We start from the raw sequence: 57,671 nt of genomic DNA, 5'->3' as shown, positions 1-57,671 counted from the left end.
CAAGATATCCGTGCCGGTGATGTCCATCGGCATCAAATCGGGCGTGAACTGGATGCGGCTGAACTGAAGCGACATCGTCTCGGCCAGCTTGCTGACCAAGAGTGTCTTGGCCAACCCCGGCACGCCCATCAGCAACGCATGCCGCCGGGCAAACAAACAAACCAACAATAGATCGATCGTATCACGCTGACCCACGATCACCCGTGCGAGCTCATCCCGGAGGCGGTTGTGAATCTTGCCCAACCGATCGACCGCTTGGACGTCGTCGTCACTGAGCGTCGCTGCCGGGGCGACTTGGTTCTCGGGCACAGCCGTCTGCGACATCGTGAAATCTCCGGATGGGAACAGGATTGGATCTCGTTAGAAATCCATTGGCAAAACGATACCAGCCTGCCCATCATAGCCGTTGGCGAGGCGGCAGTGAGCGTTGCCGCCGAGAGTTTTCTAGAATGTCGCCTGCGCCTGAGCTAACAAAGAGGACGGATCAACGCCCTCGACCGCAGCGCGTCCGGAGAATTGGCGCCCGCTCGCAACGATGGCGAGAATTCAGAACTGGAAGCTTTGAGCGTCTTCCTGCGGTGCAGGCTGGTACCCATGGGGTTCCATGCTGCTGCCCGCGCGTCCTTGGCTGAGACTGCGAATGGCGCTGCTGTATCCGAACATTTCTTTCAAAGGCGCGTGGGCGACGATGACGGTCATGGCGCCGCGTGTCTCCGTTGAAGCGATTATGGCCCGCCGCTGCTGGAGGTCCCCCACGATCTCACCCATGTAGTCATCCGGTGTGGTGACCTCGACACGCATCACGGGTTCGAGCAGGACAGGCCCAGCTGCTTGGATGCCGGATTCGAAAGCGTCACCGGCGGCAATTCGGAAGGCGACCTCGTCACTGCCCTCTTCCTGCATCTCCGCCTCGTAGACTTCGAATCGCACTCCTGAAAGCGGGAAGCCGGCGATCACGCCCCCACCACCGGCCCGCTCGCGGATTTCTTCGATCGCGGCAGTTCGCACTGCGTTGGGGAGCCCACAATCCGGCGGCAGACGATCAAACACGACAACCGGCGCCGACGGGTTCTCGGCAGGCAGCACGCGGGTCTTCAACCGGGCGAACATCGTGTTGGCGCCGACGACCCGGTTGCACTGGCCCGTCACGTCCGCCTGACCACTGATTGTCTCTCGGTAGTTGACCCGCGGCTTGTAGAACTTGACGTTCAGATTGAAATCGCGGGTCAAGCGGTGCTGGATGACTTCGAGGTGCAATTCTCCCATCCCACTGATGATGGTCTGTCCGAGCTCCTCGTTTTCGACCGCGCGGAAGGTGGGGTCTTGCCGCCGTAGCATGTCGAGCGTTTCTTCGAGCTTCTTGCGGTCGGCTGTGCTCTCGGGTTCGATCGCCATCGACAACACCGCTTCGGCGAACTGGATCGTCGGGAGTTGAACTGGAGCCTTGGTTTCACAAACGGTATCACCAGTGATGGCGAACCGCGGTCCGATGACGCAGCAGATATCGCCGGCGCCGACCGAGTCGCTCTGGCCATCGCGTTCCTTTTTCGTCGCATGGATCTGCCAGATCTGTGCCACGTTTTCTTTCTTGTCTCGGTTCGGACAAAAAACACGTGAATTCTGCTCGAGCGTGCCGCTGTAGATACGAATCCAATAATTATCGCCGGTTTTGGCGGGCAGGATTTTAAAGACCAGCCCGCAGAACGGTTCCTTGATATCAGGCTTCCGCGTCTGCGGTTTATCTTCCTTGCCCGGTGTGATGCCCTCGACCGGTGGGCGATCGAGCGGGCTGGGCAGGAAATTGCCGACGCCCGTCATCAGCGGCTGGACACCGATCCCATGTAACGCCGAACCACAAAACACCGGCTGAATCTTCCGCTCGATACATCCCTTGCGGAGCGCCGCGAGCACAACCTCTCGGGGCACCTCCTTTTCCTCCATGGCCAACGTCATGGCCTCTTCGCTGAGTTCGTAGACGACCTCCATCAATTGCTCACGCCAGAGCATGGCATCGTCGCGCAGCTCGCTGGGCAGGTCGACTTCCGTGACCGTTTTGCCCTCGGTCTCCGGATCGAACTGCACCAGCTTCATATCGACGAGATCGATTACTCCACGAAATGGGTCGGCGACGTGGGTCGGGCCTTGCCCGACAGGAATTTCGACAGCCACGGGGCGTCCGCCCAAACGAGGGCCAATGTCACCGAAGACGTCGTCGAAACTCGCTCCCTCACGATCCATTTTGTTGATGAAGACGATACGAGGGACCTCGTAGCGATCCGCTTGCCGCCACACCGTCTCGCTCTGAGCCTCGACACCCTCGCGAGCGGAGAATACGACGACAGCCCCATCGAGAACACGCAGGCAGCGTTCGACCTCAGCGGTGAAGTCGACGTGGCCAGGGGTGTCGAGCAGGTTGATGTTGTAATCGCCCCACTTGTACTTCACACAGGCGCTGAAGATGGTGATCCCGCGTTCCTGTTCCTCCGGATCGTCATCGGTATCGGTGGTTCCATGGTCGACACGGCCGACCCGGTGCTTCTCCCCACTGAGATAGAGCATCCGCTCGGTGACAGTGGTTTTGCCCGCATCGATGTGAGCAATGATGCCAATATTTCGCAGCTTGGATATGTCGGCGGCCATGGATAGCAAAGAGCGGTTAGCGGCTCGCGGTGAGCTACTAGCGTCTAGCTACTAGCTGTGAGCGATTTAGGGAAAGAGGAATGGCCAAACAATAAAATGCGGTTCGGCAGCGGGCAATGGGTGCCCTAACGATGCGTGCCAATCATCCTGAGATCAGAGTGACATGGCGAAAGCGGACCGTCGATGCGAGGAATCCGACGAGGCTGCGCGAAGCTTTCACGTCATTGCCCGCGTGCGTCTCGGGTGAGTGTCTTCGTGGCGATCCCGTGAAATGAATTCAACCGACAGCCGATATGCAAAAACGCTGCTGACCCCCAACCAGGGATCACCAGCGCTTGAAGTGTTTTGGGGAGGCTTTCGCCCCGAATCAAAAAGCTTGCAGCTAGACGCTAATGGCTAGTAGCCAATCGCTTACCACGCAAAGTGAGCAAACGCCTTGTTAGCGTCGGCCATGCGGTGCGTGTTTTCACGACGGGTGTAGGCGGCGCCTTCTTTCTTGAACCCAGCCAAGAACTCATCGGCGAGCTTCAGGTGCATGGGGCGTCCCTTCTTGTCACGGACAGCCATCAGGATCCAGCGGATCGCGAGGCTCTGTTGGCGAGCCTTGTTGACCTGCATCGGCACCTGGTAGCTGGCACCACCGACTCGCTTGCTACGCACTTCGATGTAGGGCTTGATGTTTTCCAGAGCGATTTCAAAGACTTCGAAAGGTGTCTCTTCGCCTTCGTGCCGCTTGCCAATTTCCTCGAGTGCATCGTAGAAAACTCGCTGGGCGGTCGTCTTTTTGCCGTCGAGCATCAGGCAATTGATGAACTTGCTCGCCAGCAGCGACTGGTGCCGTGGGTCGCCTTTGAGCTGCGAGCGACTGGAGGTGATTCGTCCCATGAAAGTACGTCGGTTGAAAAAGAGTGTTTGGGGTGGGGGAGTATTCGGTGCAATTCGGAAACTGCGGACCAACGGAGCGAAAAACTATTTCTTCGCACCGTAGCGGCTGCGTGACTGCTTCCGGCCGTCGACGCCGAGGGCATCGCGAGATCCGCGAACGACTTGGTAACGCACACCGGGCAAATCGCGGACACGTCCGCCGCGAACGAGCACGATCGAGTGCTCCTGCAGGTTGTGGCCTTCGCCGGGGATGTAAACCGTGACTTCTTTGCCGTTGCTCAGTCGCACCCGAGTGATTTTTCGCAGGGCCGAGTTCGGCTTTTTCGGGGTCATGGTCCGGACTTGCAGGCAAACACCCTGTTTTTGCGGGCATTTTTCGAGAACCGGTGACTTACTCTGGCTCTTCTTGAGCTTGCGATTCTTGCGGACGAGCTGGTTGATTGTGGGCATAGATGCAGTCGAAACGTAAGATCGCCGGAGCGATCGACAACGAAAGGGTGACACGGGCAATGGTTTTGCTGCGAGAACAATTCCATACGGCAAGGGGCGAAGTATCGCGTGTGACACAGATTTGTCAAGTCCGAACCGCGACAGAGATTTTTCAGTCACTGCAGATTCCTTTTGCCCTCGTGAAACCTACCCACCAACGGTTACACTGTCGGCCGCAAATTTTCACACCACCCACCGAGGTCCACCGCATATGAGTCAACGAAAAGGGAGTCAATTCGCTGGATTGGCCGTCGCCATCATTACCCCGTTTCGCGATGACCAACTCGATGTGGCGCGTCTGCGCGAGCAAATCGAGTTTCAAATCGACGCCGGCACCAACTGCATCGTGCCCGCTGGCACGACGGGCGAGTCACCGACACTCTCTCACGAGGAGCACGAACGCGTGATCGCTGAGACGATCGCCTGCGTCGCAGGCCGAGTGAAAGTGATGGCGGGTGCCGGCAGCAATAATACAGCCGAAGCCCTCCGCCTCTCCCGGCGCGCCGCTGCAGAGGGGGCCGACGCGGTTTTGCAGGTCGCCCCCTATTACAACAAGCCGACCCAAGAAGGCATGTACCAACACTTCCGCGCCATCGCCGAAGAGGTCGATGTGCCAGTCTGCGTTTACAATATCCCTGGCCGAACCGGCAAAAACATCGAAGTCGAGACGATCCAACGACTCGCTGATCTGCCCGGCATCACGATGGTCAAGGAAGCGACCGGTTCGCTCGACCAGTGCTCGGCGATTCTCGGCTCGACGGACTTGACGGTGCTCTCGGGCGACGATTCGTTGACCCTGCCGATGATGAGCGTGGGCGCCGAAGGCGTGATCTCGGTGGCCGGCAACGTCGTCCCAAGCGTCATGCTCGAGATGGTCCGCGCCGCCGCGGCAGGCGATTACACCACCGCCGCAGAACTCCACCATCGGCTATACGCCTTCTGCAACACCATGCTGGGACTCTCGACCAACCCCATCCCCGTGAAAGCCGCGATGGAGATGCTCGGCCGCGATACCGGCGAACTTCGCCTGCCCATGGTCGCCCTCGACGAGTCCGAGCGCAGTGTGCTGCAAGAGACACTGCTGAAATTTGGCATCGGTTCGGCAGTGGTCTGAAAACGGGGCAGAGTTCGTCTGCTTCCCAAGAGCCTCGTCAGCTTCCCGAGAACGACAGAGCCCCGGATAGCTTGTCATTCGAAAGCGCCGCTTTGCCGTGAGGCTGGCGCACGAGCCAGCGAACCTGTGGGGAACTGACAGGTTTCAGGCAGATCCATTACTGGCGGTGCGATCTCTACACAGAACTCGCAAACGAACGCCCTCGGGCGATGCGTCGCAGCTATCATGTGCCGTGTGCTCAACGCACGATCTCGTTCGCCACTCCCACCCCTGCTGCTGACCATGATGACCCTGAATCGCTCATTTGTTTTCTCTGCCCTGATCGCGACCGTGACCTGCATGCCCTGGCAACGATCTAATGGACAAGACGCCGGCGGCGATGAGGGCAGTGCAACGCAGGCCAACCAAGTCGAAACCTTGTTTGAGAAGAAAACCTTTACCAGTCCCGGTGGCGGTGAACTGGAATACCGCATCTACACCCCCGATTCGGCTGGCGAGGACGCGAAACTACCGCTCGTTTTATTCCTACATGGCGCCGGTGAGCGTGGCAGCGACAATTCCGCTCAACTGAAGCACGGCGTGACCGAGTTCTTGAAAGAGGGGCGCGGGACGCGCTATCCCGCCATCCTTATCGCCCCGCAGTGCCCGCGCGACCGAAAGTGGGTCGATGCGGATTGGTCGCAATCCGATGGCGAGGGAACCTTCATGTCGACTCCCTCACCAACGATGAAACTCGTCTTCCAGCTATTGGACGAAACCATCGCGGGCGGCCAAGTCGATCCGTCACGACTGTATGTGACCGGCCTCTCGATGGGCGGGTATGGAAGCTGGTACGCAGCAGCCGAGTATCGCACCATGGCCAATCGCCCAACCTCTGGAGCGCCCTCCGATCTCGACCAAGCCACGACCAGCGGGTTTGCTGCCATGATCGCGATCTGTGGCGGCGGCGACCCGAGCTGGGTCGATCGCTATGATCCCGTCAGCATCTGGGCGGTCCACGGCGATGCGGATCGGGCCGTGCCGGTCGCTCGTAGCCGATCCATGATCGCGGCCTTGGTCAACGGCGGACACCCCGGCGAAATTCGGTACACCGAACACGCCGGCGTCGGCCACGACAGCTGGACACAAACCTATGCTGACGAGGAAACCTACGACTGGCTGTTCTCCCAACAACGCTAAGCAGTTGTGGCAACGTTTTGGTTCATCCGACGGAAGCGTGCGCAGAGCACAGCGGGAGGTTTTTTGAGACATGGCTCTCGTATCCAATGATCGTTCAAAAATGCGTCCCTGACGAACAAACGCTCGCCAGGGACCGACAACACCATTGGCGTACCGCTTTTGCAGGGAAACGCTGGCGACCGAGATATCCCTTGCCAAGCCAGCACCTCTGCAGAGCTCGGCTCCGTTTCTCCAGACAGTGCCAGTCTAACATTGATAATCACATCCCACAATTAAATCCTTCGATACGGGAGCCATGCCTTGAAAACCTCGGGCCCACGCTCCCGTCGGATGAGCCAAAGTTTTGACGTTCGACGTTCTCCTCGGACGTCGCAAGATACGCGTGCAAATGGAGCACCCTCGCTGCAAGAGCCCTTCGATGGTTCGAAAAGAGATCGATGTGCGCACGATTATTTACAATCGGATCCGTGAACTCATCGTTCGCACCGCGCATCGTTTCGACACAGGTCCCAAGCGTCGTCAAACGGGACCACACTGAGCGGCGATTCGACTATCGCCCGCAGGCTCAAGCGCCGAACAATTTGCGCACACCTGCTTAACTGGCCGAGGGCTCGACGACGTCGACTTGCTCATCCACGTCCACCTGGCTCAGCGTCGAAATCTTCCCGCTTGGCCAATGCACTTCCACGTCGCAGGGTCCCTGATGCCCTGCCAAGCCGAAGACCAAGACAGATTGCCGGGTCGATGCGAAGCTGCCGCCGCCATAGCGTTGCTGGTGCAGCACGAGGTCACCGGCGGTCACAACCACCCTCGCTCCGGTACCCCCCCGAGGTGATTCGCGGCCGATCAAACGCAGCTTAAGGAAGTGGCCTCGCTGGGAATCGTTCCGCAGTAGCGCCGCCGGGGAATTCTGGTGCACGACTGCCAGGTCGAGATCACCATCATCGTCGAAATCTAGCGAAACGGCGCCGCGGCCAACATACTCACGGCCGAAAAACTCGCCCGCCGACTCGCTGCGTTCGATCCAATGCGTTCCGTCGAAGGCGAACAATTGCGGCGGCATCGCATGGATCGGATTTTTGGCATAGTTTTCCACGTGCCCATTGGTCACAAATAAATCCTGATAGCCATCGAGATCGAAATCCTGCATTTCGGTACCAAAGGCGAGCACGTGCAGCACCGGCACATGCAGCCCGGTGCGCGCCGTCACATCCTGAAACCCTTTCGGGCCGAGGTTGCGGTAGAGCGTGTTGGACTCGTCGTAGTAATGAGTCGAATAGATGTCGGGGAAGCCATTGCGGTCATAATCACCGATCGCCAACCCCATACTGGCCTGGAACAACCCATCGCCACTGACGGCGCAGCCGCGTAACAAGGCCCGCTCTTGAAACGAACCATGGCCATCATTGAGGAACAAAAAATTGGCGGTCGTGTCGTTGGCCACATAGACATCGGGGTCGCCGTCGACGTCAAAATCGGCAACGGCAACTCCTAGCGATTTACTGCCGGGACCGACCAACCCCAACTCGCTGGCCCGTTCGACAAAGGTGCCGTCTCCCTGGTTGATGAAGCACTCATTGGGCAGCGCGTCCATTTCACGCGGATGACAAATTCGGTTTTCACCTTTGCTGTTCCTGCACAGAACCGGATGCAGCGGGTCGTAGTTGGTGTAGTTACAAACGAACAGATCAAGCAATCCGTCACCCGACAAATCGGCAAACGCAGCCGAACTACTCCAACGTGAACCTGTCGTTGCACCGGCGGTTCCCGTCGCCGGTGTGACATCGACAAACGTGCCGTCACCCTGATTTTGCAGCAGGATATTTCCACCGACGAAAGTGAGATAGACGTCGTCAAAGCCATCGGCATTGAAGTCGCCGGTGGCGACACCTTGGCCATAACCGTTGTCGGCCAACCCAGCCAAAGACGCGACATCGACCCACCGCCCAGCGGGCGAATTCCGAAACAAGGCCACCGGTGCATCGCCAGCCTGCGGCCGCTGCGGATCGCCGCCCTGATTAAAAAACAGATCGGGCCGGCCGTCATTGTCGTAGTCCAGGACACCGACGCCGCCGCCCGTCGACTCGACCATCAAGGATTCGCCCTGTTCACCGTTGCGATAGACGAAATCCATCCCCGACGACTGCGCCACGTCGACAAAGTGCAGCCGATTCTCGCCAGTGGTCGAGGAGACAACGCGATCGCCTGGCAACCGGCTGGCTGCTGGCTCGGCCTGGATATCGGCACCGAACAATTTATCGCCGCCCGGGTGATCGCCCTCGGCTGCCGAGCGTTCCTGCGGATTGTCGATGCCTGTAACGCCGCTGCGTTCTCCGCAACCCGGCGCAGCCAGGCACGCTCCCATCATCGCCGCCACCAACATCGCAACGCAATCGCAACGACCTGGCCGGGGCCGGGCGGCGGCCGGCGAGATTCCGGCGCGTTCACTACCCGACAGCCGCCCGACAGCCCAACCATTACCAACGGGTTCTCTCGTAGGTCTCATCGGCCCCCTCCCGTCATGCGAGCTGCCTCGGGTTCTGCAGCTTGGGCTGCGTTCAATACTGCGATCCGCCGCTCGAGCTGTTCGGCAACCGGCCCGTCACCGACCTGTTCGGCGTTGAACCGCATGGATTCCAGAACCGGTATCGGCAAGACTGCGGCGCTATCCATGTTCATCAGGGTGGTTTCCAGTTCGTGTCCGACGTCCGCAATTTGCAGCTGTTTCTCTGCCGCTGGCATATCGCTCTGTAGCCGCAAGACCTCACCGAGCTGCGTGCGGCTCTTCCAATCGTAGGGGTTCTTCTCGATCGCCGTGCGATAGGCGGCCTCGGCTTGCTGGAACTCGTCGTCGGCCCGATGCAACCATCCCTTATACCGCCAGACCCGGCTATCCCTTGCAGCGGAGGTGGGCACCTCGGCGAGCAGCCTTGCGACCTGATCGCGATCGCCACGGCCCGAGTAAAGCTTCATGCTCGCGATCAACAACTCGCGATTGCCAGGATACTTCGCCAGCCCCTGTTGCAGCAAATCCTCTTGGTGCTCGAGTTGCTCCTGTCGCTGCTCTGCGGCCACGAACCCTTGCTTGGCAATGCCATCACTGACAGCTCGGGCCAAGTGAACGGTCCGGGCCACGTCGTATCGCTCGCTATCGGGATGCTGCTCGAGCCAATGCGCATTGTCGTCAGCACCGCTGGCGAGGACAACCGCTTCGAGATCCATCAAATAGACATATGCAACCAGTGGCTCCTCACCCGAGAGCACCACCTGACGCGCTAACTCGTGAGCCAAGTCGCTCTGCAGAGTCACCGCATAATACCGCAACAAATCGACACTCGCTTGCCGTACCGAGGGATCGAGCTTGATCACATGACGCAGTGTTGCAGCAGCCAACTCCGGTTCATTGAGCGGGAGCCGGTACAACCTTGCGAGCTGACACATCCCCTCGGCAGAGCGAGGGTCATCGCTCGGCAATCGTTCAAAAAACTCTGCGGCTTGGCCAAACGCACCCCGCGCCTGAGCGGCTTCCCCGGAGTAAGTCAACGCCAACGGATCCGTGGGCTCACGTTCCAACCACAGACGACTCGCCACCGCGACCCGTCCCCAATCACCTCGTTGGCGAGCCGCTCGAGCTGCGCTCTCAAACTGATGGAGCTGGTATTTCGAGACACCCCAAAAGATCGCTAGGCAAACGACCACCACCCCGAGACCGGCAGCGATCCAACGACGCACGCGGTGCTTGGGAGTTCCCCGAGGCGAAGCAGACAATAGACGAAATCCTCTCCCAGAGTGATAGACGAGCGAGCCAACCACCGTCACAGCTGTTGGACCGAACTCGCTGCGCGATCTTGCCCCCTCCAGCGAGGCAGCCTCGCTGCTGGCAACCAACAATCCTAACCAATGGGACGCGCTTGGGTCAGTGCATCGCCGCGCAAAGCAAACAGAGGCAAGCGCAACAATCCCGATCGTGCAAAGAACCACACCCTAACAGCTACCCTGGGGAAGACAACGCGTCAATGAAAGCCATCTGGCAATATGTGCGGCCTCTTTTCTGCAATGTGGTGTTTGACGGCGACGTGACGAAACTTACGTAGAGTCGGCCTGAATAAGAGGATAGACATTGCGTGATCCATGCCACTGATAATAATGCCCGCTTTTCCTGAGACACCCTATGCCACCTATTTGCTCAGAGCTTACAGGATGGCCGCATAACTTCCCCCAATCCCTTTCAAGATTGACGCTATGAACATCCACAAGCACACCGCCATCACATTGCTGCTGCTAGCCGGTTTGAGCTGCTTCGCCGCTACCACTCCCGGTTGCAGCTCATCGAGCGAAAACGTCGTGGCTCCTCCGGCAGAACCTGATTCGCCCGAAGTCGCGAAAGAGAAAGCGGCTCACTATGGCGGCAAGGCGAGCAAGCCGTCGGGCTAGTCTGTCGCGACCTTCTATTTTCACGCTGGCGGGCGATCGCGTCGATCGTCTCGCAGTTCCCCCATTTCAAACAAGTATAAGAGGTGGTCTTTCATGGCCTATCGAAAAACACGCCAGGGTTTCACTCTGGTCGAATTGCTGGTGGTGATTGCCATCATCGGCGTGCTGGTCGGGCTCTTGCTACCGGCGGTCCAAGCGGCCCGCGAAGCAGCCCGACGAATGAGTTGCAGCAATAACTTCAAACAAGTCGGACTGGCGCTGCACAACTATCATGCTGCGTACAACCAGTTGCCCAAACAGTGCGGCGGATCTTACAACGGGACCGGAATCGTCTCATCCAACGGAAATCATTTAAGCTTTCTCATCGGCATGCTGCCCTTTATCGAGCAGCAGGCGCTGTGGCAGCAAATTTCCAACCCATCTCAACAAACCAACTCGGATGGTTCGATTGCAACATTCCCTGCCATGGGCCCGGTCCCGTGGGACAATAACTACACGCCGTGGAAGACGACGGTAGGCGGATACCGCTGCCCCAGTGATCCCTCGGTTCCGTCCGCTGGCGAATTTGGCCTGACCAACTTCGCCGCGTGCGTGGGTGATGCCAAGCCATGGACCAATAATGGCGGCGTGAATCCCGACGGCTCGGACGCCGATACAGCAGCGGCCAATTCATTCATGCGAGGCGTTTTCAACACTCGCCGCGTGACTGGCTTCCGCGACATCCTTGACGGCACCTCCAACACGATCATGTGTGCTGAGATCGTGACCGACGGAGGCATGCGAGAAATCAAAGCCCAGCCTGTCATGAACGCAGGCGCTGTCGACCAAAACCCCATGACCCCAGGTTGTGCAGGCCCCGACATCATCGATCCGACTCGCCCGCAGTTCTATACTGCCGCAGCAACCTTGGGGTCGGACATTAACGGGGATTGGCGTCGAGGCCGGCAGTGGGCAATGGGCCTACCGTTCTACACCAGTGTCAATTGCATCAAACCGCCCAACAAAGAGAGCTGCATTGGTGGTGGCAGCGACAATAACGATGGGCTGTACTCCGCAGGCAGCCGTCACCAAGGTGGCTGTCACGTGCTGATGGCAGATGGTGCGGTGCGGTTCATTACCGAATCGATTGAAGCTGGCAACCAGAGTGGCCCCAGCCCAGGTAATGGGCTTCCCAGCACTTATGGATTATGGGGGGCCCTAGGCTCCAAGAATGGCCGGGAAGTCGAATCGCTTCCTTAATCGATCGCGAGTTCTCAACTCACTCGCCCAAATGGGTGAGAATCGCTACGGCAGGCTCCCGCTTGGGAGGCCTGCCGTTTTTCATCCCTGCGTCCTCATTTCAAATGCCCCGCACTGGTTTGGAACATCCGGCGACGCCGCGTTCGTGCATCCTGTTCTTGGGAGATCGCTTGGCTCAAGTCGTCGTAATTGGCGTTGCAAACCCGGCAACCGATCTCCTCCAGATGAAATCGAATGTAATCGCGGTGCTCACCCACTAGCTCGTTCAAGAGATATCGCCTGAGCAGCCCGCGGTCAGGACAGCTCAGATGCTCGCGGCGCCAGATCGCGCCAATGGTATGCAGCCCAGCAACGTTTTGGCCACGGAGCCTGACCAGGCGTTGGTGCAACTCGGGATACTCACGGATCGCCTCTTCGATCCGCGCGGAGTCTTCCGACCCCAGCTGCTCGTCCAAAAAAGCGAGCAATTCAATGTCACTGAATTCGGGCATGATCGGCCGACCCTCCGTTATCCCTAGGGCTGAGCCCCGCTCGGGGTGGACGCGGACTCCGCACCGTCGTTCTTTTCGTCCGCGTCTGGCGACCGGGGGGTCGCCTCGAGAACTGTTTTCAGCACGTCGATCAACTGGTCCAAGCGAAACGGTTTGTACAGAACCGCTTTGGGATGCAACCCATTCTGTTTCGCCTTAACGATCGAATGGCCTGGATCGTAGCCAAATCCAGTCATCAGGATCATCGGGACGTGATCCATGAACTTGCCCAGACGCAACATCAACTGATAGCCGCTGTACTCGGACAACCGAATGTCACTAATGATTGCATCATAAAAGTTTTGGCCACCGCTGCGCCGCACCATCAGCAGCGCCTCGTCGCCGGCATGTGCCGTTTCCACGACACATCCATAGCGTTCGAGCAACCGGTGGGCATCCTCGCGAACTTGCTCGTCTTCATCGACAACGAGCACGCGTTTTCCGCGGAGCACCGCATGCAGTTCCGATTTCTCATCGGCAGCAACCGCCTCGAGGGGTGTCATCTTCTGCCCGATCTGTTGGATGGTGCGTTTGATATCACGTGAGTTCTGAAGGATCCGGCCGAGTCGATCCATCACCTCGCTGCTGTGCCCGATGTAGCCCTCCATCACATGCACGGCATCATTGAGGATCGCGTCAACGGGCATCGCGACGGCGCTGTGGATCGCGTCGCAACTCTGTTGAGCGGTGTTGGCCTTCTGGGCCACGAGCAATTCGAGCGTATTGAGAGCGAAGGCGATATCGCGAGCGAAAATCTCTAGAAACTGCAGGTCGCTGTCGGTGAACGTCGCCACGTCGGGGCTCTCGACATTGATCGTCCCGAGCACTTGATCGTGCAGAATCAATGGAACGGTCAACGAACTGCGCGTATTCGCCACACCAGGAATGAACAGGGGATCATTGAGCACGTCGTGACAGATATAGGGCACACCACTGGCGGCGACATATCCCGTGATCCCGTTCTCGTGCATTCTCGCGAGCAGTTTGCGATCGGAGGCCTCTTCGTCGATGCCCACGCTCAAAAGCGGCAACAAGTCGCCGGTGGACTGCTCAAGGACGCGAATTTCAATCACGTCGAAGTTCAACAAATCACGCAAATAGTGCTGAATGTTGTCTTTGAGCAGGTCGATCCGCTCGTCGACCTCCATCATGAAGATTTCGTTGGGGCGGAGATCAGCGAGCTCGCGTCCGGCTTGATGGATCGCAGCGAGCTTTTGCTCCTGCAGGATCTCCTCGGTGATGTCACTGATCGTGACGATCAAGTGCCGCGGTGCCGCTGCGGAATGGATCGGGGCGGCGTGGATCTTGAAATATTGGTTGCGAGAACTGTGTAATGTCGAATGGCTCTGGTCACCCGTCGCCAGGGACGTATGAAACGGACAGAAATCGGGGCCCATGATCTCCGGGTTGTGAAGCAGCTCGAAGAACGTCATCCCCAATGGAGTGCCCTCCTCTCGTTCTGCCCACTGCAGGAGCTGCCGGTTCGCCCAGATGACCCGCAGGTCAGAGTCGAGCAGTGCGACACCCTCGGGCATATCGCGCAGCATCAAACCGCTCTGCGTGATTCCGCGAATCTCCGAGACCTGCGGCAAACTCGATCGCCCGAGCCAGATCCCTGAGACCGACTCCTCTTCGAGCAACGGAAACGCTTCGACGATCGATTCCGCGTGCACCCATTCGATGTCACCGGATCGATCGGCGGCGCCAGCGGCAATCGCCTCGGGCGGCAGTCCTCCGTCGCCTACCCAAATCATTCTTGACACAGCCTGATTACTCCCACCTCTGCAAGCCCTTCATCGCGTCGCACCCAAACACGTTCGACAACGCCACACAGAAAACTATAAACGAAAACGCCACGGCGGATGTGCCCAAATGTTTGCAGAACGAGCTTCCTTTTCAACTCCGAGAGACCCTGGGAACCCCCGCTTGGCCGCCATCAGCTCCCCGCTAGCGCGTCTCAGAAAAATCGCCGCGTCACCAAGGGGGCGATCATTCACCGAGCAAGCCTGTGAAGGAACCCAGGCAGGGCTAGCCGGAGGGCGCCGGCAAAACCGACCCGGAGCGGTAGAAATTCCCGCGGCGGCGAGCAGCGTACCAGACAGATGGCAAAAAAAATGAAATTATCGCGTTTTTTGGCAACGACCCGTCGTGAGAAAAATCCGTGAAACTTGCCGTGGAACTAGGATCGCATTGTTGACATAGGATACCCAGCATCTACCTTTGATAGCTGCAGGGCGATGTCCGCCCAAACTACGCAGCCGTTAAAGCTTGCCCGTGTTTCTTCTGTTGCCTCACAGTTCGTGAGCATTTCGAGAGGGTTATCAATGAAGTCTAGTGTATTGAGGATGTTTATGGGGGCCACCGCAGCGATGTTGTTCGCTGCCTCGGTCCACGCAGGATGCGGAAGTTGTGGCGGTTGCGCCAGTGGAAATGGTTGCGCTTCGCAAAGCTCAACGGCTGGATGCGGCGGCTGTGCCGACGGCAGTGGTGCGGGCTGTGGCACGACCGTGTCATACGAAACGCAAACTGTCATGCGTTCACAATACGTCACCGAAACCCGTATGGTTCCAACGACCACTTACGAGCGGCAAACCAAAACCCGCACGCGAAACGTGACCAAGCAAGTTGCACGCGTGGAAACTCGTTCGCAAGAATACACCGTCAACGTGCCTCAAACGAAGACTCGTACGGAAACCTACGACGTTCAAGTCTCTGTGCCCTACACGGAAGAACAAACGTACACAGTTTCAGTTCCCGTGACCACGGAAGTCGAACAGTCCTATCAGGTCAGCGTGCCGTACACCGAACAGGTCGAACAGTCCTACCAGGTCAACGTGCCTTACACCGAGACCAAGACTCAAGACTACACGGTCTGCGTGCCCTACACCGAGCAAATCGAGCAGACCTACAGCGTTCAGGTTCCTGTGACGACCACGCAAACGCAAGAATACCAAGTCTGCGTTCCCTACACCGAAACCCAAACACAAACGTACACCGTTCGTGTTCCTCAGACTGAGACCCGTACCCAAGAGTACACGGTCAACGTCCCTTACACCGAGCAAGTGGAACAGTCCTACAACGTGACGGTTCCTTACACCGAGCAAGTGACCCAAACGTACAACGTGATGGTCCCTTACACCGAGCAAGTTGAGCAGACTTACACCGTGCGTGTTCCTGTTCAGCAAACTCAAACGGCCTACCGCACCGTTAGCAAGTGCGTCCCCGTGACCACGATGCGAACGGTTCAGCGCGACCTGGGTGGTTACGAGTGCCAAGCAGTTCCCGCCGCTCCTGCAGCAACCGGTTGCGGTTGTGGCAGCAGCAGCTCAAACGCCTGCGGCGACCCATGCGGTGGCTGTGGCGGATGCCAAAGCAGCTGTGGTTGCGGTAGCTCCGCAGCCGGTGCTGGATGTGCTCCAGCGGTTAGCTATCGTCGCGTGTACGTTCCCAACGTCGTCTGCGAACAGGTCCCAACGACCACCTACCAACGCACGACTGAGAAGGTCCCTTACACCTACACCACGACTTCCTACAACTGCGAAACCAAGACCCGCATGGTCCCAGTTACCCGCACGCGTAGCGAATCCCGTGAGCGCACGGTTAACGTGACTCGCTGCCGTACGGAAACCCGTACCCGCACCGTCCCCGTGACCCGCTGCCGTCAAGAAACGCGTACCCGTGACTACCAAGTCACGACGTACACGACCGAACAGCGGACTCGCGAAGTCCCCGTGCAACGCACTCGCATGGAAACTCGCACCCGCGAAGTTCCTGTGACGACCATGAAGACCGAGCAACGTACCCGTACGGTATCGGTTCAAAAGACCCGTCAAGAGCAACGCACTCGTGAATATCAAGTCACCAAGTGCCGCACCGAAACCCGCACTCGCACGGTTCCTGTGACCCGCACCCGTACCGAAACTCGCACTCGCATGGTCCCCCAAACGACCATGAAGACCGAGGAACGGACCCGTACGGTCAACCGCACCCGGATGGAAACGGAACAACGCGAACGCGAAGTTTCTTACACCGTCTGCGTGCCAGAAACCCGCACTCGCAACTACAACGTGACTGTCTATGACACCGTCACCGAAGAAGTTCCTGAAACCTACACCGTCTGCGTTCCTGTGCAGTCGACCAAGGAAGTTCAGGTCCGCGTCTGCAAGCAGGTTCCAACGACTGTTCAAGTTCCTGTCTACAACTCGGCTGCTCCTGCAGCTGGATGTGGCTGTGGCTCGACCGCCGTGCAAGCTAGCCCCGTGCATGCGACACCCGTCATGCAAGCCGGTGCTGGTTGCACCAACTGTGGCAGCTAGTTTCACTAGCCCCGCCTCCGACTGTTGAAGAGACGGCAAGTTGATTCTACGAAAACCGCGTGAGCCATCCGCTCACGCGGTTTTTTTATTGCGCCTCTAGCAACAGGACTGCGCCGCCGGTAGCCGTACTCGAAAATAGACCGCAATGCCGCCCAGGCAATTCGGACCCAGCCTATGCGAGCCAGCGATCGCGCCGAGCACGAGCACGAGCACGAGCACGAGTACGAGCACGAGCACGAGTACGACGAGAGAGAAGTTGCGCTGCGCTGGCCTACCGCAATTCTTTGCAATCCCTCTCGGGATATTTAGGAACGCGGGAGTAATAAGTGTCGTGTTGGACGAAGCGACGAACTGTTGGATCCCCAGAAGTATCCCGTCAGGGATTACAGACATTAGCCGTAGGTCAGCGCAGCGTCACCTACTGTGATTCGTTGGCCTATCCGGTGGTGTTCGCTTACGCTCAAACCACCGGCTATTTTCTTCAACGCCTTCGGCGTAGGAAAACTCGTGGGAGCTCTACAGCTCGTCGTCTCGTCCGCCACAGAAAAGATCTCGCAAAATTCGCCACTTATTGATCACGCGATGCTTACGGGCAATCGACAGGAGGCGACGGTGTCTTGGGAGACGGGGCCTTGGAAGACGGGGCTTGTCGCCTCGCTCACGCGTCGGGTTACCAGGACCGCTCGCAGTCTCAAAGAGGCAGGATTCGCCGCTGAGCTCAGGACGACAGCCAATCCAACTGCGTGATTTTGCGGAGTCGCTCGTCGAAATTGCCGATCAAACCACCGACCATGACCCACTCGTGGGACTGCCTTAGTTCAATCTCGCCAAACTTGTTGATCCGCAAAATGGAATCACCATTGACCCCTGCGTCATGGAGTTGACGCATGTCGATTTCACCTTCGTTAACAATATCCAGCAAGGTTTTGCCAGTAAGTTCGATGAACTGCATGACTGTTGTTGCCGACATGGCGTGCCGAGGAGGGAGAGAGGATTGAGAACCGCTCACCGGGTCCTCTGATTCGTTCGATTTTAGTTCAACGAATTCTCTTTTGGACCTCGGACGTCAAATCTTCGCCGGAAAAATCGAGGTGAACGACTTGTCCCTCGGCGTCGATCACGGCGACAAATAGCAGTGTCACGGCGCCAAAGCGGTAGGCGACCTCGTTAACGATGTCGGCACCTGGATCGGACTCGCTGCGAAAACTAGGCAGCGATAGATTCTCACGCTGCAGGAATCCCGCGACATCCGTACCCGCGACATCTAAATTCATACCCACGACTGCCACACTGTCGGGATTGGCCGCTTGGATCTCTTGCAGATTAGGAAGCACCGCCAGCGAAGTGGGGAAGGCGCTCGACCAGAACGGCATCAAAACGACCTTCCCACGATAATCTTCCATCTTCAGTGGGCGACCGTCGACCGATGGCAAATCTGGATCAAAGTCTTGGCCAATCACCGCCTCGCGATTCTCACGCGCTCGCAGGGCCGTGCGGGCAACCTGCCCCAGAGCATCCTGACGCTGTGAAAAATCCTTCTGGAGGACTTCATAGGTCGCTGCGGCGATATCCTCGCGACCGACCGCTTCCGCTTCCAAACTCGCGCCGCACAGAAACTCGACGGTCAGTACATCGGCGGGTGTTGTTAGCACCTCGTCGACGGCAGCCCGCCACGCTGCCGCGGTGACGCGCTCAGCGGCGTCTTGATCTCCCTCTGGGTCACTCGCCTCGGGTGCCGCAGTAACCCATTGTTGCCGGAGCTGATCGAGTCGCTCCAGTGCCGTGTCGGCCTGCGAAAATCCCGATGCGGCGATCAAGGCTGCCATCCGGGCCACCTCAGCGTCCTGCGCACCGCTAAACCGCTCGAGGATCAAATCGCGAACCTGCTCCGCCTCGTCCTGGTATTCGTACTGCAACAACGCGTCCTTGGCTTGGCCGAGCACCATCAACGTGGCGACGTCGACCTGCTCGTCGGTGTCAAGCAGTTCGTCGAGGAGACTGAGTATCCGCTGCGCGGCGTCGGCCTTGCCGTGCCGCAGTGATTCAATGGCCAATCCAATGAGCACCAACTGGCTGTCCGCCCGCAAAGCTGGATTTGACGAATGACGTGACTCCTCGGCGACCGCTTGCAGCTCTGTGGCAGCCTTTACGTCGCCCATCGACGCCAGGTGCGAGAGCGACTGCAGCACGCCCCGATGCCCATTGGCCTGCTCGCGCTCAGTCGCATCGGGATGCTCGCTCAAGCGTTCAGCCGCAACGCGTTTTAGCGTGACAATTCGTTCCACTTCCGTCCGTAGCGCCTGGGGGTCCATCGCCCCCGATCTACTGTTGATCAATCCGCCCATCTCGGCGTCAGCATCGCCCAAAAAATCTTCCAACTGGCTCGGCGACCAACCGCTCTTGAGTTCCAAGCGTGGGATGAGCGCGGTGGGCGAGGGCAGCTGCTCAATCGGCTCGGCGGAATCGGGCCGCTGCACCGAGTCGGTTGCGGAGGCACTCGAAGAGGCCAGCTCACCAGACGAGCTGCTTGCCGCAGGCGGATTCGCCATGGCGGGAGAGGGCAGTGAGTCACTGCTGCTACTGTTCTGTTCATCAACGAGCTGGTGACTCGCGGCAGGACCGCTGGCGGACCCGGGGTGACTTGCCCCTGGATTGGCTCGGGAACTCTCTTCTGGGGACGCTTCCTCTGGTGACGAGGTCGTCGTCGACCCGCAACCGGTCACTCCGACAGTGACCAGCCCAAGGCTGAGAATCCATCCTCGAAAAATCTGTGTCCGCCAACAACTGGCTGCGACACGTGGGAACTGATAGTTAAGCACGCGTTAGGTCCCTCCCCCAGAAGCGAAAACCGCAGTCTAAACGGATTAGCGGGGACAGGGAAACCCTCAGGTGCGTGCGATCGCCCCCGAGTTACGCAGCGTGCTGGTCCAAAGACAGGGCGTCCATCAGACGAGCGAATCGCTTGCCAGCGACTTCGCGACGTTCCATTCGCTCGGCAACCGACCAGGTGCTGCGGATGCTCCGCACCCGGCGAAGAATCTCCAAATCCGTCAACTGCGTCTCATTTTGAGCCACTTCAGCGACGGGCGAGACAAATGGGTCGGCGGCAGTCGAGGGGGAAACTGTTGCAGTCATCATGGTGATTCATCCTGAATTAGGTGGGTTTCTGTCGGTTGCAGACGACGTTGCCTGCGATTCCGTTTTTGATGATGAATCGAGGGTTATGCAGAACCCGTGCCAAAACCGAACCAACCCGCTTGAAAAAAAGCTATTTCCAGCGAAAACCGCCCCTCGGCTTTCCCACCGACACGACGAGCCAGTCGACTGAGACGGGGAAATACGATGGTTAACGCTGTGTTTGGCGTGTTATCGGAGCGTCGCAGAGCAGCTGGCTGAGAATTTCATGGGGTTCTGGGTCACCAGCCTGTTAGTTGGAGCCAAGCGACTCTTTTGCAAACTGATGTAAATTTTGCCAACGCCGCTCTGGCAGGCGCAGGAGTCTGAGTTCGGAGGGGTCGCCCCAGGCTGCAAAAAGCTCGCTGAGACGCTCGTTGAGCACCAAGCATCCCTCTCGTGAGTTCGCCCGGCCGTGCAAATCGATGTACTGAACCTCCTGACCATTATCGAAAATTGTCGCGTCGACCTGCCATCCGGCGGCCTGGTTCGCCCAGGTGAGCGACCCATCCCATTCAAAAAACAGCCCAGAGAGAGAGCTCATGGCCTGGGCAATCTGTTCGAGGGAACGGCCCAAGGGTTGCCCTTGGGCGAGATAAACATAGGCCTGAAATGAAAAATAGGCAGACATTTCACCACAACTGAGCGTATATTGGATGGAAAAGAGATTTTTGCGGGTTTGTCAACCCAGAATTCCTTGACCGCGTCCGTTTTTGTCCTAGAGTAAAGTGCTCTAGGATCCCCGTCCACGGTTAAGAACCCTACGGCCTGTCCTTCCTACCGAAAACTTGGAAGGTCGTTTTTGAGAGATACTGTGGCCATTGTAAAGGAATTAGTCCATGTTGGTTTTGTCAAGAAAGAAGAACGAAAGCATCATCATCAACAACGACATCAAAATCGTTGTTGTTGAGATTCGCGGCGACAAGGTACGCCTTGGGGTGGAAGCTCCGCGCGAAGTGCCGGTTCATCGCCACGAAGTCTATGAAGCGATCCAGCGTTCTAACGAAGCGACCGACAGCTCCATCGAAGGCTAATCCGCGAGTCCATCGTCCGGGTCCGTTCAGCTCAGAGTCGAGATCGACTTCGGGTCGCGTTCAGCTCCGGGCATGATCTCCAGGCTCAGCCGTCCACAATCATTGCCGCCGAACAAGCGGTCTGGACGCACTCGGCTTGCGATTTCACCTACTCTCGAGGGACTTCTTGCGTTTTTCGCGATGTCTGCCCCGGGAACCCTTGACGCCTCTAGCGTCTCTTTGTAAAACACGCCCATCACGGCAGCAACGCCTTGATCACGGCAAAAATGCCAGGAAGAAATTCCAAAACCAGGTCCCTTCGTCTAGCGGTCTAGGACACTGCCCTTTCACGGCGGCAACACGGGTTCGAGTCCCGTAGGGATCATCTGGGTTTCACCACCCAACGACATCAACCCCGCAGAACCAAGCGTTCTGCGGGGTTTTTTCGTGCCTGAATTTTCTGCACCGGTGTTCTCCGTTCATCATGTCTCCGAGCGGCTATCGGTAGAACGGTTGCTCAATGTGATTGGCTGCGACAATAATCCCGACGGCGGTGCCGCATCTACTCGGTTGGAGCCCTCAGCAAACTTGAAACCTTGCCCTCAGAGAGATATCGATGACCACGCTTCGAGAACAGACGGAAGAAAAGTTTGCCAACACCCGCAAGAACAATCCAGGGTTCGCAAACCGGGTCGATGAACTGCTGTCTTCGACAGAGGCCCTCCAAGCAGCTGCGAAGGCGATCGAGGTCGGTGAGAAAGCTCCTGACTTCGAGCTGCCGAACCCTCAAGGCGAGATTGTCTCGCTGTCGAAGCTACTGGCTCAAGGGCCGCTGGTGGTGACGTTCTATCGCGGCAGCTGGTGTCCCTACTGCAATCTACAACTGCGAGCGATGCAGCAGCGATTGCCCGAGATCCATGCCTTGGATGCAGAACTGGTCGCAATCAGTCCCGCCGTACCCGATCAATCGCTGTCGCAGGCCCAGCAGCAGGAACTGGCGTTTCCCGTGCTCTCGGACCAAGACGCGCGCGTCGCGTCGGCGTATGGAGTTGCCTGGAACGTTCCCGATACGATTCTCGATCACATGCGGAATGATCGAAAACTTGACTTGGCGGACATCAATGGCGGAAACGCAAGCGTACTGCCCATTCCGGCGACGTTCGTGCTGAACCGCGATGGCGTGGTGACTTGGCGTTTCGTGAACGTTGACTATCGGCAACGGGCCGAGCCCGCTGACGTCGTCGCGGCGCTGCGGGAGCGCTAGGGCCGGGCAGTCGAGTTCCTAGCCGTCGATCTAAGCTAGACTAACCGCCGTTCGCCCCGGTTCAGTTACCAGACGAGCAGCGACATGATGAAGCCACTACGGCAATCAGGGATGGCGAAACGCGGCGTTTGATTTGCCAATGCGATGCTGTTCCGCTCGGCATCAACCGCCCGGAATGAGGGCACTTAACGAAATCTTCCTCTACTGTGAATCACTCATGCAAGGCTACTTAAATCTCCTCGACGAAGTCCTCCATCAGGGCGGCGATCGCGGCGATCGCACGGGAGTCGGAACGCGTAGCCTGTTCGGCCGCCAGATCCGATTTGATTTAGCCGACGGCTTTCCGCTGCTGACGACCAAGAAGCTGCACGTCCGCTCGATTCTCTATGAGCTGTTGTGGTTTCTACGCGGAGAGACCAACGTCGGCTGGCTCCGAGAACATGGTGTTTCGATCTGGGATGAATGGGCAGATGCCGATGGAGAGCTCGGCCCCGTCTATGGGCACCAATGGCGGAGCTGGCCAGTCGGCCCGGATTCCAATAACGATGGTGCCTCGTCGATCGACCAGATCGCTTGGGTGGAGAACGAGATTCGCACCAACCCTCAGTCGCGGCGTTTGATCGTCTCGGCATGGAACGTCGCGGACGTGCCGCGGATGGCGTTGCCTCCCTGCCACCTGCTATTCCAGTTCTACGTAGCCGACGGCCGACTCTCGTGCCAACTCTACCAACGCAGCGCAGACTTGTTTCTCGGCGTTCCCTTCAATATCGCCAGCTACGCTTTGTTGACCACGATGATGGCGCACGTCACGGGGCTGCAGCCCGGCGAGTTCGTGCATACCTTCGGCGACGTGCATCTGTATTCGAATCACCTGGAACAGGCCAAAGAGCAGCTCTCCCGCACCCCGCGCCCGCGACCTCAGCTGAAAATCGTTCGCGATGTCCAGTCGATGGCGGACTTCCAGTTCGAAGATTTCGAGCTGATCGATTACCACCCTCATCCACACATCAAAGCTCCCGTGGCCGTGTGATCGGCAGGCAACGCGAGCTCTGTCGGTTGCCCAAAAGTATCCCGGCGGGGGTTTCAGAGTATAGCCGTCGGTTAGGGCTGGGCAATCTCAAGGACGCGTTGCAGATCCATCACGCCGTCATAGAGGGAGCGGCCGATGATGGCGGCGGGCATCTTCATCTCCACGAGCTTTTGCACGTCCTCGTAGGTCGTCACTCCGCCACTGGCGACGAGGGGGATATCCGTCGCGGCTGCCATCTCGGCCAGCCCTTCAAAATTCGGTCCTTGCATCATGCCGTCTTTGGCGATGTCGGTGTAGATGATTGCGGCGATGTTGGCGGTCTGCTCGCGAAGTGTCTTCGCCAGTTCGATCGCGGTGACTTCGCTCGTCTCCAGCCAACCCTGGGTGGCCACCAATCCGTTGCGGGCGTCAATTCCCGCCGCGAGTTTCCCCGGGAAAGCGTCGCACATTTGCGTGAACCAGTTGGGGTCCTTGAGCGCCCGCGAGCCGACGACCAAGCGAGCGACCCCCGCTTCGATCAAGGCTTCGATGGTTTCTTGATCGCGGACGCCGCCACCCATTTGACAGGGCAATCCTGTGGCCTCGACGATGCGTCGCACAGCGGCCCGGTTGGGCGCCGGATCGTCGCCCCGAGCAGCGTCGAGGTCCACCAAGTGCAGACATTTTGCTCCAGCGGCTTGCCACTTCTGAGCAAACTCCACGGGATCGTCACCAAAGGTGGTCTGTTGCTCGTAGTCACCCTGGCGTAGCCGCACGGGTTTGCCATGACGTAGGTCGATCGCGGGCCAAATTTCCATGCGGCTAAACCGATTGTGTGGTGGATGAAGGAGAGGGGAGCGGGGATGAGGCCCCTAAGCGACGACAGAATATAGCCGCGGATGCCGGTCCCCGTCATCACCCAGCGATTGGCGTTGTCGAAACGAGTCGACGCCCCCGTGCATCCACCGGCTATCGATGGAGTTTGTGACGATTTTCATTCGGATTTATTGAAAGGATTCCCCAGGCGTTGCCTGGGGCTGTCATAGGACTGCCCCGTTGGGGCGTTGTCGTGACTTGAGCTTCGAGCAACACAGGGGAGCAGGGATTACTTGCGGGGTGTTTCCTTGGCCATTTTGGGTGGTTCGGGGATCTCGACGTCCTCGAGCAGCCGTCGGATGATCGCGTCGGTATCCATCCCTTCAGCTTGGGCTTGGAAGTTGGTGGCAATCCGGTGGCGGAGCACGGGCAGGGCGACGCGGTGGATATCGCCGGGTTCGACATTGAATCGGCCGTTCATGGCTGCGATCGCTTTGGCGCCGGCGATCAGGTTTTGGCCAGCCCGCGGGCCGGCTCCCCAATCGACGAGTTCGCGGACATATTCCGGCGCCGACAAATCGCTCGGCCGCGTGGCCCGCACCAACCGTGAGGCGTAGCGGATCACGAGCGGGCCCGCCGCGATGCTGGCGACGAGTTTCTGGCAGGTCAGGATCGCCCGCGCCGACAGGACTTTGTTGACCGTCGGCGACTCGCCCCGCGTGGTCGCCGTCAGGATGCGTTCTTCTTCATCGGCGGTCGGATAGTCGATTTTGATATTGAACATGAACCGGTCCAACTGAGCCTCAGGCAACGGGTAGGTGCCTTCCTGCTCGACGGGGTTCTGCGTCGCGATGGTGAAGAAGGGATCGGGCAAGGTATGTGTTTCCCGGCCCACGGAAACCTGCCGTTCCTGCATCGCTTCGAGTAGGGCGGCCTGCGTCTTGGGGGGTGTGCGGTTGATTTCGTCAGCGAGCAGAATGTTGGTGAAGATGGGGCCTTCGACAAAGCGAAAACTCCGCCGGCCCGTTTCGGTTTCCTCCAACACCTGCGTCCCGGTGATGTCCGATGGCATCAGGTCGGGGGTGAACTGGACGCGTTTGAAGTTGACATCAAGGATATCGGCGAGGGTACTGACCATCAGCGTTTTGGCGAGGCCGGGGACACCTTCGAGGAGGCAGTGCCCGCGGGTGAAGATCGCAGCGAGCAACTGTTCGATCGTCTCGGTCTGCCCCACGATGACTTTGCCGAGCTCATCGCGCATTTTCTGTTGGTATTCGGCAAATTCACGCAGCACATCGGCGAGATTGCGTGGCTTGTTCCCGGCGGCGGAGGCGGCGGTTGGATTTGCAGCCTCGGGCGTTTTCGGGGAGACTGGCGGATTACCCGGTTGCTGTGCCGTACCTGGCTGCTGTGCCGTACCCGGTTGCTGTGCCGTACCGGATGGTTTGACCACGGGCGGTGGGGTGGGCGAAGACGGATCGGTCATCGAGAACTCGGCGCGTGGACGGGACGGCAGGGAAGTACAGGTTCAACTCAACGATATCAGTCTAGGCGTTGTCAAGGAAAGTCAAAATCGGTGTGCGATGAAAAACAGCTCAGTCCAACGCTTCTCTTACTGGGGCCCGAATCGCTTGGCACTGCCACTCGTTTGGACCCTCACGCTGATTGCGTTCCTATCGGCCCCCGTATCGGCTCGCGCCGACATCGACGCGATCACGGTGCAGCGATCGATTGATCGGGGGATCGACTATCTACGGAAAACTCAAACGCAGCGTGGCGGCTGGCAGGAATACAGCGGCTACAACTGCGGCCTGACAGCCCTCTGCACGCTGGCTTGGATCAACGCAGGTGTTTCGCGAGAGGATCCCGATTTCATTCGTGCGATCGAGTACCTACGCACCTTCCCGCCCGCAGACACCTATTCCGTTTCGCTCCAGACGCTCGTTTTTTGCGCCGTCGGCGCCCTCGAAGACGTGCCGCGGATCCGCCGCAATGTGCAGTGGCTGAGCGAGTTGCAGAAACCCGAGGGAGCTCGGAACGCGGGTGCCTGGGGCTACACGAAAGTTCGTGGTTACGGGGACCCGTCGAATTCTCAGTTCGCCGTGTTGGCCCTCGGGGCGGCCGCCGAGCGAGGCGTGGAGGTTTCACCGGATGTTTTCAATGCATCCGCCGCGTACTGGCGCCGCGTCCAGTTGCCCGGTGGCGGTTGGTCCTATGGCAGCGGACCGCGGCCGAGCGGATCCATGACCTGCGCGGGAATCGGATCTCTGATTATCTGCGGCAGCAGCCTGAACGATCTCGAAGACACCGCCGCGGGACAATTGAATTGCTGCGGAGGTGATCCCAGCGACGAGGCCGTCGACCGCGGTTTGGAATACCTCAGCAAAATATTCACCATCAATGCGAATCCGGGTGGTGAGATGTTGAGTTATTACTACTACCTCTACGCGGTCGAGCGGATCGGTCGCTTGTCTGGCCGCCGCTTGATCGGCAATCGAGATTGGTACCGTGAAGGTGCCGAGCGGCTGGTCGGCCTGCAGGACCAATTCCAAGGCTTTTGGAAAGGTGGCGGTGTGGTGGAATCCAACCGGGATGTGGCGACATCTTTTGCGCTGCTGTTCTTGGCCAAGGGGAAACGCCAAGTCGTGATCTCGCGCCTGGATCATCCCTCCCTCCGTACTGGCGTAGATCCGGACCCTGCCAACGCTGCGTTTGGGCGGGGCAGCGGGGCGGATGCATCCTCGTCGATGCCCCTTTCAGGATCCTTGCATTCGTTGGTTCGGCACGTCGAACGGGATTGGTCGCGTGAATTGACCTGGCAAACCACCGCCGCCGAACACGCGACCGCTGCGGACCTCTTGAAGTCGCCCGTGCTCGTGATCGCCGGCAACCAATCGCTTGATTTCGATGCTGGTTTACGTGATCACCTCAAAGCGTATCTCGACCAAGGCGGTACGATCCTGTTTGACGCGTTGGCGGGCGATGGCTGTGGGGATGCGGCAGCGTTTGAGCAAAGCGTGAGTTCTCTGTGCAGCCAGTGGTATCCGCAGGCGAAGCTCGAGCGACTGCCTCCATCGCATCCGGTGTGGTTTGCCGAAGCCCCAGCCGATCCGGCCAACATCGCTGACGATTACTGGATGTTTGGCGTGGGTGCCTGTTGTCGGACACCGGTGTTCTATTCGCCGAGGTCACTGGCGTGCCGCTGGTCGCGAGGCGGACCGCTGCTGCGGGGCGCTGACCTGCCACCGGGTGTCCATGCGGGCGTGGTCGCCGGTGTGACCCTCGGCGAGAACATTCTCGCCTATGCGACAGGCAGGGAGCTCAAGGATAAACTCGACAATTCCATGTCAATCTTGGCCGAGGACGCACCCATCCCCACCCGCGGAGCGATCCCGATTGCCGCGGGAGCCGTTGGAGCAGGAGAAGAACAGGTCAATCGAGCGTTGCCGCACGCGGCCACCATCATTCGCGAGAAAATCGCTGTCGAAGTCATCGCCGTGGACAAGCCGATTGCGCTGACGGATCAGTCCTTGGCCCGCGTGGGCGTGCTCTACCTGACCGGCCAGACCGAGTTTGAGTTGGATGCGGAATCTCGCCGGGCATTGAAGAACTACATTGACCGGGAAGGAATCCTGCTCGCGACACCGATCTGTGGGAATGAAGCCTTCGCGACTTCGCTGCGCCGTGAGCTCGCCGCGATTGCATCCGATGCGAAGCTGGAACCGATGCCGAGTGACCATCCCGCCTGGACCACCCGCTTCGGTGGCTTTGACTTGACGAATGTGGAAATCCGGACTCCCAACGAAACATCGGGAGCGGGCAAGTCGGTTGAAGTGGCGCGGCGATCGGGAGCACCGCTGATGGAAGCGATGCAGGTCAACGGGGTCGACACGGTATTCTTCTCGCCGCTCGATTTGAGCTGCGCCCTCGAGAGTCAGAACTCGATTCAATGTCCGGGATATGCGACGGCGGATGCCGCCAAGATTGTCGCAGGCGTGATCCTCTACGCGCTACAGCAATGAGAGGCTCCCGGCTCGGGCGACTGCTCTCGCTGCTGTCGCCGGCGAGGCTTACCCAGCGGTATGTTGGCTGGCGGTACGGGACTTTTGACGCTAGGGAAAAACTCGGCAAGCGGGGCGAGCAGGTCGCCGCGATCGAGCTGCGCCGCAAGGGACTGCGAGTGATCGCCGAAAGCGAATCCGATCGAGCGGGCGAAATCGACTTGATTGCCATGGACTTGCGCCAGCGGATCATCGTCTTCGTGGAAGTCAAAACACTCGCGACTCGTCGCCCCGGCCATCCTGCCGATCGCGTCGATGAAAACAAGCAAGCAAGAATCAGCCGGGCGGCGCTGCGGTATCTCAAACGAAAGAAACTGGTCGGCACCGCCTGTCGCTTCGATGTCGTGGCGGTTTGGTGGCCGACCGATGAACCATTGCCTCTGCGGATCGAGCATTACCCAGCCGCCTTCGAATCCACGATCGAGTACTCATTCTATTAGTCTCCGGCTTGGTGAGCATCGAGGCTCCCTCTCCGCTCGACCGGCGACCCCCAATCGATTTCGGGATGGAGTCAGTTAGTTGACAGCGACAATCGGCCGCAGTAATATCGCCCAAACAGGGGCCAAGCAACCCCCTTAACCTTCGATTGCTAGCGGGCTCCGTTTCCCGTTGGCTTGTCATCCTGGTCTTCTATTAACTGCTGCAGGCTTATGCTCCACAAATTCATGATGTTGGTTGTTGTTCTCGTTCCGACGACGGTTGTTATCGGCTGTGGCGCCGAGTCGGGGACCAAGGTTCTCAACGGCGAGGTTGCTGTTGATCCGAACGTCGATGCCAGTGTTAACGATCCTGAGGCGATGGAAGCCATGATGGATGCCGACCCATCACAACCCAAATGATTTTTAAGTTCGTTCGAATTATGTGCGTTTCATTTAGGAAAAGTTATGAATGAAGTCGAAAGAATGCCTCGTCGTCACATGGGCTTTACTCTGGTTGAGCTTCTAGTGGTGATTGCCATCATTGGTGTTTTAGTTGGGTTGTTGCTGCCGGCGGTCCAGGCTGCCCGCGAAGCGGCGCGGCGGATGCAATGCAGCAATAACTTCAAACAACTCGGTCTGGGGATGCATAACTACCATTCCGCGTTTCAGACCTTTGCGAGTACTTGGGACGGATCAACTCCGAACGGCTATCGCATCAACTTGAATGCCGTCGGGATCCTGCCGTTTATCGAACAACAAGCCTTGTGGGATCAGATGAGCAATCCTTCTCGTCAAGGAACCACTGATTTTGCTCCATTCGGACAGAACCCGGGGACGGATTCACCGTCCTATTTGCCATGGATGACCCAGGTGGCGACATATCGATGCCCCAGTGATCCGGCGGTACTCAACGGTGCCGGGCAATTGAACTACGCCAATTGCTATGGCGACACGGTTCGCGGCGCCGGTCGCTCGCCCGAGCCCGGCGATCGCGCCCACCACACTGGCGTCACCGGCCATCATCGCGGCCTATTCGCCCGCGAGAAAGCCACCCGATTCCGTGACATCCTAGATGGGACCGCCAACACGGTCGCGATGGGTGAGATGTGCGTCCAAGACTTCGCACGTGGGACGAACAGCTATGTCTACCACCTCAACGGTAGCGAATGGTGGCCACCGCGGCCGTCTGAGTGCAAAACGGGTGACCACATCAATCCCGATTCGCCGTCACAGTACGCGACCGGCGGGATCTGGCAGCGTGGCCGCCGCTGGGCCGACGGCCACTGGCACTCGACGGCCATCATGACGGTTCTGTCACCCAACGCACCCTCATGCCTCCGCAGCACGGATGCAAACGACGGATTGGCGTCCGTGACGAGCTACCACCAGGGCGGTGCCCATGTGTTGATGGGTGATGGTGCCGTCCGGTTTATCACCGACTCCATCGATACCGGCGACCTGACGCAAACCCCGATTGCCAATGGCGGTGCTTTCACCGCGCCGGGCACGAAGAGCCCTTATGGGCTGTGGGGTGCTCTCGGCACGATTCGCGGCGCCGAAACCGCTTCCCTTCCTTAAGGGAGTCTGTGCCCGGTGCTGCTTTCGTGATTCGCAGCCGCGCCGGGCACCTTCTTTTTTGACTTTGCCGGTTTTCTGACCTAAGTAATTGAGTAGACGCACTCGCTCACGTTGCTCCGGAAACCGTCCATGAACCAAACCACCCGAATTCTGCTTGTTGATGACGATGCCCATCTGGCGCAATCGCTTTGTGATTGGTTGGCAGGGAAGACATTTTCGGTGGAGATCGCGGCGGATCTCCGTCAAGCCCGCCAGCGGCTCAGCGAGGAGTCATTCGATGTGGTCATCACGGACCTGCGAATCGCTGACGAGGATGGTTTTGATCTGATCCGCTTTACCGCGAAGCAGCATCCCTCGACCGCCATTCTGGTCATGACAGGCTACGCCGGTCCGCACACGGCCGTGGAAGCCGTTCGCGCCGGTGCGTTTGACCTATTGACCAAGCCGGTGGCCGATGACGAGTTGCTGCTGGCAATCGATCGGGCGATCAACCATCGTCAAGTCGAACAGAAGAACGAGTCGCTGCGCAAGCAACTCGACCGCCGCAGTGGGCTCGAGAATATTCTCAGCCATGACTACCGGATGACGAAAATTTTCGATGTGATCGACAGCGTTGCCGATACGCAGGCTTCGATCTTGATCACAGGCGAGAACGGCACGGGCAAGAGCATGATCGCCCGCGCGATCCATCACCGCAGCTCGCGGCGGGCGGGCCCCTTCGTCGAGGTGGCCTGCGGGGCGTTACCGGACACCTTGCTCGAGAGCGAATTGTTTGGCCATGTGGCGGGTGCCTACACCGGCGCGGCGACGGATCGAATCGGCAAATTCGAATTGGCCGATCGCGGCACCTTATTCCTCGACGAGATCGGGACATCCACGCCCGCCATGCAGGTCAAACTGCTGCGGGTGTTGCAGGAATTCCAGTTCGAGCCACTCGGTGGGATGGAAACACGTCAAAGTGACACGCGTGTGATTTTGGCAACCAATCAGGATCTCGAGAGCAGTGTCGCCAACGGGACCTTCCGGCAAGATTTGTACTACCGGATCAATGTGATTCGGATCGCCTTGCCGCCGCTGCGAGAACGGCGTAGCGACATCCCTTTGCTCGTCGAACACTTCGTACGCGAGGCGGCCCTGACGGCGTCCCGTGATGTCGAGGGATTCGATCGAGAAGCCTTGGCTGCACTGCAGTCCTATCACTGGCCCGGCAATGTCCGCCAGCTCGAAAACGTCGTCGAGCGAGCCGTCTTGCTGAGCAGTGAGCGTGTACTCGGTATCGGAGATCTCGCCCCGGAAGTATTGGGGAACCCGAATGCTTTTGGGACCCCCAATCGCCAGGACCGCGAGCTGGCGTCTCCGCGGGCCGCGGTGACGAGTGAGCCGGGCGCGTCCCGGTGGGGTGCCACCGCAGATTCGACCAGCGGGCGGAGCCTCCGCGAGGCACTGGAGTTTCCCGAACGCGAAATCATTCTTCAATCGCTCCGCCGCCATGCTTGGAACCGGGCGGCCACCGCCGATGAACTTGAGATCAATCGCACCACGCTCTACAAGAAGATGAAACGACTCGGCCTGGATGACCCTCGATTGCAATACGCGTTATGATGGCGGCCGCACCCACCCGCGACCTCTTTCCAGGCAAATCGATCTCATGGCAGGCATCGTCGTTACGGGCGCAAGTAGCGGGATCGGTCGCGCGATAGCGATCCGTTTGGCCGCGGACACTGTCGCTCGCCCGAGGCCGACACCAACACGGATGCTGATCCACTATCGCTGCAACCGCGCCGGCGCCGAGGCCACTGCCAACGAAGTCCGAGGCATGGGCGTGGATTGCCAGATCATGGCTGCCGATTTGAGCAAGATTCCCACAGCTGAAAAGTTCGCTCAGAACGCTCTCGATCAAATGGGGCCGATCGATACTTGGGTGAACAACGCCGGCGCCGACGTTTTGACCGGCGAGCCCGCCGCTTGGTCGTTTCACGAGAAGCTGCGCTGGCTGCTCGATGTGGATCTGTGTGGCACCGCCGCGGTCTCGCGGATCGTCGGCCCGGCAATGGCCGAGCAAGATCGGCCAGAACACGGCGAACCAGAACCCGGCGAGCCAGAACCCGGCGAGCAAAAGCAAGACGAGAAGGAGCGAGGAGAAAAGGAGCACAGCGAGAACGCTGGCGAGGGGGCAGCTGCCACGCCCTCGATGGTCTTCATCGGCTGGGACCAGGCCGCCGAGGGGATGGAGGGCGACGCCGGAATGATGTTTGGTCCGGTCAAAGCCGCCGTGATGGCCTTCGCCGCAAGTCTCGCCCAAACGCTCGCGCCGCGGGTACGGGTCAACACTGTTGCTCCGGGCTGGATCCAGACCGCCTGGGGTGAGTCAACGAGCGAGTACTGGAACGAGCGTGCGACGACCCAAGCATTGATGGGCCGCTGGGGCCGGCCCAGCGACGTGGCTGCTGCGGTCGCCTACCTGAGCCGGCCCGAAGCGGGATTCGTCACTGGCCAGACGGTCAACGTCAACGGCGGTTGGAATCGAAAGTTTGCGTAGAAAGATGTGTTGCCTTTCACGAAATGGGTACGAAGCATAGAATCCAGCCCGACCGGACGCTTTCCCCCTTCCCCCATCACTCTTTCCATAAAGAGTTCTTCGCATGACCGCTTCGGCTTCCTCCGCCACCAACCGCGTATTCAACTTCTCTGCCGGACCGGCTGCGTTGCCCGAATCGGTGCTCCGCGAGGTGCAAGACGAGATGCTGTGTTTGCCGGGAGCGGGTGCCTCGTTGCTGGAAATTAGCCACCGCGACAAGCTGTTTGTTGACATTTTGCATGACGCTCAGGACACCCTGCGGAGCCTGCTGGGTATCAGCGAGGACTACAGCGTGATGTTCATGCAGGGCGGAGCGACCCTGCAGTTCTCGGCGATCGCCGCCAATTTGCTCCGCGGCAGCGGCAAGCGAGCCGAGTACCTGCTGACGGGATCCTGGGGCAAAAAAGCCATCGCTGAAGCCAAAAAGGAAGGCGATGCCGTCGCCATCTACGACGCGAAGGAGACCAACTACGATCGCTTGCCCACCGCCTCGGATTACACGGTGAGCGACGATGCCGCGTATTTGTATTACTGCAGCAACGAGACGATTCAAGGGGTTCAGTACCCCAGCGAACCGGATTGCCCAGATTCGGTTCCCTTGGTCAGCGACGCGTCGAGCGATTTACTCTGTCGCCCCGTGCCCGTCGACCGCTATGGACTGCTCTACGCCTGTGCGCAGAAGAACGCCGGCCCGGCGGGCGTGACCATGGTGGTGATGCGAAAGGATCTCCTCGAGCGCGCTGATCCCAACACGCCCGGTTATCTCTATTACAAAAACCACCACGACAACGATTCCGAGTGGAACACGCCTCCGACATTCGCCATTTACGTCTTGGGCAAAGTCGCTCGCTGGCTGCGCGATGAAATCGGTGGCCTCGAAGCGATGGAGAAGATCAACCGCGAGAAATCTGATTCGCTCTACAAGATCATCGATGGCAGCAACGGGTTCTATCGGGGCCATGCTCAACAGGATTGTCGCTCGTTGATGAATGTTACATTCAATCTACCTTCGGATGATTTGACAGCGAAGTTCATTGCCGAGGCGGCGACTCATCGCCTGGCAGCTCTCAAGGGACACCGCAGCGTCGGTGGCATCCGGGCGAGCATCTACAACGCGATGCCGCGTGAAGGCGTCGAGACGCTGGGTCAATTCATGACCGATTTCGCAGCCGCCAACGGCTAGAAGCGTCCATCGATCGTGTCCGGGCTGCCCATGGAAACCATGAGCGGAGTGTTCCCGGGCACCGGCGCGTTTCGCGAACCCGCTTCGCCAGGCGGTGCGGCTCCATCCCTCCTCTACTCTCAACCTCCCAAACTTCCCCACGCAATTGCCATGCATCGCATCTTAGTTCTCGACGACATCGCCCAAGAAGGACTTGACCTACTCGCAGCCGCTCCGGGTGTCGAATACGAGGTCCGCACCAAACTCAAAGGCGAAGAGCTACGGCAAGCTCTCAACGAGTTCGATGGAGCGATCCTGCGCAGCGGCGTGAAGATCACGCCGGAATCGCTCGAAGGCAACACGCGGATGCGAGCCTTGGTGCGAGCGGGGGTGGGGACCGATAATATCGACAAAGCCGCTGCGACGCGTCGTGGGATCGTCGTCATGAACACGCCCGCGGGGAACACGGTTTCGACCGCCGAACACACCTTCGCGATGATGCTCGCCCTGAGCCGCAACATCGCGCCTGCCCATCAAAGCTTGGCCGAAGGCCGCTGGGACCGCAAAGCCTACATGGGCAACCAACTCGCAGGGAAAACTCTCGGCGTCGTCGGCATGGGGCGCATCGGCCGCGAAGTTGCTGCCCGCGCCCAAGCATTTGACATGAACGTCGTCGCCTTCGATCCCTTCCTCACCGACGATCAAGCCGAATCACTGAAAGTGAAACGGGTCGAGACCGTCGACGAGATGCTGCCAAAGATCGATTACCTGACCGTCCACACGCCCCTGACGCCGGAGACCAAGGGGTTGATCGGCATGGCACAACTCGACAAAGTCAAACCGGGGCTGCGGGTGGTCAACGTCGCTCGCGGAGGCATCTACGACGAAGCCGCCCTCGTGACGGGACTCGAGAGCGGCAAGCTCGGTGGCGTGGCCTTGGACGTTTACGAAAACGAGCCCTGCACAGACAGCCCGCTGTTCCAAATGCCAGGCACTTGCTGCACGCCACACCTCGGCGCCAGCACCGAGGAAGCCCAGACCCAAGTCGCCGTCGAAGGCATCCACCTGCTGATCAACTACCTGCAAACTGGCGAGATCCGGCACAGCGTCAATGTCGCGTCGCTGGATCCGAAAACGCTCAGCGAACTGCGCAGCTATCTCAACATCGCTCACCGACTCGGCCTGCTGATCCACCAGTGGCATGGCGGCGGTATCGACCAAATCCGATTGCGATATCGCGGTGATGTCGCAGGCAAAGATACCCGCGTGCTGACCAACGCCTTCTGTGCCGGACTGCTCGAACGGGTGGTCGAAGATGTCAACGTGATCAATTCAGAAATGCTCTCGAAAGAACGTGGCATCGAACTGAGTATCGAACACAACAGCGACCAGAGCGCCTTCACCAGCAGCATCATTGCGGAAGTATCCGGCGGTGGGAAATCGGTCAGTGCCGGGGCCGCTGTGCTCGGCCACGGGATGCCGCGGCTGATCCTGCTCGACGGATACCGTCTCGAGTCCTTCCTCGACGGGCGGTTGTTCGTCTTCGCCCACAAAGACGTGCCCGGCATCATTGGCAGTGTCGGTACCGTATTCGGCAAAAATGGCGTCAATATCGCCCAGATGGCAGTGGGCCGTGAAGGCGATGCACCCGGCGGCCAAGCGATCGGCGTGCTCAGCGTCGACGGCGACGTCCCCAATGCCGTGGTCAACGAATTGATGGAAATCGACGCGATCCAGCAGACGAAGCTGATCGAGCTGCCCGCTGCAGGCGAACTGCCGACCTGGATGAGCTGAGCACTCGAAACCCCCTCGATTGGCTACTGTGCGGATATTCCGCGCATTGGAAAATTGAATTCGATTCGACCTCGTCGCTGCCGATGACTAGATTGGGATGGCAAGAAACGCGGTGAAAGCCGCTATTTCTTCAACCCGCTATTATTTCTCGTCCACTCGAGTTTGAGACGCTGCCGATGCCGACCTCCGAACTGACGCCACCCGACTCCCGGCCGATTGCAAAATCGACGCCGTCCGGTAGCTCTCCAGGCGACCAGGCCGCTGCCCAGTACGACCCGATGGGCGACGAACTGCTCTATCAAGACGATAAGCTCTCCGGTCACGATCCCCAGCGGCTACCGCGGCCCGAGGCGACTGAGCCGCTGCAGATCATGTGGAAGTATTTGATCGTGCTGACGGTCGTGCACGTCGTGGCCCTGCTCGCCTTCGTGCCCCCCTTCGCCAGCTATCTGTTTACCTGGTCGGGATTGATCGCAGGTATCGCGGGACACTTCCTCTTCGGCATGATGGGGATCACGATCGGCTATCATCGCCTGCTGACCCATCGCGGGTTCACCTGCCCCAGGTGGCTCGAACATTCCCTGGCGGTGTGCGGGATGTGCAATATGCAAGACAGCCCCGCGCGGTGGGTGGCAATCCATCGCATGCATCACCAGCATTCCGATCACCAGCCCGACCCTCACTCGCCGCTCGCCAGTTTCCTATGGGGGCACATGGGCTGGGTCGTCTGCCGGCATCGCGACCTCGATCGGACGAGCCACTATGAACGCTATGTTCGCGATCTCTTGCGTGACCCCTTCTACCTGAAACTCGAACGCAAGGATGGCTGGTTCTTCGTCTTTCTCGCTCATGCGGTCATCATCTCGCTGATCGGTGGACTGCTCGGGCTGATCGTCAGCGGCGGGGATTGGTCTGAGGCAGGACGCTACTACTTGAGCTGGGCCGTATGGGCGGTCGCTGTTCGCACCGTCTTTGTTTTGCACGGTACCTGGTCGGTTAATTCTCTCGGCCATGTCTTTGGATACCGCAACTACGAAACCCGCGACCACAGCACCAACAACTGGTTGGTCGCATTGATCAGCCATGGAGAAGGCTGGCACAATAATCACCATGCCGCCCCCCGCGCCGCCCGTCACGGCCACCGCTGGTACGAGTTCGACATGTCCTGGGGCGTGATCCGCTTGTTTGAGATGTGCGGATTGGCCAAAAACGTACAGCGTCCCAAGGCAGTCAGTGTGCCGGGCAAGACGTTGACGCCCTAGAGCAGCAAATCTCGTGGTGGACGGGGCGACGAGCTGTTGATTACCCACCAGTTGGCTCCCCCGTGTGCTTGTCACACGGGAGGCGACGTTTTGAATTTAGAAAACCTCGCCATCGACACGCGTTCCCCTATCAGACAAGCTGACAGGGGATCCGGTTTTGTGGGTAATGACCAGGAGGCGACGAGTCCTGCGGCTTTGGACTCGTCGCCTCGTCCACTACGACAGAGATTGATCGTGCGTTGCTAACGCAGGATGCATCAACGATAAGTGCAGCTGGACTGCGAGCCAGGAGACGCGACATTTCCGATAGAATGAATCGCTGATCCATCAACAAAGCTTCCACCGCGAACCCAGGCCTCGTCCATGAACCGGCTTCTTCTCTGCCCTCTGATCATTTTCTTATTCCTCGGTCAGGCATCCGCCGCCGAGGGTGACCCACTTGCCGTGCGAGCCTGGGACGACGGGATCGTCTCCATCGAAACACAGTGGGGGTTGCACGTGATCGTCAGCTCCGGCGGGACGCCAGACGCCGACCTCTCGGCGGAGGCTGATCGCGTGGTCAAGATCACCGATGCGACCGATCACATACTTTCGCGGCCGCCCAACCAAGCCGCACCTGAATGGATCGCTGCAAGCGATTACGACGCCGACGACCCGAACGCGCTGTTCGTCCAATCGATTGACAAGAACGCTTTGCAAATCAATGTCGATGGTGTCTGCGTGATCATCGCGACCCGTCAATGGCAAGCATCCGAGGTACCCGGCGAGATGAAAGTGGACGTGCTGGTGATCACCGATGCTTCCGCCGCCCAGCTGACCAGCGAGCCAACCGCGTCGACTCAGCAGTTCTTGCACCCACGCTACGTCGTCCCGTTGATGATCGCTCAGTCGCAACAGAACAGCAGTGAAGTGCTCGATCACAACACGCTCGCGGTCTCTGCGGCCGATCGTGATGAAGAAGCGACCAAGACGATCCTGCTGAGTCACACGCCGTGGGAGATGCCCGCAGACCTCACAACTTTGTTTGACAACATGGAAGGCGCCTGCAGCGATTCCCAGAAGGTATTCGCCGAACTCTCGGCAGCACAGCTGAACTTTCAACCCGCCAACGGCACCCACACTCCACGCTGGAATGTGGAGCACATGATGGGGCGGCAGCTGCAGTTCTTCTCGCAGATTTATCATGCGTTCGATGCAGAAATCCCAGTGATGAACTTGAATCCCAAGCAGATGCCGGCGGACTACGAGTTCGCCCACCCGCAATGGGACGGAGCCGAGGAAGCCCGGCAGATGCAACGGGTCAGTGAATTTTGTCGCCGGTTCGCCTACCTCCTCGATGGCATGAAAGCCGACGAGAAAGCCCCGGGAAGCCGCTGGCCATCACTGAGAGCGTTGCTGGTACAGATGGACAGACACTACCAAGAACACACCGCCAACACGATCAAGAAGTTTGAGCTAGCGGGCTGGCCGGAGGAGTGACGAAACATGGCTCGCGGCATGAACCCAGCCTCCCAGCACTCAGCGGGTGCCGACCGGCGATCGTTCAGCAGGCGTGAGCAGACTGCACGGTACCGAGCCCCGTGCTTCTCGGTTGTTCACATTGATGCATCCACTGGCATCTTGTTAAACCGTCTTCGCCCCCATCTGCAAATTCGCAAACCGCACGCGATATCAGCAATTCCGTTCGAGTCAGAACTGGACGCTCTCGCTTATGCGAAAGCAACCTCGGATCACTACTCGCATGTCGCTTGTATTGTACTAAACGCCGGAAAGAACCCGCTGTACGAAACTCCCGAACGCGAGGGTACGTGGTTTGAACATCCGGTACCGTTGGAGTTCTCCCGGCGGATCGAACGCATCTTCGAGGAAAGGAGATCCAAGCCGTGGTACCCATTGCTTCACGCCTGCGACCTAGTCTTGGGCTGGCTAGACTCTGGTGTACCACGACGGTCAAATGACGATGCCGTGCACGCGAAGCACGGCTCATAGAATTGGATCAATGGGAGGCCCTCTCTCCGTTCCCCGTGACCGCAGACGAAATTCCACGGATGACATCGTGCTTCAACTCAAATCGCCGTACCAAGGGTTGGATCCATTATCGACCACGAACAAATGCAATTACAATGCGTGAGTCGAGTATGATTGCGAAGCAGCCGAGAGTTCCGGTTCAGGTCGAGCAATAAGGAACGTGTTGCCCCGATTTGTCAGAGCGAGAATGAATTCGCTGTCTTCGGCGATGTTAATTTCCAGTAATGTCTTCTGACAGCAAGAGCCTTTTCATGTGGATGCACACAAGCTGTTCGCTTGACTTTCAGATTCCGGTTGCCACTCCGTTCTTGTTCATGCTGCGACCGCGCAGCGGATGGCAGCAGTGGGTTGGACGCGAACAGTACGTTCTCTCGCCGAGTGTATCGGCGGTTGAGTTCACCGACCCGTTTGGCAATCTTTGCCAGCGGTTGGTGGCACCAGCTGGGCGATTCTCCGTCCACACGTCCGTGGATGTGGAATCTGCTGAAGCTTCCGATACTGCTCCGGGCGCTCCCTTTGTTGAGGTGCAGCATTTGCCTGACGAGACGATACCATTCTTGCTGCCCAGTCGATTTTGCGAATCCGATCGCTTCACCGAAATGGCGTCGTCCATTGGATCCGGTTGGGCGCCTGGGTACGATCAATGTGCGGCAATCGTCGACTACATTCGCCGGACAAAGCGATACACGCCAGGATCCGGCCAGCAGATCATCAGTGCTGGCGAGGTCAACGAACAGACGCACGCTGTCTGCCGAGACATGGCTCATCTAGGCATTGCCTGTTGTCGGGCGCTTTCAATTCCCGCTCGGATGGTCGTCGGTTATCTCGAGAATCTAGAACCAATGGATCTGCATGCGTGGTTTGAGGCCTATCTGGGAGGAAGGTGGTTTACCTTTGATCCAACGCAGAGCGACCTACAGGGAGGGCGCGTGGCAATCGCATATGGTCGTGATGCAGCGGATGTCGCTATCTACACGCAGTTCGGGGCCCCGGTTGAATTGCTTCGCATGGAGGTCACTGTCGAACGACGACCCGCCCCGCGTTTTTGATAGGACCATCTGCGCCGCATTTCGTCATCGAGGTCAGCTCTGTGTTCACCCGTTCGGGCAGATCACGACTTTCATCTGTTCGGGATCACCGGCGTAGAGACGTTCGAACCATTTGGGACCGTCGGCGAGTGAAATTTTGGCTGTGATCAAGGGCTCCACATTGATCACGCCCCGGTTCATCAGGTCGATGCACTGCGGGTACTCGCCGTTGCACCCGCAGGTGCCTTGCAGGCGAATCTCTCGTGTGACGACCGATTGCAGTGGCAGTTCAATGGTGGGCGCCACGTTGCCGACGAGAGTCACCGAACCGCCTTTGCGCACTGACTCGATCGCGGTTTGGATCGTCGGGGTTGCCCCGACGACTTCGAAGGCCACATCGGCTCCGCGTCCGCTCGTCAAATCGCGGACCGCCGCGGGCACATCGACTTGGTCGCCACGAAGAATGTCCGTGGCACCGAGTTGGCGGGCCGTCTCGAGTCGCTTGTCGTTCAAATCGACCGCGATGATGCGAGTCGCCCCCGCAGCGCGTGCGGCTTGCAAGGTTAGCAGTCCGATCATGCCGGCACCAACGACGACGACTGTGTCGCCGAGACGAATCGGTGTCACGGCGACCGCATGGACGGCAACACTGACCGCTTCCACGAGCGCCGCGTGTTCAAATGGCAGCGACTCAGGCAGCTCATAGACGATCCGGCGAGGGACCGAGATCCGCTGGGCGAACGCGCCGTGCCGCCGATACTCACCACAGGAAACCCCGAGCACCATGCGGTTGTCGCAGAGGTTTTGATGCCCGTCACGGCAGAAGTGGCATTGTCCGCAGGAGACCATCGAATCGAACGTCACCCGCGCCCCGGTCTCGAGATCCGTCACGTTGGCGCCACACTCGACGACCGTCCCGGCGGCCTCGTGCCCCATGACCAGCGGCGGGATGCGGCGGCCGGTACTGCCGTCGTAGCCATGGATGTCACTGCCGCAGATTCCGCAAGCTTCGACCTGAATCAGAACGTCGTCATCACCGACGACCGGTTCATCCACATCGGTGTGCTGCATCTTTTGGTATTCGGTCAGCAAGAGCGCTTTCATGATTGGTCTCGATTGGGGAAGGGAGGCTTGATTCAGATGGTAGCACGCAAAACGTCGTCCACTGCCGCTTCGCGTTCGGCCCGATCGCCGGGCGGAAAACGCTCGATGCTGGGGATCGATGCCAGCCATGAGGTCATCATAGCGTATTGCTCGGGCGGTTCCTTACCGGTGGCAATTGAATGAGCGTAGGCAATATTCTCATGAACGGGATATCGGATCGCATCGAGCGTCGCCGCCCGCGTGGCTCCGGTTTGCTTGAGTAGATGACGGATGTTCTCGGGCTTTTGATCTGCCTCGAGATCGTGGATCTGCAGCAGCAAACACCATCCTGCGTTGGCGAGATGGGCGACGGCAAAGGGGATGGCGGCATTCCTGCCAAGACTCGCATTGTGCCAATGGACCACGCAGTTACCCGGCTGCATCCCCGCTCGGCGCAGTGCCCCGTCAACTCGCTCGAAGAGATTGCGGCCCGTCAGCGAGGCGTGACCAGACGCGGCCCGGCGAAATCCTTTGAGTCCGCCGGTCGATTCGGGCGGTAAAGGCTCGACTGGCCGATCGTCATCGAGACCACCGATTTGGATCGTCTCGGTACCGTCAAACGTGGCATGATTGAGGCCAGCCACGCGGTTGCCCGAGAGCAACACAACCTTGCCGATCGTGTCGGCGTCCTGGTGGTTGGCGGAACACAAGCATTCGACATGGCTGCGGACTGTGTCAGTGACGCTGCCAGGATCAAAGTCGCTGTGGACGATCGCGATGTGGTGGGGAGTCGTGGTCACGTGAGTTGGCGCCCAGCGGGCTCATTGGGTTAAGAACGATGCTTAGTGAACCCGTTGCCCGGGCAAAGCTCCTTCGTCGACACTCAAGATAAACACGTCAGCGCCTCCTGGGCCGGATGCAGCGACCATGCCCTCGCTCATGCCAAAACGCATTTTGCGTGGTTTGAGGTTGGCGACCATCACGACCATGCGGCCGACGAGTTGGTCCGGATCGTAGGCGGCTTTGATCCCTGCGAAGACCTGGCGGGTTTCATCGCCACCGAGCCCGAGGGTGAGTTTGAGCAATTTGTTTGCTTCGGGAACCTGTTCCGCAGTGATCACTCGCGCCACTCGCAAATCGACTTTCATGAAGTCATCAATCGTGATCTCGTCGGCCAGTGGTTCATCCTTGAGCGGTTGGTCGCTGTCCTGGAAGGTCGGTGTCGCTAAACCGGTGGCCTCGGCATCTGCTGCCGCTTCTACTTTGCTTTCTTCGATCATCTTTTCTAGATCCTCAATTTGGACTCGGTCCATCATGCGAGTGAATTTACCGACGCTGGAACCGACCAGCGGCGTTTGGCTTTGGTCCCAAGAAACGAGTTTGTCGCCGAGCAGTTCCCCACAGGAATCGGCCAGCGACGGCAGGACAGGGGCGAGATAGACGGCGAGCTGGCGAAATAGGTTCAGGGCCACCGTGCAAACATCCCGCAGTTCATCCTGCCGGCTTTCGTCTTTGTTCATTTCCCAAGGGCGTGCGTGTTCAACAAAGGGATTCGCCGCGTCGGCCAATTCCATGATCAGCCGCATTGCCCGGGCGTACTCGCACTGCTCGTAGGCTTCGGCGATCGCCTCGCCCTGCGCCGCCGCTTTGGCGAACAATCCACCATCCTCCGGATACGAATCGGAGAGTCCCGTTCGATGGGCGAATTTGCCCACTCGGCTGGCGAGATTGACGACCTTGCCGACCAAATCCGAATTCACTTTGTCGACAAATTCCGAGATCGAGAGATCCAAGTCTTCCACACGAGACGAAAGTTTCGACGCATAGAAATAACGCAGCGCCTTGGGATCGACGTGCTTCAAGAACGTTTCCGCTTTGACCAGCGTGCCATCACGCTTGGACATTTTCGTGCCGTTGACGTTCAGGAAACCATGGATATGGACCTTGGTCGGCAGCGAATAGCCAGCCGTCTTGAGCATCCCTGGCCAAAACAGGGTATGGAAATAGGTGATGTCTTTGCCGATGAAGTGGTGCACTTCGCAATCATCGCTCTTCCACCAATCAGCGAGTTGTTCACCGTTTCGTTGGCACCACTGCTGGGTGCTGGCGATGTATCCGATCGGTGCATCAAACCAAACGTACCAGTAATTGCCGGGTGAATCGGGGATTTCAAAGCCGAAGTAGGGTGCCGGGCGACTGACGTCCCAATCCCGCAACTCCTCGGCAAGAAAATGCCCCTGGAGGTAGTTGGCGGTCTCGCTCTGCAGCGCACCCGACGTCGCCACCCATTCCTGGAGGAAGCCATGGAGTTTTTCCAATTGCACGAACAGGTGCGGTGCCTCTTTGAGGACGGGCGTGGCGCCGCTGAGCGTGCTGATGGGATCGATCAGGTCCGTGGGGGCGTAGGTGTGGCCGCAGGTGCAGTTGTCACCCGCCTGGTCGGTCCGGCCACATTTGGGGCAGGTGCCACGGACGAACCGGTCAGCGAGAAAGGTTTCCGCTTCGGGATCGAAGAGCTGCTGAACGATTCTCTCGACGACCAGGTCTTGCGACCGCAGCGCCTGCCAGAATTCGCCACAGATCGCTTGGTTTTCATCACTATGGGTGCTGCCGTAGTGATCAAACTCGATCCCAAACCCAGCAAAATCTCGCTGGTGCGATTCGCTCATCTCTGCAATCAGGTCGAGTTCGCTGCGTCCCTCTTTTCGGGCCCGGATCATGATCGCCGTGCCATGGGTGTCGTCAGCACAGATATACAAACAGCGATGTCCGCGCAGCTTCTGAAAACGCACCCAGATATCGGTTTGCAAATACTCGACGAGATGCCCGATATGAATGGGGCCATTGGCGTAGGGTAACGCAGCGGTAACGAGTAGGCGACGCGACATGAGCAGTAACGCAGTCTCAACAAACAAGGCAAACGGGAGGATGGAGAAAACGGCAACAGGCATTCTTGCAAAGTCGCCGGGAATCGACCAGGACGGGCAATTCAGTCCAGTATTTGCGACTCCACCATATCGGCGAATAACAGCCCCTGTTCGGTCAATCGAATGTGGTGCCCACAGCGAATTAGGGTATCGGTTTTCACAAATCGATCGACAACCTCATCGATCGTGGCCGCGAAGTCGTATCCCACCCGCCGGTTAATTTCCTGGAGATCGATACCGTCGATCTGGCGGATTCCAAAGGCAGCAATTTCACGGGCATGTTGGTCCAGCTCAATGCGTTCACGCTCGGCAACCGCCGATCCCTGCGCGAGCACCTGTTTGAGATATGTCGTCGGGCTGCGATGATTCACGTCACGCCATCCATCAACAAACCGGGCTGCTGACGGTCCGACGGCGTACCAACCGTGGCCGTTCCAATACACAGAGTTGTGGCGACTGCGGGCTCCCTGCTTGGCAAAACTACTGATCTCATACTGTTGAAAACCCGCCGCAGTGAGTGTCTGCCGGGAGGCGTGATACATCTCGATGTCGGTATCCTCGCTGACCGGTTGCAGCGTCCCTTGCCGTCGCCGAGACCAGAACTCGGTTCCCTTTTCATAGGTCAATGAATACGTCGAGATGTGCTCGATAGGAAGTTCGCAGGCGGTATCGAGGTCCCGTTGCCAGGCCGGGGAGGTCTCGCCGGGGGCGGCGAAGATCAAATCGATCGAGATATTTCCGATGGACTCGCCGGCACGCCGGATCGCGGTAACCGCTTCCTCCCCACTGTGGCTCCGCTGCAGTGTCTCGAGTTTGGCATCGTCAAAGGACTGGACGCCCAGGCTAAGCCGATTCACTCCGCCCTCGACGAGCCCTGTGAGCGTCTCCGTCGTCAAGTCCTCCGGATTGGCTTCACAGGTGAACTCGGCGTCCTCGGCGAGCGACACTCGCTCGGACAGAATGTGAAAGAGCCGCCGCAGGCGGGGCGGCGTCAGTTGAGTCGGCGTCCCGCCGCCCAAGTACAGCGTATCGAGCTCAATCGGCGCCATGGTCATTGTCATTGTCGACCGACGGCTCCGCCCGTCGCGAGCCTCCCCACGATCTTCCCCCAGTTCTCCACGCCGCCCCTGGAGCTCCGAAAGCTCTCTCTCGACGGCGTCCAAAAATCGATCTTGCAGATCATCTCGACCAGCCAACACGCTGAAATTGCAGTACCCACAGCGATGCCGGCAAAAGGGGACATGCAGATACAGCGACTTCGGTACCGGCCAACCGCCGGGCGGATCAGCGGCTAAAGAAGGGTCGAAATCACTCGTTTTTTCCATGATCGCAGGTTCGTCCGTACCAAATCAGATGTCAAGGAGGTCGGTGATGGCTGCCAGACGGGAACGCCTGACCCGAAGCCGCCAACGGATAGGCAGATGCTAGGGTTTCGGTCAAGAAAGGTGGCTCATCCGACGGAAGCGTGCGCCCGAGGTTTTCAAGGCATGGCTCCCGTATCCAAGGATTTATTTGTGGGATGTGATTATCAATGTTAGACTGGCACTGCCGGGAGAAACGGAGCCGAGCTCGAATGGCGTGGACTTAGGGCGAATCTGGCGTGAAACAATTTTGAGCTAGCGAAGAACGGCATCCTTGTTGCATCGTGGTTTTTCTTCACAAAAATCTCAACACAAGCAAGGATGCCGTCGATGATTCGGTAATTGGAAAGAGTTCCGGCAGGATAAGAACGGTGACGGGACTTGGGATTTCAATCAGACGCGCACTGCGAACGAAGTCAACGAGATCACGGACATCAGCAACACGCCGAGCGACATCTGGGCGACCCCCGTTTACGACAGGAACGGTAACACGACAACGAACCCGCGTCCGGACCTGGGCACCGACGCGACGATGACAGCGACGTTCGACGCCTGGAACCGGATGACGAAGCTGGTCGATGACGCAACTTCGAACGTGCTCCTCGAAAATCAGTATGACGGCCGCAACTTCCGCGTGGTTGCCAAGGAGTACACGTCGGGAACGCTCGCTCGGACGCGTGACTACTACTTCACCGACGCCTGGCAGTGTGTGGAGGAACGCGTCGACACCTCCAATACACCACGGCGCCACTACGTGTGGGGCATGCGGTACATCGACGATCTCGTACTCCGAGACCGGGACATCTCGCCGTCGGGAGGACTCTTGAGTGAGCGACTGTACTACCTGGCCGATGCGAACTGGAACACGACGGCGGTAGTGAGCGATTCGGGTAGTGTGCAAGAACGCTACGAATACGGCCCCTACGGCAACCTGAGCATCTTCGAGGCCAACTTCACGCCACGGGCTGTTAGCACCTATGGGGTTCACTACACTTATACTAGCCGCGAGTGGACGCCGGATGCCGGGCTGTACTACTTCAGGAACCGCTGGTACGACGCGCAACTGGGTAGGTTTAGCTCCAGAGACCCTGTTACCGACCGAATTGCGGTCGCACTTTCTGCCAAATTATGACTGTATGGATTTGAGGCCCGAATTGGTCGTTTTGCCGAATTGCTGAGTATTTTGGAGAGCCCGTTTGTGGGTTTTGCGATGGGAGCGACCGAGTCGTGGCTCGACCCTGTTGTGCTCGGATTCGTGTGCGCTCAGCGCATGAAAAAAGCGCGATCGCTTCGGCAAAGCGGTCGCACTGATCGAGGTTGTCTGTAGAGATCGGATCGGCTTGATCGATTAGGCTGAGGACTTCCTCTGGCTGAGGTCCCGTTGGTATTGCACTAGCCAGTTGCTCAGGATGTCGACCGCCGGCAAGAAGTCGTGACCCTGCACCATCATCAGGTCGATGTTATTAAAATTCTCGCCGCAGCTAAAACAATGGGCGAGATTGTTCTTCGGGTTCACCGTCGCTCGAAGTTCTTTGCACGATGGGCATGCAAAGCGGAAGTAGCCATCGCTTTGTTTCGCAATCGGACCGTGCTGGCCGAGCCGAACGATCGTCAGTTTCATCGGTAGATCGTTGCGAATCGCGCGGAGTATTTCCTTGGTGATTTTCATAACAGGAGTTTGGAGTTAGAAGTAGGGGTTTGTAACAAGAGCATCTTTTGAGGCTTAAAAATCCGTCAGGTCGACTTCGTTTTGCCAGTGCGGCTGAAGTAACACGCGATTGACCAAGTCGATGTCGATCGTCGTGCCAGCTGTCGCGCGGACCGCTTCGAGCATCGACGCTAGGCACAGGTTGCGGCACTTGCGCAAGACCCCATCGGCACTGCGGATAATCAACTCGGTTGCCCCGGAGGTGAATGTGCTATGTGCGAGGCCGATCGAATCGAGTTCACGCTCGATGAACGCGCGCATCACATCGTCGTGCAACCGCTTGGTGATGACCGAATATGTCACCCGGCTTTTCAGATCTAAGTTGACCGCCAAGTCCAGATCGGCGAGCAACTCCGGCTGGCCCACCAGAATCAGGTTGTGATTCTTCGGGAAATCTTCCAGCAGCAGTCGCAATCGACGAAGGTTCTCCATCGCCATCAGATGGGCATCGTCGATCACCGTGACAAGCATCTTGCCACTGCGATTCAGGCTGAAGGCTTGCTGGATCAGCTTGCGTTCGCACTTGAACGCCGAGCTTTCAAACTCAATCCGAAACGCTTCGCAGAGGATTTTTACCGTGTTGGTGTAAGTGTGCAGCGTCCGTGCGACCGTGGCGACCAAGTACTCTTTCTCGGGAAGTTTTTTGAGTGATTCTTTGATGACGGATTTGCCGGTGCCGGGTCTGCCGACGACCAGACACAGACCGCCTTGTTGGCAGTGGACTCGCAGCGTGTCATAGATTTCCTGCTGATGTTGTAGAAGTTGGATGTCGCGTAGCGCGAAGGGGTTTTCGGACAAGCCGAAGTAAGAACGGATCATGGGAAGTTTGAGTGGTGAAGGAGGAAGGATGAAGAAGATGAGAGAACCGTGAGCTAACGCTCTTCGGCTGATGTTCTGCGTTTCATGCCGTTGGCGACGGCATCGAGCAGTCTCGCCTTGCCGATGCGTCGATCGTTTTCGTAGACGACGACTGCGCCTTTGTGATGTCGCTCATGCCGCAGCGTGACCTTCTTGCCACGCAAGTCGATCGGAGTTTCGTAACGCTCGCCTTGGAAGCTGAACGTGTTGTCCTTTTTGACACTGCGCATCGCCTCGGCGTAGAACAGCTCGTCAGTATCCTCCGACGGTGAGAGAAACCGGATCCGAGAAAGGTCCACACCGAAGCGATCGATCGGCTTCATCCCGAGGGTGGTGTGCACGGTGGCGTTGTAGTCATGTTCGACCCAGTGCGTGAACTGTTTGTTGAGTGCCTCGATCGAAGTGAGGTCGAGTTTGCGGATCAGAAATTGATCACGCACGCGGCGAAAGAATCGCTCGACTTTCCCTTTCGCCGCCGCATCTCGCACCGCCGTGTGACGAAGGATGCAGCCCACGCGCGCCGCAATCAGCGTGATCTCTTGGCTGCAATAGATCGAACCGTTGTCGACGTATAACTGTTCGGGCAAGCCTCGTTTGTAGAAGGCCGAGCGAAGAGCCTTGATCATCGAATCGGTGTTCTCCTCGAAGAAGAACTCACCATGACAGATCACACGACTGGCGTCATCGATCAGCGCGATCAGCTTGGCTTGCCGGCCACCGATGTGCGGTCCGAACATCGTGTCCGCCTGCCAAAGTTGATTGGCGTACTGCATGCTGAAGGCGAGCCGGCGTCGGTTTTCGCCTGGATCGTCCTTGAGTAATTCGTACTCGCGGACGAACCGGCAGAACGTGGTCAGAGCGATCTGGCTGGCGTGCAGGAGTCCCTTTTCAATGCAGAACCGATAGACGGCTGACTTGGTGGGCGTCCTCTTGTGCCCCGTTTTCGCAGAAACAAAGTGCGGCAGCGCGGTGTTGATCGCTTCGAGAACCTCTTCGGGTGTGACCTTGCGTGTCCGTCCTTTGTCGGCTCGCGGCGAGGCGTCCATGCCGGTGACACCGTGGTTCTTGTAACGGTAGTACCAGGTTTGGATGGTCCGCCAGGTGAACTGATGTTGGTCTCCCTGCTCATCGAGAAACGTCATGGCGGCGACGCTGTGGATTCTCTCGTGACGTGTTCTTCCGGCGGCGACCTCAATCGCTCCGAGGACTTTCATTTTGACGTAGACCGATGGTCGTTTCATGGACCGCTCCGCTGGGTTTGATTGACGAGTGACTGTTGACTGAAGTGAAATCGATTCATGAATTCGATTCGCTGGCGAGTCTAAGCGCGGTCGGCGGTGGATCTATCGTCGGGTTGTGTTGTCGAGCAGAAAGAAAGAATTTCCAAGCGTGAGGCACGATGGCAAATCGACCACCCGAGGCAGATGATGCTGGCCAGGATCGACAAGTTGCCGTGCGATCACGGGCCAGATCGGCTTGCCTAGGTGCGGCTCGCGGCGGGTCAGATGAAGAAGGCCTGCAGCGTGAGCTGGAAGGCGGCGATGGGATTGAGCCCGTGGCCAGTGAAGGCTTTGATCAGATGAGCGAGTGTGCTCTCAGCGGGCGTGTTGCTGGGCTGTGAGCCATCGATTTTTGACGGCGGGCACATGGTCGACAGCGTGGTCCGAATGGAGGACTGTGCATTCTGCAATCGTTTCCAAATTCGATAGGGTGCCGAATCGCTCATGCTGCTATTGAGCTTTTTGAATGCTTTGCGTTTGTTGCCGTTCGCGGCAGCTTCGTTGAGAAATGTCCAGAGTTGCTCGGCACTAAGAAAGAGCCGTTTGACCTTGTCAGCGATCCACGCGCTGAAGGTGCGTCCACATCCGGCGGCTTGATTTCGGTTGCTACAGAAGACCCTTCGTGCCCGAATGGATTTGTGGCGGACGTTGTTCTCGTCGTATCCGCGCAAGGCCCCATGACGATTAAGTGTGCCGACTTTCTTGCAGTGGGGGCACTGGGTGAGTTTGAGGTTCAGCAGGAACTCGTCACGCTCTGTTTGAGAGCGGAAGATTCTGGCTCGCACGGGCGCTGGCTCCTGAACTTGGAGAGGAAAAGTCCAGCAGGATAGTCGGTCGAATCACGGATTCGAACGAACGCGAACCGACTGCCTGAAAAGCAAGTCTGGGGGCGGGGGAGAGGCGGGGTACGATTTAGTTGAAGGGGGCGGGTTGCGAGAGACGCGGGGGGCGAGGCTCTGGTCTGCAGGCGGCGGGCTGCTGCCTACCGAATTACCGGTGTAAGAACAGTCCGTGACTACGACAACAATTCGGCAGAAAAAGACCGTCAAATGCGATCAGAGCGAGGTCGGTAACACCTAAGCTGCGGAGAGCGATTTTTGCCGCGATCGGTGCCCGCGGGTAGCCTGAAGGACATTCCAACCGGCGACTTTCAGCAGGGTACTCGTTGTCATTGCGGGCCGACCGCGAACCCGCAGGCGACTCAGGCCCGTCACGCGTTTCAGGATGCTGTTGGTCGCCTCAATGCCGCCTCGTTTGCGGTACTCCCGGCGAAACGTATCGGTCTCCTCGGCCTGACGCCGCTGGGCCAAACGCAAGTCTTTCCCATCAATCCGCATGTCATAAAGCATCGGGTCGCCTTGCATCGGACAACGCGACCGCAACGGACAACTGCGGCAATCATCGCTGAGCATCAGCAAGTGATGTTGGTCATGCATCTTACGGTAGTGGGCTCGATGGAGTTCCTTGCCAGCGGGGCAATGCGTGAAGCGATTCACCGACGCATCATAGGGGAAGTCCAGAGTCGTCAGTGGTTTCGAAGCATTCGGTGATAGGGTTTCCGCTTCGCTGACCTTTCCGCTGGTGGGACTGACAAGCTTGACCACGGGAGCAGAGGTCGCTTCATGATCCGGTTTCAGCGGACTGGTCCAACTTGCTCCGTTGGCACACTTCTGGAAGTTGTCGTCACTGCCATAGGCCGTATCGGCAAGCAGCGTCTGTGGCATCGATCCGCCTTGCGATTGATAGTGATCCAGGAGCCAGCCGATGGCGTGGCTGTCGTGGGTGCAGGCCGTTTCGACATGTGCGGCGACGATCAACTGAACGCAATTTTCGCTGCTGTAGGTCTCACTCAACTGAACCTGGTAGCCGCTGCCCTTGTGTCCGTCAAAGGTCGCATCGACATCAGAGGAGTTGCAGATCACGTCTCCGCCGGTATTCTTCTTCAGCTCGACTGTTCCGTCAGTGATCTCGCACTGCTGCTCCAGGATTTTGGCCATCGCTAGGTAGGTCGATCGTTGATGATGCTTCCGGTTGCGTCGGTAACGCTCGACCAAGTACAGCAAGTCCTCGGCCACGCTCTGACGAAGGGTGTCGATCTCGTCATCCTCAAGTTTCTTCCAGCCGAACAAGGCGTTTGCACCGGCTTCGTAGCGATCTCGAACGCTTCGCGGCAGGGCGTTATAGCTTCCTTCATCGTGCCGTTTGATTTGAGTCAAGAAACGTTTGATCGCGGTGACCATCAATCTGATGCGTCCGAATTTGGCCATGTTTGATTCGATGTGTGTCGAATCGAGTCGCTGCTTGGAGACGTCCAGTTCAAGCAGTTTGACCAATTCGGCGGTAACATCGTTCATGATGTCCGCTGCCAATTCATCTTCTCGAAAGAGCTCAATGTAACGCTCGATGGTGCGACGACACAGGCTCTGGTTCTCCGGTCGAAGGTTCAATGCGTACTGAACGTCCACGTTGAACATGTAAGCGTCGGCCGCTTCTTGGTGGGTCCAATCACGGAATTCCATCACAAAGAGCAAGGCGGCGACTGAGTAGAGTTCCTTGGTAGGTCGCCCGATGGCGGGATCAAAACGCTCGGCTAAGCGTCCCACAGGCATCAGTCGGAGGATGGCTGTGCGAAAGAGATGCTGCCAACCGTTGAGCAGTCTACGGTAACCGACGGGGGAAAGAATCTGCTCGTAAAAGTCGAACAGCTCCGTTTGCGAAGGGTCTTGTTGATATCGCACGATAGGACTCCGGGCCAAAGAACAGCCGAAATCCTAACGCAAAATCGACCGAGACCAAGCCCAAAGTCACCGAAACCAATGATCGACTTTTGTCACGCGTGTCCATGGATGCTGCCTACTTTATGGGTGGCCCTTTTCTAGCTCCTACTTTATGGGTGGCCCTTTTCTAGCGTTCACGCGGCAACGTCACCGAGCAGATTCAAGCGATCCGTCCCACGACGTCTGGAAAACTCCAGCCCAGCGACACGTTCTCGCAGTCGTCCTACACACGCCTGACGACTCAACAATACACCGATTGCTGCCTGCTGTCGTCCGTTCGTGTCTACCACAGCATCCCCGCCACGGGCCCAGGGCTGAGCGGCGATAATTACGATCAAACGACCTACGGCTATGACTTGATGCGGCGGCGCAATCGCAGCGTCTCGCCGGGAGGGACGATCACGCTGACGACATTTGACGCGCGTGGCCAAACCACCGGTATGTTCATCGGCACCAACGACAACGGCGCGACCGATAGCGACCCCACCGGCGGCGGTGCGATGGGCAATAACATGGTTCCAGTTCAATCCTTGATCTATGATGGAGGCGACGACGGTGGCGATGGCAATCTCACCCGCTCGGTCGACTTCGTCGATGCGCTGAACACGCGCGCCACCGACTTCGTCTACGACTGGCGGAATCGACAAACGGACATCAATGGAGAGCTGGATCGCTTCACGCGGCGCACGTATGACAACCTCAACCAAGTCATTCGCGTTGATGGCTACGACACCTCCGCGTCCGGCAATCTGATCTCTCGCCGCGAGACTCGGTTTGATAACCGTCGCCGCGCGTATCAGTCGATTCGCTATGCGGTCGACCCCAGCACCGGCACGGTTGGCAACAGCCTAACCGATAACACTTGGTTCGACGCGGTCGGCAACCAAGTCAAGACGCTCCCCGCGGGCGGTGGCGAAGCCTTCACCAAGCGAACTTTCAATGGCTTGGGGTGGAACACAGCGACGTACACCGGTTTCGGCGATGATTCGAGTTACGCGGATGTGTTCACCGTGGCCGGCGATGTGGTCTTGCAACAAGTGGAAACGGCCCAGGATGACGCGGGCAACGTGATTCAAACGACCCAGCGAGATCGATACCACAACGCTCCGGCCAGCCAGGCCGGTGCACTCGGTTCGCCTTCGCTCACGCCCAATGCCCGCGTCATGTACACCGCAACGTACCCGGACCCCATCGGTCGAACGATCGCAGGCGCGGCATACGGCACCGCCGGCGGTGCTGGGTTCATACGTTCGGCCACCATTCCCGCATCGAGCGATACCGTGCTAGTGTCGCGGCAAGCGTTCAGCCCTGCCGGGGATTTGCGAGACACTACCGACCCCGCCGGCAAAGTCATGCGAGTAAATCAAGACGATGCGGGACGTGACGTGGAGTTGATTAACAACTACGTCGCCTCCCCCGGCACGCCATCGAGCAGCACATCCTGCGCGCCATCGAACGATGTCAATCAAACGGTCCTCACGACCTACACCCCCGATGGAAATACAGAGACGATCACCGCAGTCAACGCGGAAACCGGAGACCAAGTTACGCAGTACATCCACGGCACAACTCTGGCGACATCGGCGATCGCCACGAGCCACCTACTGAGCCAAGAGATTTATCCTGATTCAGCGGGCCCTGCGGACCGAATCACGCACACCTACAACCGGCAGTCGGAGAAAACATCGCTCACCGATCAAAATGGCACCGTCCGGCAATTCGAACGAGACGCACTGGGCCGTCCCACCCAAGACCGCGTGACCACGCTCGGCGCGGGCGTCGATGGTAGCGTGCGACGGATCGAACGGGCATATGACGTCCGCAGTAACACCGTGCGAATCACGTCTTTTGATAATGCCGCAGTCGGCAGCGGTAGCGTCGTCAATGAAGTCACCTTTGAATTCAACGATTTCAGTCAGTCGATCGATTCCGGCCAGGCACATCATGACACGGTCCACCCTTCCGCGACGCCCAGCGTCAAAATGAACTATACTGATGGCAGTGCCAACACGATTCGCCCCACATCGATCACGTACCCCAACGGACGAACCATCACGCGCAACTACGGTACGACAGGTTCCATCACCGACAAGTTTAACCAAGTGTCCAGCTTGATCGACGATGATTCCATCGTGTTGGCTGAGTACGAATACATGGGTCTCTCCACGTTCGTCCAACAAACCAGTCCTCAACCCGACCTCCGCTACACGCTCATCTCGCCAACCCTGTCGACCGACCCAGACACCGGCGATATCTACAGCGGCCTGGATCGCTTTGGACGGGTGAAGGACGTTCGCTGGCGCGACGTCTCGGCAGGAACGGACCTATCGCGGATCGAGTATGGCTATGACCGGGCGAGTAACCGCACCTGGAGAGAAAACCCATCGGACCCCAACCGGGAACACGACTGGCTGTACGCTTACGATGGACTGCATCGCCTGTCATCGGCAGAACGCGGCCATTTGAACTCGGAGCATACTGCGCTGATCAACGATCAGTTCAGCCAGTGCTGGTCACTGGATCCGACGGGCAATTGGAAAGAGTTCCAACAAGACGACAACGCCGACGGCACCGCGGACTTGGTTCAAACTCGCACCGCCAATGCCGTCAACGAGATCACAGGCATCGCCAACACGACCGGTGCCGCGTGGGCGACGCCCACCTACGACCCCAATGGCAACTCGCTCGTTCAGCCCCGTCCCGACCTGGGGCCAGGTGCCAGCATGACCGCGACGTACGATGCTTGGAACCGCATGACCCGGCTCGTCGACAACGACACCTCCAACGTCCTCTTAGAGAATCAATTCGACGGTCGTAATTTCCGAATCGTCGCGAAGGAGTACGCTTCAGGAATACTGGCACGTACCCGAGACTACTACTTCACCGACGCCTGGCAGTGTGTCGAGGAACACGTCGACACCTCGAACACTCCACGCCGCCAATACGTTTGGGGGATGCGTTACATCGACGACCTCGTGCTCCGCGATCGCGACATCTCGCCCTCGGGCGGGATCTTGGGCGAGCGAATGTTTTATTTAGCTGACGCGAACTGGAACACGACTGCGATAGTGAGTGATTCGGGTAGCGTGCAAGAACGCTACGAGTACGACCCGTACGGTAACCTAGGCGTCTTCGAGGCCAACTTCGCGCCGCGAGCGGTTAGCACCTACGGCGTCCACTACACGTATACCAGTCGCGAGTGGACACCGGATGCAGGGTTGTACTACTTCCGCAACCGCTGGTACGACGCTCAACTAGGCAGGTTTAGCTCCAGAGATCCAATCGGGTACATGGACGGTCCTTCCCAGTACGTATATGTGCAGAATCAACCGTCAAATCGAGTTGATCCAGGCGGACTTGTTTCGGGTGCTCTGCCAAGTGGCGAGATGGGAGTTTCTGATCTTTGGGATTTCCCAAAGTTTGCTTGGCATTACTATTTTGGTGGGGGCAGGCCGTACAGCGTTGATGCGGAAGATATGTCGGTGTTTATCGCGGGCTCATCTAATGCGATGGGAGCTCTGCGCGGTATGGCGAGGAAGTCCGCTTTTGACAGCGTGGGAGCTTGCAATAGCTCAGTGCAAGTCCATGGAAATACGCGGATGAAAGGATTTGGCCTCAATGTTCCAAAGGGAAGCATTTGGGCGTTTTTTCAAGACAAGTATATTTTGAATACTGGAGCGGCCGATGCCAGTTGGAGTTGCACGGTCCAGCGAAGCTGCTGTTCAGACGGAAAGTCAACCAAGCAGTTGACGCTAAGTTGCAAGGTCAATGTTCAATATCGAGACCGCTTTGCAAACCCGTTCGACATTGGAGGTGAGTACCACGAACACGATCCAATCAAATATCAGAAGTGCTTAGACGATTGCGATCGCGGGCACAAACGGAATACGATAAAGTGGTTTAACTGTCGCAAGAGGTGCTATGAGAGAAACCCTCTAACTGAGCGATTTGGTGCCGCTGCGTTCAATATTTTTGGAGAGCACTCCGAGTCATTCAAAGAGTCTTTTGACTTCCCCTGCTGCGGTGAGTGAATCAAAGTGATATACACGTTTAAATCAATGTCCTGGCGATATTGTTTTGCGATCTTGGTTCTTGCGTTGATTCCGAGTTGTCATCAAGAACGCTCTCGTGTGGAGGTTCTCCAACACACGCGTGTTCAGGACGCTGTGATTGTGGATGTTTCGACGGGCGAAGAATTCAGTGGATATCCGTACGACAAAATAACTGATGTTATTGACGCTTTTGTGCCGTATCAAGAACTGGGCATCGGTTTCACATCAGATCCAGAGTACTCGTTGAAGGTATTTGCAGCGGGCAATTCGGCAGTCGTCGACTTTAAGTTCGTGGGCGATGAAATTGAGTTTTCTTTCGATGGTTACAGGTATCTGGGTGGCAACGCAAAGCTAGGAAAAGAGATCATCGCGAAGATTAAGATGCCCGTCACCGATTAGACCCAATACCGTTCAACGAAGCATAACTACTGTATCCTCAAAGAGTTTCGTCAACGGTGGTTGCTTGCGGTGTTCGGGGCGGCATTTGTTCCATTTGGACATTCTGCGTTTGATGACTCGCGGGTTGATGCGATTGCGGCGAAAAAGATTAAGGTGTCCGGTACCGAAAAAGATTAAGGTGTCCGGTACCGATTAGGTGGATTTCCACGCACTGCACTGGAGTGCGAGGGAACGGCTGCGCCGGGGGTCAGGCCTGCGTTTCAGGTTGCAAGTCGACCGCCGGTTGGTTCCATCCTTGATCCAGTGAGCCGCGAGCGGGCGTCGCGTACGAAGTGCAGGCGACGGAGCGATCCGCCGGGTGGAGCAAACCTACGATGTTCGCGGGAATGTCTCGGCGGTGACCTGTTATAATAATGCATCGGTCGGTAGCGGATCGATCGAGAATCAAATCACCCGGCAGTTCGATGGGTTCGGACAAGTGACGAAAACGTTCCAGTCGCACAGCGGCGCGGTCAACCCCGCCTCGACACCCAGCGTGGGACGGTCGTACACCGATGGCAGCGGGAACGTGCTGCGTCCCACCGCCACGCTCTATCCCAACGGGCGAGAAGTCACGCTCGACTACGGCAGCAGCGGCTCGATCACCGATAAACTGAACCAGGTGTCCAGCCTGATCGATGATGATTCCACCGTCTTAGCCGCCTACGAATACTTGGGTTTTGGCACCTTCGTCCAACAGGACAGCACCCAGGCCGATCTCCGTTACACCCTGGTCTCGCCAACCCTGTCGACCGACCCCGACACTGGCGACATCTACAGCGGTCTAGATCGCTTTGGTCGGGTAAAGGATGTCCGCTGGCGAGATGTCTCGGCAGGCACCGACCTATCCCGGATCGAATATGGCTATGATCGGGCCAGTAACCGCACTTGGCGAGAGAACCCGTCGGATCCCAACCGGGAACACGATTGGCTGTATCAATACGACGGACTCAACCGCCTGCAGTCCGCTCAACGTGGCCAGCTCAATGGCACGCACACCGCGCTCACTTCGCTCGACGCCGCTCAGTGCTGGACGCTCGACCCGACAGGTAATTGGAAAGAGTTCCGGCAGGATAAGAACGGTGACGGGACTTGGGATTTCAATCAGACGCGCACTGCGAACGAAGTCAACGAGATCACGGACATCAGCAACACGCCGAGCGACATCTGGGCGA

At 58.3% G+C, this 57,671-nt stretch carries 46 protein-coding genes and 1 tRNA gene (1 of these 47 running past the window's edge); 24 read left to right on the top strand and 23 right to left on the bottom strand.

The features are described 5' to 3' along the window. From CA85_RS21705 to rpsL, 4 genes are all read right to left on the bottom strand, one after another. On the bottom strand, positions 1 to 324 hold the beginning of the coding sequence (locus CA85_RS21705; protein WP_146393456.1) for an AAA family ATPase. 711 nt of this gene lie to the left of the window's left edge; 324 of the gene's 1,035 nt are visible here — the first part of the coding sequence; its start codon is at positions 322 to 324; the stop codon falls past the left edge of the window. 222 nt (positions 325 to 546) lie between these two features. Further along, positions 547 to 2,640: an elongation factor G gene (gene fusA, locus CA85_RS21700; RefSeq protein ID WP_146393455.1), complete on the bottom strand. Its 2,094-nt coding sequence runs from the start codon at positions 2,638 to 2,640 to the stop codon at positions 547 to 549. A gap of 411 nt (positions 2,641 to 3,051) precedes the next feature. After that, positions 3,052 to 3,525, bottom strand: a complete 474-nt coding sequence (rpsG, locus tag CA85_RS21695; RefSeq protein WP_146393454.1) for a 30S ribosomal protein S7 — start codon at positions 3,523 to 3,525, stop codon at positions 3,052 to 3,054. An 84-nt stretch (positions 3,526 to 3,609) separates the two neighbouring features. After that, entirely contained in the window at positions 3,610 to 3,975 is a 366-nt protein-coding gene (gene rpsL, locus CA85_RS21690; protein WP_008676202.1) for a 30S ribosomal protein S12, read from the bottom strand. A 250-nt stretch (positions 3,976 to 4,225) separates the two neighbouring features. Here rpsL and dapA point away from each other — a divergent pair, with 250 nt between their 5' ends. Continuing rightward, complete coding sequence (dapA, locus tag CA85_RS21685) at positions 4,226 to 5,128, top strand: 4-hydroxy-tetrahydrodipicolinate synthase (protein ID WP_146393453.1); 903 nt, start codon at positions 4,226 to 4,228, stop codon at positions 5,126 to 5,128. 282 nt (positions 5,129 to 5,410) lie between these two features. Then, positions 5,411 to 6,307, top strand: a complete 897-nt coding sequence (locus CA85_RS21680; protein WP_186775117.1) for a carboxylesterase family protein — start codon at positions 5,411 to 5,413, stop codon at positions 6,305 to 6,307. 595 nt (positions 6,308 to 6,902) lie between these two features. Here the strand turns inward: CA85_RS21680 and CA85_RS21675 are convergent. Further along, positions 6,903 to 8,813 (bottom strand): CRTAC1 family protein, encoded by a 1,911-nt coding sequence (locus CA85_RS21675; protein WP_146393451.1) that lies wholly within the window; start codon positions 8,811 to 8,813, stop codon positions 6,903 to 6,905. Next, positions 8,810 to 10,075, bottom strand: coding sequence for a tetratricopeptide repeat protein (locus tag CA85_RS21670; protein ID WP_146393450.1), 1,266 nt, complete (start codon positions 10,073 to 10,075; stop codon positions 8,810 to 8,812). The genes CA85_RS21675 and CA85_RS21670 overlap by 4 nt, the downstream gene beginning before the upstream one ends. A 474-nt stretch (positions 10,076 to 10,549) precedes the next feature. On the opposite strand from CA85_RS21670, the gene CA85_RS21665 reads away from it, so the two are divergent. Next, on the top strand, positions 10,550 to 10,741 hold the full coding sequence (locus CA85_RS21665) for a hypothetical protein (protein ID WP_146393449.1): 192 nt from the start codon (positions 10,550 to 10,552) through the stop codon (positions 10,739 to 10,741). Between the two features lie 93 nt (positions 10,742 to 10,834). Continuing rightward, on the top strand, positions 10,835 to 11,980 hold the full coding sequence (locus tag CA85_RS21660) for a DUF1559 domain-containing protein (protein ID WP_146393448.1): 1,146 nt from the start codon (positions 10,835 to 10,837) through the stop codon (positions 11,978 to 11,980). A 95-nt stretch (positions 11,981 to 12,075) separates the two neighbouring features. Here the strand turns inward: CA85_RS21660 and CA85_RS21655 are convergent, their stop codons facing one another. Together CA85_RS21655 and CA85_RS21650 are read right to left on the bottom strand one after the other, a co-directional pair. Beyond that, on the bottom strand, positions 12,076 to 12,471 hold the full coding sequence (locus CA85_RS21655) for a hypothetical protein (RefSeq protein ID WP_146393447.1): 396 nt from the start codon (positions 12,469 to 12,471) through the stop codon (positions 12,076 to 12,078). A gap of 23 nt (positions 12,472 to 12,494) precedes the next feature. Next, the gene (locus CA85_RS21650; protein ID WP_246113064.1) at positions 12,495 to 14,264 is read right to left on the bottom strand and encodes a hybrid sensor histidine kinase/response regulator; all 1,770 of its coding nucleotides are present in this window, start codon (positions 14,262 to 14,264) and stop codon (positions 12,495 to 12,497) included. Between the two features lie 591 nt (positions 14,265 to 14,855). On the opposite strand from CA85_RS21650, the gene CA85_RS21645 reads away from it, so the two are divergent. After that, positions 14,856 to 16,826 carry a heterocycloanthracin/sonorensin family bacteriocin gene (locus CA85_RS21645; protein ID WP_146393470.1) on the top strand — a complete coding sequence of 657 codons (1,971 nt, stop codon included), beginning with the start codon at positions 14,856 to 14,858 and terminating at the stop codon, positions 16,824 to 16,826. Between the two features lie 718 nt (positions 16,827 to 17,544). Here the strand turns inward: CA85_RS21645 and CA85_RS21640 are convergent. From CA85_RS21640 to CA85_RS21625, 4 genes are all read right to left on the bottom strand, one after another. Beyond that, positions 17,545 to 17,796 carry a hypothetical protein gene (locus CA85_RS21640; protein ID WP_246113059.1) on the bottom strand — a complete coding sequence of 84 codons (252 nt, stop codon included), beginning with the start codon at positions 17,794 to 17,796 and terminating at the stop codon, positions 17,545 to 17,547. A gap of 67 nt (positions 17,797 to 17,863) precedes the next feature. Further along, positions 17,864 to 19,645 carry a TlpA disulfide reductase family protein gene (locus CA85_RS21635; protein WP_246113058.1) on the bottom strand — a complete coding sequence of 594 codons (1,782 nt, stop codon included), beginning with the start codon at positions 19,643 to 19,645 and terminating at the stop codon, positions 17,864 to 17,866. Between the two features lie 91 nt (positions 19,646 to 19,736). After that, positions 19,737 to 19,964, bottom strand: coding sequence for a hypothetical protein (locus CA85_RS21630; RefSeq protein ID WP_146393446.1), 228 nt, complete (start codon positions 19,962 to 19,964; stop codon positions 19,737 to 19,739). 289 nt (positions 19,965 to 20,253) lie between these two features. Beyond that, complete coding sequence (locus CA85_RS21625; RefSeq protein ID WP_246113057.1) at positions 20,254 to 20,631, bottom strand: hypothetical protein; 378 nt, start codon at positions 20,629 to 20,631, stop codon at positions 20,254 to 20,256. A gap of 208 nt (positions 20,632 to 20,839) precedes the next feature. Here CA85_RS21625 and csrA point away from each other — a divergent pair, with 208 nt between their 5' ends. From csrA to CA85_RS21605, 4 genes are all read left to right on the top strand, one after another. Further along, on the top strand, positions 20,840 to 21,034 hold the full coding sequence (gene csrA, locus CA85_RS21620; RefSeq protein WP_146393445.1) for a carbon storage regulator CsrA: 195 nt from the start codon (positions 20,840 to 20,842) through the stop codon (positions 21,032 to 21,034). A 291-nt stretch (positions 21,035 to 21,325) separates the two neighbouring features. After that, positions 21,326 to 21,398 (top strand) — tRNA-Glu (locus CA85_RS21615). A gap of 231 nt (positions 21,399 to 21,629) precedes the next feature. Further along, complete coding sequence (locus CA85_RS21610; RefSeq protein ID WP_146393444.1) at positions 21,630 to 22,277, top strand: peroxiredoxin-like family protein; 648 nt, start codon at positions 21,630 to 21,632, stop codon at positions 22,275 to 22,277. Between the two features lie 217 nt (positions 22,278 to 22,494). Further along, positions 22,495 to 23,307, top strand: coding sequence for a thymidylate synthase (locus CA85_RS21605; protein ID WP_146393443.1), 813 nt, complete (start codon positions 22,495 to 22,497; stop codon positions 23,305 to 23,307). Positions 23,308 to 23,378: 71 nt separating this feature from the next. Here CA85_RS21605 and hisA read toward each other — a convergent pair whose 3' ends face one another. Continuing rightward, positions 23,379 to 24,104 (bottom strand): 1-(5-phosphoribosyl)-5-[(5-phosphoribosylamino)methylideneamino]imidazole-4-carboxamide isomerase, encoded by a 726-nt coding sequence (gene hisA, locus CA85_RS21600; RefSeq protein WP_146393442.1) that lies wholly within the window; start codon positions 24,102 to 24,104, stop codon positions 23,379 to 23,381. Between the two features lie 287 nt (positions 24,105 to 24,391). Beyond that, positions 24,392 to 25,396, bottom strand: coding sequence for an AAA family ATPase (locus tag CA85_RS21595; RefSeq protein ID WP_146393441.1), 1,005 nt, complete (start codon positions 25,394 to 25,396; stop codon positions 24,392 to 24,394). Between the two features lie 289 nt (positions 25,397 to 25,685). On the opposite strand from CA85_RS21595, the gene CA85_RS21590 reads away from it, so the two are divergent. From CA85_RS21590 to CA85_RS21545, 11 genes are all read left to right on the top strand, one after another. After that, positions 25,686 to 28,124, top strand: coding sequence for a DUF4159 domain-containing protein (locus CA85_RS21590; RefSeq protein ID WP_246113056.1), 2,439 nt, complete (start codon positions 25,686 to 25,688; stop codon positions 28,122 to 28,124). Then, complete coding sequence (locus CA85_RS21585) at positions 28,121 to 28,603, top strand: YraN family protein (RefSeq protein ID WP_146393439.1); 483 nt, start codon at positions 28,121 to 28,123, stop codon at positions 28,601 to 28,603. The genes CA85_RS21590 and CA85_RS21585 overlap by 4 nt, the downstream gene beginning before the upstream one ends. A gap of 210 nt (positions 28,604 to 28,813) precedes the next feature. After that, positions 28,814 to 29,002, top strand: a complete 189-nt coding sequence (locus tag CA85_RS25150; RefSeq protein WP_186775116.1) for a hypothetical protein — start codon at positions 28,814 to 28,816, stop codon at positions 29,000 to 29,002. 45 nt (positions 29,003 to 29,047) lie between these two features. Further along, a complete protein-coding gene (locus tag CA85_RS21580; RefSeq protein WP_246113055.1) occupies positions 29,048 to 30,160 on the top strand; it encodes a DUF1559 domain-containing protein in 1,113 nt (370 codons plus the stop codon). 129 nt (positions 30,161 to 30,289) lie between these two features. Further along, positions 30,290 to 31,762: a sigma-54-dependent transcriptional regulator gene (locus tag CA85_RS21575; RefSeq protein ID WP_146393438.1), complete on the top strand. Its 1,473-nt coding sequence runs from the start codon at positions 30,290 to 30,292 to the stop codon at positions 31,760 to 31,762. Continuing rightward, positions 31,734 to 32,699, top strand: coding sequence for an SDR family NAD(P)-dependent oxidoreductase (locus tag CA85_RS21570; RefSeq protein WP_146393437.1), 966 nt, complete (start codon positions 31,734 to 31,736; stop codon positions 32,697 to 32,699). Before CA85_RS21575 ends, CA85_RS21570 begins: the two co-directional genes overlap by 29 nt. Before the next feature lie 103 nt (positions 32,700 to 32,802). Beyond that, positions 32,803 to 33,921 carry a 3-phosphoserine/phosphohydroxythreonine transaminase gene (gene serC, locus CA85_RS21565; RefSeq protein WP_146393436.1) on the top strand — a complete coding sequence of 373 codons (1,119 nt, stop codon included), beginning with the start codon at positions 32,803 to 32,805 and terminating at the stop codon, positions 33,919 to 33,921. 150 nt (positions 33,922 to 34,071) lie between these two features. Then, positions 34,072 to 35,694 carry a phosphoglycerate dehydrogenase gene (gene serA / locus CA85_RS21560; RefSeq protein ID WP_146393435.1) on the top strand — a complete coding sequence of 541 codons (1,623 nt, stop codon included), beginning with the start codon at positions 34,072 to 34,074 and terminating at the stop codon, positions 35,692 to 35,694. Positions 35,695 to 35,972: 278 nt separating this feature from the next. Next, positions 35,973 to 36,956: an acyl-CoA desaturase gene (locus CA85_RS21555; protein WP_246113062.1), complete on the top strand. Its 984-nt coding sequence runs from the start codon at positions 35,973 to 35,975 to the stop codon at positions 36,954 to 36,956. Positions 36,957 to 37,319: 363 nt separating this feature from the next. Further along, on the top strand, positions 37,320 to 38,435 hold the full coding sequence (locus CA85_RS21550; protein WP_146393433.1) for a DinB family protein: 1,116 nt from the start codon (positions 37,320 to 37,322) through the stop codon (positions 38,433 to 38,435). A gap of 800 nt (positions 38,436 to 39,235) precedes the next feature. Continuing rightward, positions 39,236 to 40,033, top strand: coding sequence for a transglutaminase domain-containing protein (locus CA85_RS21545; protein WP_146393432.1), 798 nt, complete (start codon positions 39,236 to 39,238; stop codon positions 40,031 to 40,033). A 45-nt stretch (positions 40,034 to 40,078) separates the two neighbouring features. Here CA85_RS21545 and CA85_RS21540 read toward each other — a convergent pair whose 3' ends face one another. The 4 genes from CA85_RS21540 to hemW form a co-directional block, all read right to left on the bottom strand. Continuing rightward, entirely contained in the window at positions 40,079 to 41,116 is a 1,038-nt protein-coding gene (locus CA85_RS21540; RefSeq protein ID WP_146393431.1) for a galactitol-1-phosphate 5-dehydrogenase, read from the bottom strand. 32 nt (positions 41,117 to 41,148) lie between these two features. Further along, positions 41,149 to 41,895 carry a hypothetical protein gene (locus CA85_RS21535; protein WP_146393430.1) on the bottom strand — a complete coding sequence of 249 codons (747 nt, stop codon included), beginning with the start codon at positions 41,893 to 41,895 and terminating at the stop codon, positions 41,149 to 41,151. Positions 41,896 to 41,937: 42 nt separating this feature from the next. Next, positions 41,938 to 43,983, bottom strand: coding sequence for a methionine--tRNA ligase (metG, locus tag CA85_RS21530; RefSeq protein ID WP_146393465.1), 2,046 nt, complete (start codon positions 43,981 to 43,983; stop codon positions 41,938 to 41,940). A gap of 101 nt (positions 43,984 to 44,084) precedes the next feature. Further along, entirely contained in the window at positions 44,085 to 45,347 is a 1,263-nt protein-coding gene (hemW, locus tag CA85_RS21525; RefSeq protein ID WP_146393429.1) for a radical SAM family heme chaperone HemW, read from the bottom strand. Between the two features lie 568 nt (positions 45,348 to 45,915). Between hemW and CA85_RS21520 the strand changes: the two genes are divergently transcribed. Next, a complete protein-coding gene (locus tag CA85_RS21520) occupies positions 45,916 to 46,515 on the top strand; it encodes an RHS repeat-associated core domain-containing protein (protein ID WP_146393428.1) in 600 nt (199 codons plus the stop codon). A gap of 216 nt (positions 46,516 to 46,731) precedes the next feature. Here CA85_RS21520 and CA85_RS21515 read toward each other — a convergent pair whose 3' ends face one another. The 5 genes from CA85_RS21515 to CA85_RS21495 all read right to left on the bottom strand — a co-directional run bounded on the left by CA85_RS21515 (position 46,732) and on the right by CA85_RS21495 (position 51,967). Next, positions 46,732 to 47,052 carry a hypothetical protein gene (locus CA85_RS21515; RefSeq protein ID WP_146393427.1) on the bottom strand — a complete coding sequence of 107 codons (321 nt, stop codon included), beginning with the start codon at positions 47,050 to 47,052 and terminating at the stop codon, positions 46,732 to 46,734. Between the two features lie 54 nt (positions 47,053 to 47,106). After that, positions 47,107 to 47,910: an AAA family ATPase gene (locus CA85_RS21510; RefSeq protein ID WP_146393426.1), complete on the bottom strand. Its 804-nt coding sequence runs from the start codon at positions 47,908 to 47,910 to the stop codon at positions 47,107 to 47,109. A gap of 53 nt (positions 47,911 to 47,963) precedes the next feature. Further along, positions 47,964 to 49,190, bottom strand: coding sequence for a DDE-type integrase/transposase/recombinase (locus CA85_RS21505; protein WP_146393425.1), 1,227 nt, complete (start codon positions 49,188 to 49,190; stop codon positions 47,964 to 47,966). Positions 49,191 to 49,450: 260 nt separating this feature from the next. Further along, the gene (locus tag CA85_RS21500) at positions 49,451 to 50,014 is read right to left on the bottom strand and encodes a hypothetical protein (protein ID WP_146393424.1); all 564 of its coding nucleotides are present in this window, start codon (positions 50,012 to 50,014) and stop codon (positions 49,451 to 49,453) included. Positions 50,015 to 50,305: 291 nt separating this feature from the next. Next, positions 50,306 to 51,967, bottom strand: coding sequence for a transposase (locus tag CA85_RS21495; protein ID WP_146393423.1), 1,662 nt, complete (start codon positions 51,965 to 51,967; stop codon positions 50,306 to 50,308). A gap of 398 nt (positions 51,968 to 52,365) precedes the next feature. Here CA85_RS21495 and CA85_RS21490 point away from each other — a divergent pair, with 398 nt between their 5' ends. From CA85_RS21490 to CA85_RS21480, 3 genes are all read left to right on the top strand, one after another. After that, complete coding sequence (locus tag CA85_RS21490) at positions 52,366 to 56,037, top strand: RHS repeat-associated core domain-containing protein (RefSeq protein ID WP_146393422.1); 3,672 nt, start codon at positions 52,366 to 52,368, stop codon at positions 56,035 to 56,037. 99 nt (positions 56,038 to 56,136) lie between these two features. After that, a complete protein-coding gene (locus CA85_RS21485) occupies positions 56,137 to 56,457 on the top strand; it encodes a hypothetical protein (RefSeq protein WP_146393421.1) in 321 nt (106 codons plus the stop codon). A 358-nt stretch (positions 56,458 to 56,815) separates the two neighbouring features. Further along, positions 56,816 to 57,671 (top strand): hypothetical protein (locus CA85_RS21480; protein ID WP_222435498.1); only part of this gene is annotated, 856 nt, incomplete at its 3' end.

Source organism: Allorhodopirellula solitaria, assembly GCF_007859855.1.
GTDB lineage: Bacteria > Planctomycetota > Planctomycetia > Pirellulales > Pirellulaceae > Rhodopirellula > Rhodopirellula solitaria.
This window is presented reverse-complemented; position numbering and strand designations above follow the sequence as displayed.

Coding starts and splice junctions, on each gene's coding strand:
- fusA (WP_146393455.1), bottom strand. CDS start 2,640: ATGGCCGCCGACATATCCAAGCTGCGAAATATTGGCATCATTGCTCAC.
- rpsG (WP_146393454.1), bottom strand. CDS start 3,525: ATGGGACGAATCACCTCCAGTCGCTCGCAGCTCAAAGGCGACCCACGG.
- rpsL (WP_008676202.1), bottom strand. CDS start 3,975: ATGCCCACAATCAACCAGCTCGTCCGCAAGAATCGCAAGCTCAAGAAG.
- dapA (WP_146393453.1), top strand. CDS start 4,226: ATGAGTCAACGAAAAGGGAGTCAATTCGCTGGATTGGCCGTCGCCATC.
- CA85_RS21680 (WP_186775117.1), top strand. CDS start 5,411: ATGATGACCCTGAATCGCTCATTTGTTTTCTCTGCCCTGATCGCGACC.
- CA85_RS21675 (WP_146393451.1), bottom strand. CDS start 8,813: ATGAGACCTACGAGAGAACCCGTTGGTAATGGTTGGGCTGTCGGGCGG.
- CA85_RS21665 (WP_146393449.1), top strand. CDS start 10,550: ATGAACATCCACAAGCACACCGCCATCACATTGCTGCTGCTAGCCGGT.
- CA85_RS21660 (WP_146393448.1), top strand. CDS start 10,835: ATGGCCTATCGAAAAACACGCCAGGGTTTCACTCTGGTCGAATTGCTG.
- CA85_RS21655 (WP_146393447.1), bottom strand. CDS start 12,471: ATGCCCGAATTCAGTGACATTGAATTGCTCGCTTTTTTGGACGAGCAG.
- CA85_RS21650 (WP_246113064.1), bottom strand. CDS start 14,264: ATGATTTGGGTAGGCGACGGAGGACTGCCGCCCGAGGCGATTGCCGCT.
- CA85_RS21645 (WP_146393470.1), top strand. CDS start 14,856: ATGTTTATGGGGGCCACCGCAGCGATGTTGTTCGCTGCCTCGGTCCAC.
- CA85_RS21640 (WP_246113059.1), bottom strand. CDS start 17,796: ATGTCGGCAACAACAGTCATGCAGTTCATCGAACTTACTGGCAAAACC.
- CA85_RS21630 (WP_146393446.1), bottom strand. CDS start 19,964: ATGATGACTGCAACAGTTTCCCCCTCGACTGCCGCCGACCCATTTGTC.
- CA85_RS21625 (WP_246113057.1), bottom strand. CDS start 20,631: ATGTCTGCCTATTTTTCATTTCAGGCCTATGTTTATCTCGCCCAAGGG.
- csrA (WP_146393445.1), top strand. CDS start 20,840: ATGTTGGTTTTGTCAAGAAAGAAGAACGAAAGCATCATCATCAACAAC.
- CA85_RS21610 (WP_146393444.1), top strand. CDS start 21,630: ATGACCACGCTTCGAGAACAGACGGAAGAAAAGTTTGCCAACACCCGC.
- CA85_RS21605 (WP_146393443.1), top strand. CDS start 22,495: ATGCAAGGCTACTTAAATCTCCTCGACGAAGTCCTCCATCAGGGCGGC.
- hisA (WP_146393442.1), bottom strand. CDS start 24,104: ATGGAAATTTGGCCCGCGATCGACCTACGTCATGGCAAACCCGTGCGG.
- CA85_RS21590 (WP_246113056.1), top strand. CDS start 25,686: ATGAAAAACAGCTCAGTCCAACGCTTCTCTTACTGGGGCCCGAATCGC.
- CA85_RS21585 (WP_146393439.1), top strand. CDS start 28,121: ATGAGAGGCTCCCGGCTCGGGCGACTGCTCTCGCTGCTGTCGCCGGCG.
- CA85_RS25150 (WP_186775116.1), top strand. CDS start 28,814: ATGCTCCACAAATTCATGATGTTGGTTGTTGTTCTCGTTCCGACGACG.
- CA85_RS21580 (WP_246113055.1), top strand. CDS start 29,048: ATGAATGAAGTCGAAAGAATGCCTCGTCGTCACATGGGCTTTACTCTG.
- CA85_RS21575 (WP_146393438.1), top strand. CDS start 30,290: ATGAACCAAACCACCCGAATTCTGCTTGTTGATGACGATGCCCATCTG.
- CA85_RS21570 (WP_146393437.1), top strand. CDS start 31,734: ATGACCCTCGATTGCAATACGCGTTATGATGGCGGCCGCACCCACCCG.
- serC (WP_146393436.1), top strand. CDS start 32,803: ATGACCGCTTCGGCTTCCTCCGCCACCAACCGCGTATTCAACTTCTCT.
- serA (WP_146393435.1), top strand. CDS start 34,072: ATGCATCGCATCTTAGTTCTCGACGACATCGCCCAAGAAGGACTTGAC.
- CA85_RS21555 (WP_246113062.1), top strand. CDS start 35,973: ATGGGCGACGAACTGCTCTATCAAGACGATAAGCTCTCCGGTCACGAT.
- CA85_RS21550 (WP_146393433.1), top strand. CDS start 37,320: ATGAACCGGCTTCTTCTCTGCCCTCTGATCATTTTCTTATTCCTCGGT.
- CA85_RS21545 (WP_146393432.1), top strand. CDS start 39,236: ATGTGGATGCACACAAGCTGTTCGCTTGACTTTCAGATTCCGGTTGCC.
- CA85_RS21540 (WP_146393431.1), bottom strand. CDS start 41,116: ATGAAAGCGCTCTTGCTGACCGAATACCAAAAGATGCAGCACACCGAT.
- metG (WP_146393465.1), bottom strand. CDS start 43,983: ATGTCGCGTCGCCTACTCGTTACCGCTGCGTTACCCTACGCCAATGGC.
- hemW (WP_146393429.1), bottom strand. CDS start 45,347: ATGGAAAAAACGAGTGATTTCGACCCTTCTTTAGCCGCTGATCCGCCC.
- CA85_RS21520 (WP_146393428.1), top strand. CDS start 45,916: ATGACAGCGACGTTCGACGCCTGGAACCGGATGACGAAGCTGGTCGAT.
- CA85_RS21515 (WP_146393427.1), bottom strand. CDS start 47,052: ATGAAAATCACCAAGGAAATACTCCGCGCGATTCGCAACGATCTACCG.
- CA85_RS21510 (WP_146393426.1), bottom strand. CDS start 47,910: ATGATCCGTTCTTACTTCGGCTTGTCCGAAAACCCCTTCGCGCTACGC.
- CA85_RS21505 (WP_146393425.1), bottom strand. CDS start 49,190: ATGAAACGACCATCGGTCTACGTCAAAATGAAAGTCCTCGGAGCGATT.
- CA85_RS21490 (WP_146393422.1), top strand. CDS start 52,366: ATGCGGCGGCGCAATCGCAGCGTCTCGCCGGGAGGGACGATCACGCTG.